Genomic DNA, 45,655 nt, shown 5'->3' with positions numbered 1-45,655 from the left:
CCCCCGCGCCTCAAACGCCGGCGAGGCTATAGATAGCCTCGCCGGCGTTTGAGGCGCGGGCGCGGTAGCGCCGTATGGGTCCGGGCGAAGCCCGGGGAACGGTGGAAGGGTGGGTAGGGGACCCCGGCCCCGCGCAGCGGCGCACGCCGGCCCGCTCCGGACCAGGGCCCCGCTCGGGAAACGCCGGAACCCCGGGGGAGTCCCCCCGGGGTTCCGTGAAGTCAAGCCGCGCCACCGCGCTACCCGCGCACCCCGCACAGGTGCAGCAGTGCCGCCACCCCCCGGTAGGGATCGGTGCGGCCGGCGCGTTCCTCGGCGGCCAGCAGCCGGTCCAGTTCCTCGTCCGGCGGCAGCTCCGCCCCGGCCTCGGTGCCGTCGGTGAAGACGCGGACCCCGTACCAGGTGTTCAGCGGTGCGCCGATGCCCGACAGCGTCGCGGTCAGGTCGGCCAGCCGGTCGGCCCGTACGTCCAGGCCCAGCCGGTTCGTGTAGTCGACGGTGTCGAAGGCGGCCAGCGCTCCCGGCCAGTCGCCCGACAGTCCGGGCCGCAGGGCGAGCGCGTCGCCGTTGCGCACGAGCAGGGACAGCAGCCCGCCGGGGGCGAGCATGCGCGCGAGTCCGGCGAGCATCGCGTCGGGTTCCGACACGTACATCAGCACGCCGTGGCACAGCACCACGTCGAAGCTGCCCGGCTCGAAGTGCGCGCCGGTCTCCCGGCCGTCGCCCTCGACCAGCTCGACCCGGTCGCGGATCCCGGCCGGTTCGGCGGCCAGCGCCGCGTGGGCGACCGCCAGCATGGCGGCGTCCTGCTCCAGGCCGGTGACGCGGTGTCCCGCCCGGGCCAGGCGCAGCGCCTGGGTGCCCTGGCCCATGCCGACGTCGAGGACCCGCAGCCGCTGCCCGACCGGGAAGCGGTGCGTGATCTGTTCCTCGACCTGTCGGCCCACGAGTTCCTGGCGGACGGCGTTGCGCAGTCCGCCCAGTCCCTCCAGCCACAGCCGGGCTCCCCCCGAGAAGCCCTCCCCCGACGATGCCCCTGATGCTCCGGGCGTCGCTCCGGTCAGGGCCGCTCTCCGCGCTTGACCTGCGGCTTGGGCAGGCGCAGGCGACGCATCTGGAGGGTGCGCATCAGACCGTAGGCGACGGCGCCGCGGCGCGGCTCGTCCGGGAAGCGCTCGTTGAGCGCCTTCCGCAGCCGGAACCACAGGCCGATGGAGTCGAGGATGATCAGGACGATCACGCCGAGCCACAGCATCAGGGCGATGTTCTGGATCGAGGGCACCTTGATCATGCTCAGTACGAGGATGATCACGGCCAGCGGCAGGAACATCTCGGCGACCGAGAAGCGCGAGTCCACGTAGTCGCGGACGAAGCGGCGCACCGGGCCCTTGTCACGGGTCGGCAGATAGCGCTCGTCGCCGTTGGCCAGCGCCTCGCGCTGGCGGGCCATCTCTTCGCGGCGACGCTCGCGGGCTCGCTTGGCGTCCTCCTTGCGGTTGCCGGTCGAGGCCACCACGGCCTTGCGCTGCGACTGGGCCACAGCACGCTTCGGCGTCGGGCGGCCCTTCGGGGCCTGCGGGTCACGGGGCTGCGAGGGGCCGGCGCTCACCTTGTCGGTGGCGGAGGCCTTCTCTTCCTTGGAGGAGCGGCTACCAAACACAAAACCCAAGCGTACGTGGTCGGGGCCACGGGCCCCACCCCGGCGGGGAACGATCCGGCAACGGCGGGCGTCTACCGAGTGCGGGACTCGTTCCGGTGCCGGGGATTCCGGGCCGCCGGAACTCCGGGATCACCTACTCCTTACGCCTGATACGGCACCGGGGTACTCGTCCTGGAGGAGGAGCGCATCCGTACTCGAACAGTGCGGTAATAGAGACAGGGCCCGTACTGTGGGTCCTGTCGGTGACCTGGAGCACAGTCCGTCTAGAAGGGGGCGCGCGAAGCCCATGAGCGGTGTCATGAAGCGTATGGGGATGATCTTCCGCGCGAAGGCGAACAAGGCCCTGGACCGGGCCGAGGACCCGCGCGAGACCCTCGACTACTCGTACCAGAAGCAGCTGGAGCTGCTCCAGAAGGTGCGCCGCGGCGTCGCCGACGTGGCGACCTCCCGCAAGCGCCTGGAGCTGCAGCTGAACCAGCTCCAGAGCCAGTCCGCGAAGCTGGAGGACCAGGGCCGCAAGGCCCTCGCCCTGGGCCGCGAGGACCTGGCCCGCGAGGCCCTGTCCCGCCGCTCCTCCCTCCAGCAGCAGGTCAGCGACCTGGAGGTGCAGCACCAGACCCTCCAGGGCGAGGAGGAGAAGCTGACGCTGGCCGCGCAGCGGCTCCAGGCCAAGGTGGACGCCTTCCGTACGAAGAAGGAGACCATCAAGGCCACCTACACGGCCGCCCAGGCGCAGACCCGCATCGCGGAGTCCTTCTCCGGCATCTCGGAGGAGATGAGCGACGTCGGCCTCGCCATCCAGCGGGCCGAGGACAAGACCGCCCAGCTCCAGGCCCGGGCCGGCGCGATCGACGAGCTGCTCGCCTCCGGCGCCCTGGACGACCAGAGCGGTCTCGGCTCCAAGGACGACATCCAGGCCGAGCTGGACCGCCTCTCCGGCGGCACGGACGTGGAGCTGGAGCTCCAGCGGATGAAGGCCGAGCTGGCCGGCGGCCCGTCCGCCCAGCAGCAGGCCATCGAGGGCGGCGCCCCGGGCACCGCCCAGCCGCACCAGTCCCAGCACCGGTTCGACAAGCAGTAGGACAGGGGCCCGTCATGATTGTCCGCATCATGGGGGAGGGCCAGGTCGAGCTGGCCGACGCGCACCTCGCCGAGCTCAACAAGCTGGACGACGAGCTCCTCGAAGAGATGGAGAGCGGTGACGAGGCGGGCTTCCGGCGCACGCTGGGCGCCCTGCTCGACGCCGTCAGGCGCCTGGGCAGTCCGCTGCCGGACGACGCGCTGGAGCCGTCCGAGCTGATCCTGCCCGCACCCGACGCCACGCTGGCGGAGGTGCGGGAGATGCTCCGCGACGACGGCCTCATCCCGGGCTGAAGCCGCCGGGCCCCCGGGGCCACCGACACCGCGCAGGACCCGTCCCGTACGTCAGGGGACGGGTCCTCCGTGCTGTTCGCGCCGCTCGGCGGGGTGCTTCTCCGGGTCGGAGAGCCCGCTGATGAAGTTCTCGAACTTGCGCCGCGGCCGGGCCCAGCGCCGGTCGTGGTGGAAGGCCCGCAGCCCCGCCCTGGCCCGCGCGCGCGGGCGGCGGGCGTAGAAGCGCTTGGCGTACGGGGACCCGGGCCGGGCCAGGCGCACCGCCCCGATCAGTGCCACGAAGGGGATCACCAGCCCGAATATCGCGGTGCGCGGCTTCCCCTTCCACAGGGCGATCAGGGCGAGGAAGAAGTTGGTGGCGGTGTTCATGACGACGAGCCCGCGGCTGTGCCGCTCCTCCGGGGAGAGCTCGTTGACCCCGAACGGCAGGAAGCCGCCCAGCACCAGCGCGACCACCGCGGCCGTCAGCACCACGATCTCCACGCTCTTGCGGCCCTGTTCGCTCCAGTAGACGTCGTCCAGGTGCAGGATCAGCGCGAACTCGTCGAGCACCAGGCCCGCCCCGAGGCCGAAGAGGACCGCCGACAGGCCCGCGCCGAAGCTGTGCCCGCCGCTGCCGACCGCCCCGAACCCGCCGATGATCACGAGGACCACTCCGGGCACCACGTGGTGGACGTGCAGACCGCCCGGGGTGATGTTCTTGAAGGGCCCCCGGCCGGCCCGGATCAGCCTCGTGATCACCCGGGTGACCAGGAACGACAGCACGAAGGACAGCAGGGCCAGCAGCAGGGGGAGCTTGCCCGGCTCGATGATGTTGCGTTCCCACCAGTGACCCACGACACCAGCTCCCGATATGACACGTATTGAGCAATTTACCGCCCACCGTAAGCGGGTAGCGTTCGCGCCGATGACAGACTCGACCGATGATCCACTGCCGCAGCCGCCCGCGGAACGCGCCTCCCTCCCCGACGGGATCCGCTTCGCCTTCGGCACGCTGACCGTCCTCCCCGCGCGCATCACCCGCTGGGACCGGCCCGCCGCCCGCACGGGCATGGCCTGCGCCCCGCTCGCCGGCCTCGCCGTCGGCCTGCTCGCCGCCGTCCCCGGGACGCTCCTGCTGCTCCTCGGCGGCGGCCCGCTGCTCGCCGCGGCCGTCACCGTCGCCGTACCGGCGGCGCTCACCCGCGGACTCCACCTGGACGGCCTGGCCGACACCGCCGACGGGCTCGGCAGCGCCAAGCCCGCCGAGGACGCCCTGCGGATCATGAAGCAGTCCGACATCGGCCCCTTCGGGGTGATCTCCCTCCTGGTCGTCTTCCTCGTCCAGGCGGCCGCCCTCGCCAACGCCTACGCCGACAGCTGGATCCGGGGCGCCCTGGCCGCCGTGCTCGCCGCCGTCACCGCCCGCCTCGCGATGACCCTGGCCTCCCGCGACGGGGTCCCCGCCGCCCGGCCCGAAGGGCTCGGCGCGGCGGTGGCCGGCGTGGTCCCCCACAGGGTGGCCGCCCGGGTCGCGGCCGCGGTCGTCGCCCTCGCCGCCCTCGCCGCCCTCCCGGCCGGCCTGCTCGCCGCCGCGCAGCACGCGGCTGCCGTCCTCGCGGGCCTGCTCGCCGCCGAACTCCTGCTCCGCCGCTGCGTCCGCCGCTTCGGCGGGGTCACCGGGGACGTCTTCGGCGCCGTCTGCGAGGTCGCCGCGACCGCCGTCCTGGTGGTCCTCGCCCTCGGCTGACCCCGGCCGCGCCTACCCTGGCGCCATGACCGATCCCGCCGCCGGCCCCGCCCGCATCCGCGTCCTGCTCGCCGACGACCAGGCGCTGCTGCGCAGCGCGTTCAAGGTGCTCGTCGACTCCGAGCCCGACATGGAGGTCGTCGGCGAGGCCTCCGACGGAGCCCAGGCGTACGACCTCGCCCGTGAGCGGCGGGCCGACGTCGTCCTCATGGACATCCGGATGCCCGGCACCGACGGGCTCGCCGCCACCCGCATGATCAGCGCGGACCCGGAGCTGTCGGGCGTACGCGTCGTCATGCTGACCACCTTCGAGGTGGACGAGTACGTGGCCGCGGCCCTGCGCGCCGGAGCCTCCGGCTTCCTCGGCAAGGGCGCCGAGCCCGACGAGCTCCTCAACGCCATCCGCGTGGCCCACGCCGGCGAGGCGCTGCTCTCCCCGGCCGCCACCAAGGGGCTCATCGCCAGCTTCCTGGCCCAGGGCGGCCGTGCCGACGCCCCCGCCGCCGGCTCCGCCCACGCCGAACGGCTCGGCGCGCTGACCGGACGCGAGCGCGAGGTCCTCGTGCACGTCGCCGGCGGACTGTCCAACGACGGCATCGCCGCCCGGCTGGAGGTGAGCCCGTTGACGGTGAAGACCCACGTCAACCGGGCCATGGCCAAGCTCGGCGCCCGCGACCGGGCGCAATTGGTGGTCATCGCGTACGAATCGGGACTGGTCCGGCCGCGCGCCGAATGACCTGCGGGGGAGCGCAGTAGGGCGGAGTACTGCGGACGCGGTATGCCGGACATAAGGACGGCACCTGGGAGCGACGCAGGGGGCCCGCCGGGTGCGGAAGGCTGGCAGGGTCCTCGCGAACGACCAGCAGAGAGATCCCACGCCCATGTCCTGGCTGTCACGGTTCAGCCTCGCGCAGAGAGCGCTGGTCGGCCTCGTGTCGATCGTGGCGCTCCTGTTCGGCGCCATAGCCATCCCGCAGCTCAAGCAGCAGCTGCTGCCCTCCATCGAACTCCCGATGGTCTCCGTGCTCGCGCCGTACCAGGGCGCCTCGCCCGACGTGGTCGAGAAGCAGGTCGTCGAGCCGATCGAGAACACCCTCAAGGGCGTCGACGGCATCACCGGCATCACCTCGACCGCCAGCGAGGGCAACGCCCTCATCCGCGCCACCTTCGACTACGGCGACAGCGGCACCAAGCAGCTCGTCGCCGACGTCCAGCAGGCCGTCAACCGGGCCCGCGTCCGGCTGCCCGCCGAGGTGGACCCGCAGGTGGTGGCCGGCTCCACCGACGACATCCCGACCGTCGTCCTCGCCGTCACCTCCGACAAGGACCAGCAGGCGCTCGCCGACCAGCTGAACCGTTCCGTCGTCCCCGTCCTGGAGGACATCGACGGCGTCGGCCAGGTCAGCGTCGACGGCGTGCGCGACCTCCAGGTCACCATCACCCCCGACAACGCCAAGCTCGCCGCCGCCGGCCTCGACGGCGCCGCGCTCGCCGAGGGCCTCAAGGCGGGCGGTACGACCGTCCCCGCAGGCTCCTTCGACGAGCAGGGCAGGAACCGCACCGTCCGCGTGGGCTCCGGCTATACCTCGCTCGCCCAGCTGGAGGACCTCCGGCTGACCGCGGGCCCCGGCAAGCCCGTCGTCCGCCTCGGTGACGTCGCCGCGGTCAGGCAGGAGCCGGCCAAGGCCGACTCCATCACCCGCACCAACGGGAAGCCCAGCCTGGCCCTCGTCCTCACCATGGACAAGGACGGCAGCGCCGTCGCCATCTCCGACGCCGTCAAGGACAAGCTCCCCGAGCTGCGCTCCACGCTCGGCTCCGGCGCCGAGCTGACCGTCGTCAGCGACCAGGGACCGGCCGTCGCCCGCTCCATCTCGGGTCTGACCACCGAGGGCCTGCTCGGCCTCGTCTTCGCCGTCATCGTGATCCTGGTCTTCCTGGCCTCGATCCGCTCGACGCTGGTCACCGCGGTCTCCATCCCGCTGTCCGTGGTGCTCGCGCTGATCGTGCTGTGGACCCGCGACCTGTCGCTCAACATGCTGACGCTGGGCGCCCTCACCATCGCCATCGGCCGGGTCGTCGACGACTCGATCGTGGTCCTGGAGAACATCAAGCGCCACCTCGGCTACGGCGAGGAGCGCGAGGCCGCGATCACCACCGCGGTCAAGGAGGTCGCCGGCGCGGTCACCTCCTCCACCCTGACGACCGTCGCCGTCTTCCTGCCCATCGGCCTCGTCGGCGGCATGATCGGCGAGCTGTTCGGTTCCTTCTCGCTCACCGTCACCGCCGCCCTGCTGGCCTCGCTGCTGGTGTCCCTGACGGTCGTGCCGGTGCTCTCGTACTGGTTCCTGCGCGCCCCGAAGGGCACGTCGGAAGATCCCGGGAAGGCCCGCCGGGAGGCGGAGGAGAAGGAGGCCAACAGCCGCCTCCAGCGCCTCTACGTGAAGGTCCTCGGCTTCGCCACCCGCCGCCGGCTGAGCAGCGTCGCGATCGCGGTCGTCGTCTTCGTCGCCACCCTCGGGATGACCCCGCTGCTGAAGACGAACTTCTTCGACCAGGGCGACCAGGACGTCCTGACGGTCAAGCAGGAACTGCCGGCCGGCACCTCGCTGGCCGCCTCCGACGAGGCCGCCCGCAAGGTGGAGAAGGCCCTGGACGGCATCGAGGGCGTCAAGGACCACCAGGTCACCGTGGGCTCCTCCGGGTTCCTCGCGGCCTTCGGCGGCGGTACGGGCACCAACCAGGCCTCCTTCCAGGTCACCCTGGACGACGCCGGGCAGTCCGACGCCGTCAAGCAGCGCATCCAGGACGCCCTCGGCAAGCTCCAGGGCATCGGCGACACCTCCATCTCGGCCGGCGGCGGCTTCGGCAGCCAGAACCTGAGCGTGGTCGTCAAGGCGGGCGACGGCGCCGTCCTCGCCAAGGCGGCCGAACAGGTCCGCGCCGAGGTGGCCACCCTGAAGGACGTCACCGACGTCCAGAGCGACCTGGCGCAGTCGGTGCCCCGGATCTCGGTCACCGCCACCCCGAAGACCGCGGAGGCGGGCCTCAACCAGGCCGCGCTGGGCGCGATCGTCGCGCAGGCCGTCCGCGGCAACCCGGTGGGCAAGGCCGTGCTCGACAACACCGAGCGGGACGTCGTCATCCGCTCCGCGCAGCCGGCCGCCACCCTGGCCGAGCTCCGTGCCCTGCCGGTCGGCCCCGCCAAGCTCGGCGACATCGCCGAGGTGCAGGAGGTCCCCGGCCCGGTCGCGATGACCCGGATCGACGGCGCCCGCGCCGCCACCATCACCGCCAAGCCGGTCGGCGACAACACGGGCGCGGTCAGCTCCGCGCTCCAGACCAAGCTCAAGGCCCTGGACCTGCCCGAGGGCGCCACCGCCGCCATCGGCGGGGTCTCCGAGGACCAGGACGAGGCCTTCGCCTCGCTGGGCCTGGCCATGTTCGCGGCCATCGCGATCGTGTTCATGCTGCTGGTCGCGACCTTCCGCTCGCTGATCCAGCCGCTGATCCTGCTGGTGTCCATCCCCTTCGCGGCCACCGGCGCGCTGGGCCTGCTCATCGTCACCGGCACCCCGATGGGCGTCCCGGCGATGATCGGCATGCTGATGCTCATCGGCATCGTGGTCACCAACGCGATCGTCCTGATCGACCTGGTCAACCAGTACCGGGCACAGGGCCTCGGCGTCGTCGAGGCGGTCGTCGAGGGCGGCCGCCACCGTCTGCGCCCGATCCTGATGACGGCCCTGGCGACGATCTTCGCCCTGCTCCCGATGGCGCTGGGCGTCACCGGCGAGGGCGGGTTCATCTCGCAGCCGCTCGCGGTGGTCGTGATCGGCGGCCTGGTCAGCTCGACCCTGCTGACCCTGCTCCTGGTGCCGACGCTCTACACCATGATCGAGCTCCGCAAGGAGCGCCGCCGGGCGAAGAAGAAGGCCCGCCTGACGGTGGTCCCGACCCCGTCGGCGGACGAGACCCCGGTCGGGGTCTGACCGACGCGCGAAAGGGGCCCCGGGCCGGCGTCACCGACGCCGGCCCGGGGCCCCTTCGTACTGCGTTCCGCGCGGATCCCTACGGGAGGGCGAGCATGCGCTCCAGGGCGAGCTTCGCGAAGCTCTCCGTCTCCTTGTCGACCTGGATCCGGTTGACGAGGTTGCCCTCGGCCAGGGACTCCAGGGTCCACACCAGGTGCGGGAGGTCGATGCGGTTCATCGTCGAGCAGAAGCAGACCGTCTTGTCGAGGAAGACGACCTCCTTGCCCTCCGGGGCGAATCGATTCGCCAGGCGGCGGACCAGGTTCAGCTCGGTGCCGATGGCCCACTTGGAGCCGGCCGGGGCCGCCTCCAGCTGCTTGATGATGTACTCCGTCGAGCCGACGTAGTCCGCGGCCGCCACGACCTCGTGCTTGCACTCGGGGTGCACGAGCACGTTCACGCCCGGGATGCGCTCGCGCACGTCGTTGACCGAGTCCACCGAGAACCGGCCGTGGACCGAGCAGTGGCCGCGCCACAGGATCATCTTGGCGTCCCGCAGCTGCTGGGCGGTCAGGCCGCCGTTCGGCTTGTGCGGGTTGTAGAGGACGCAGTCGTCCAGGGACATGCCCATGTCGCGGACGGCGGTGTTGCGGCCCAGGTGCTGGTCCGGGAGGAAGAGCACCTTCTCACCCTGCTCGAAGGCCCACTCCAGGGCCTTCTTCGCGTTGGACGAGGTGCAGATCGTGCCGCCGTGCTTGCCGGTGAAGGCCTTGATGTCGGCGGAGGAGTTCATGTACGAGACGGGGACCGTCGCACCGGCGACACCGGCCTCGGTCAGCACGTCCCAGCACTCCGCGACCTGCTCGGCGGTGGCCATGTCGGCCATCGAGCAGCCGGCCGCGAGGTCGGGCAGGACGACCTTCTGGTCGTCCGACGTCAGGATGTCCGCCGACTCGGCCATGAAGTGCACGCCGCAGAAGACGATGTACTCGGCCTCCGGCTTGGCGGCCGCGTCCTTGGCCAGCTTGAAGGAGTCGCCGGTGACGTCGGCGAACTCGATGACCTCGTCACGCTGGTAGTGGTGGCCGAGGATGAAGACCTTGTCGCCGAGCTTCTCCTTGGCGGCGCGGGCGCGGGCCACCAGGTCCGGGTCGGACGGTGAGGGCAGGTCGCCGGGGCATTCCACCCCGCGCTCGCTCTTGGGGTCGGCCTCACGGCCGAGCAGCAGCAGGGCAAGGGGCGTCGGCTGGACGTCCAAAGGCTGGGCGGTGGTCACGACACGCACCCTTTCTGTTCTGCGACAAGGAAATCTGGGACTGCGGGGGGCTTTGGTGGGGCTTTGATCGACACTTCTCGTCTATATGACGCTATCTATCATAACCGCTTCACGTCACTTTGACGATGCCGATAGTGTCGATGTGACGCATTCGCCTGGTGCGGGGTACGCCACTCCACCGGTCCTCGTCGCGGGGTCCACCGGACCGCCGGGGTGTGCGAGCATGAATCGAGAAAACAAAGGCGCCGGACCCGGAATGAAACCGCGGTCCCGCTGGTTGCCATCGACGGCAAGAGTCCGACGTTTCCCCAGCCACCGGCGGGGAGCCGCCCACTTCGGGAGTGAATGCAGATGTCCGTACAGGACGACAAGACCACTGTGAGCGACGGCATCCTCCTGTCCGACGCCGCCGCCGAGAAGGTCCGTACCCTGCTGGAGCAGGAAGGCCGCGATGACCTCGCGCTGCGCGTCGCCGTCCAGCCCGGCGGCTGCTCCGGCCTGCGCTACCAGCTCTTCTTCGACGAGCGCTCCCTCGACGGCGACGTCGTCAAGGACTTCGACGGGGTCAAGGTCGTCACCGACCGCATGAGCTCCCCGTACCTGCACGGCGCCTCGATCGACTTCGTCGACACCATCGAGAAGCAGGGCTTCACGATCGACAACCCGAACGCCACCGGCTCCTGCGCCTGCGGCGACTCGTTCAGCTAAGCCTGCACGCGGAAGGGCCCGCGCCCGGTCGGAGGCGACCGGGCGCGGGCCCTTCCGCGTTCCGGGCCCCCGGCCCTACTGGCGGGGGAGCGGCTTGCCCGACGTGGCGTCGACCACCTTGCGGTCGCCGAGCGGCTGCTGGAGCGTCGCCGTCAGGGCCATCTCCTGCGCGATCATGATGCAGGCCTGGCCGGGCTTGTTCGGGGTGTCCGTGATCTTCACCAGGACCGAAGCCGCCTCCTCCCGCGCCTCCAAGGTGTAGGTGCTGCACACCCCGCCCCAGAAGTTCACCGTCAGCGTCCGGTCGGCCTGGGCGTACGAGAACCCCGGCACGGTGTGCGCCGTCGGCGGCACCGGGCTGCCGGCGTCTTCCGCCGCGGCCGGCTGGACCACCGTGCGGCCCGGCTTGCCCTGCGCTCCCGCCACCTCGAACAGCCAGGCCGGCACCAGGCCCCGCCCGCCGTCGACCGTCCCCGCGACCAGCCCCAGGACGGCCCCCCGCACGCTCTCGGTCCGCGGCGGCTTCATCGGCCGCGGCTCCGGGTTGCACGGCAGGGTGTCCGTCGCGCCCGTCGGCGTGTCCGGGGTCAGTGGCACCGTGGTCGCGCAGCCGCTCGGCCCGGGGCCGGTGCCGTCACCGCCGCCCTTCGCCGCCGCGTTGAGCCGCTCCAGCGCCTCGGCAGCCCCGACGACGGCCCGCTCGCCCGCACGGACCGGGACCTTCAGCTCCCCGCTGCCCGCCACCACCGCGCCGTCGGCCCCGACGCTGATCTTGCTGGACCAGCCCTGGGTCGGGAACCCGCCCACCACCGGGTCGGCGCTCACCACCCGGACGGAACCCTGGGTGAGGTGCGCGTCCACCTTCGCGCCCTCCTGCCCGACGGCCGCGAGCACCGGGGCCGCGGCGGCCTTGGCCGCCTCCTCCGAGACGGGCTTCGCCGCGCCCCCGCCCTCCTGGGGCAGGGTGGCCGGGCCGCAGGTGTCCTTGCCGCGCACGCAGTCGTCCCCGGTGCCGCCCCCGGCCTGGTAGCGGGAGAACGCCCAGGTGCCCGGCGCCTTCCGGGTCACCGTGAGCCGGGGCCCGGAGCCGTCGGCGGCCTCGCCCGCCTGCCAGGAGTCGCCGACCAGCCGGGGCACCCCGGCGATCCCGAGCGCCTTCGCGAGCCGGGCCACCTCGTCGGAGCCGACCTCCCCCGACGCGGCGAAGGCGGGCGCGGTGCCCGGCCCGTCGGGCAGCTTCACGTCCGCCCGGTACACCACCGGCCCGCCGGAGGGGTCCGGCTCCCCGGGGGCGATGCCGGGGCCCGTGGGGGACCCGGCCGCACGCGGCGCGACGGCCGCGCTGTCACCCGTACGGGCACCGCCGCCCGAGGCGTCGCCGTACGCCGTCGACGCCCAGTACGCCGTACCACCGCCGGCCAGCAGCACGGCGGCCGCGATCGACCCGACGGCCCAGGCGGGCCGCCGTCGTGTGGCGCGTGATGTGTCGGGTTGTTCGCTGGTCACCGCATCGCTCCTTAGCGTGTCCCGCCGTACGTGATGCGGGTGTGACGCGGCGGCCGCGAAAGCGGTTCCCTCCGATCCGCTAGGCCGTCTCTTTCGGATCTTGCCGGTTGAGCCCGCGTCGTCCGGTGCCGTGCATCGGCGCGTTGGCGGGGCGCCCTTGTACTGGACGTACTCGGGTGCTCCGCCAACGCGGCGAGGTGCGGTGCCGGGCGGCGCGGGTCAGGCCAGATCCGGAAGAGACGGCCTAGTCGCCGTACGCGGCCGTGCCGGCGATCAGCCGGGCGGAGGCGGGCGGCACGCGCACACCGTGGATCTGCGACGGCGCCACCCGCCCCGGCCGGGCCTCCCGCTCCACGGCCCAGTGCGGGGCCATCCGGGCGCAGTCGCCGAGCAGCCGTGCGAAGCCGGGCCGCGTGTCGGAGGCGTGGTCCGCGTACCCGAAGCCATCGGTATAGGTCATGGGGGCACCGTATGGGCGCCATCCTGGGCGAAGGAAGTCCTACTACGGGGTAGTTTCGCCGGGTCGGCCGGAGGGTGCGGACCAGGTAGCGTTGAATGTCACCCGCCGTCATCCGCAGGAGCATCCACGCCGTGCGCATCGCAGTCACCGGCTCCATCGCCACCGACCACCTCATGACCTTCCCGGGCCGCTTCGCCGACCAGTTCGTCGCCGACCAGCTCCACACGGTCTCCCTCTCCTTCCTCGTCGACAACCTCGACGTGCGGCGGGGCGGCGTCGGCCCGAACATCTGCTTCGGCATGGGCCAGCTCGGCACCCGCCCGATCCTCGTCGGCGCCGCCGGCTCGGACTTCGACGAGTACCGCGCATGGCTGGACCGGCACGGGGTCGACACCGAGTCCGTCCGGATCTCCGAGGTCCTGCACACCGCCCGCTTCGTCTGCACCACGGACGCCGACCACAACCAGATCGGCTCCTTCTACACGGGCGCGATGAGCGAGGCCCGGCAGATCGAGCTCAAGGCCGTCGCCGACCGCGTGGGCGGCCTCGACCTCGTCCTCATCGGCGCCGACGACCCCGAGGCGATGCTCCGCCACACGGAGGAGTGCCGCACCCGCGGGATCCCCTTCGCGGCGGACTTCTCGCAGCAGATCGCCCGGATGGACGGCGAGAACATTCGCACCCTGATGGAGGGCGCGACGTACCTCTTCTCGAACGAGTACGAGAAGGGCCTCATCGAGTCGAAGTCCGGCTGGACCGACGAGGAGATCCTCGCCAAGGTCGGCACCCGCGTCACCACCCTCGGCGCGCAGGGCGTGCGCATCGAGCGGGTCGGCCACGAGCCGATCCTCGTCGGCTGCCCCGAGGAGAACGCGAAGGTCGACCCGACCGGCGTCGGCGACGCGTTCCGCGCCGGCTTCCTGACCGGCCTCGGCTGGGGCGTCGGCCTGGAGCGGGCCGCGCAGGTCGGCTGCATGCTGGCCACCCTGGTGATCGAGACCCTGGGCACGCAGGAGTACACCCTGGCCCGTGCCCACTTCATGGAGCGCTTCACGAAGGCCTACGGGGACGAGGCCGCCGCCGAGGTCCGCGCGCACCTCTCCGCTTCCTGACGCGCCGCGCCCCTTCTTTGACGCGCCGCTCGCGCGGCTCGGCCCCTGGGGGCCTCACCGGCTTCGCGCCGCTGCGACAGCCTCCGGCTGTCGGATGCGGGGCGGGGCCGGTTCGCGTTGCGGGGCCGGTGGGTCGGGTGCGGGTGCGTTGCCGCTGCGCGGAGCAGGGTCCCCTACCCGCCCTTCCACCGTTCCCCGGGCGCTGCCCGGACCCGCGCCTCAAACGCCGGCGGGGCTGATATCAGCCTCGCCGGCGTTTGAGGCGCGGGGTCTGGGGCGGAGCCCCAGGGAACGGGCGAAGGGTGGGTAGGGGACCCAGCCCCGCGCAGCGGCCCGTCCGGAAGGTCACGCCCCCCGGCGGACCCGGTACGCCACGCCCGTCGCGCGCGGGCTCTCGCCCAGGTACGCGTGCCCCCGCATCGCGCACCACGCCGGGATGTCCAGGCGGGCCACCTCGTCGTCCGAGAGGACGGTGACGGTCCCGCCGACCGGGACCGTCACGATGGCGCGGGCCAGCTCGATCACCGGCTGGGGGCAGCGCAGCCCCAGCGCGTCGACCTCCACCGCGTCCGCCACCGGGGCGGCGGCCGCGGCCGGGTCCGGGACGCCGAGCTTCTCCCGTACGCCCGCCACCGCGGCCGGCAGGACCTCCAGGAAGCCGTTGACCTCGTCGGCGGAGGTGCCCGGCGGCAGGGAGACGCGTACGTTCCCCTCCGACAGCACCCCCATCGCCCGCAGCACGTGACTGGGGGTCAGCGTGGAGCTGGTGCAGGAGGAGCCGGAGGAGACCGAGTAGCCGGCCCGGTCCAGCTCGTGCAGCAGGGTCTCCCCGTCGACGTAGAGGCAGGAGAAGGTGACCAGGTGGGGCAGGCGCCGGTCGGCGTCCCCGACCACCTCCACGTCGGGCACCAGCCGCACCACCCGCCGCCGCAGCCGGTCCACCAGGATCCGCAGCCGGGCCGCCTCCGCGTCGGCCTCCGCCCGTACGGCCCGCAGCGAGGCGGCCGCCGCGACGATCGCGGGGAGGTTGGCGAAGCCGGGGGAGCGGCCCGACTCCCGTTCGTCGGCGGGGCCTTGGGGGGAGAAGCGGACCCCCTTGCGGACGGCGAGCAGGCCCACCCCGGGCGGGCCGCCCCACTTGTGGGCGCTGGCCGCGAGGACGGACCAGGCGCCCTCCACCCGGCCCCAGCCCAGCGACTGGGCGGCGTCCACGAGCAGCGGCACGCCGGCGGCCCCGCAGACCTCGGCCACCTCGGAAACCGGCTGGACCGTGCCCACCTCGTGGTTGGCCGACTGGAGGCACGCCAGAGCCGTGGTGGAGCCGAGCGCGGCCTCGTACCCGGCGGCCGAGACCGCGCCGAGCCGGTCCACCGGAACCTCCGTCACCGTGCCGCCGGCCGCCGCGTGCGCGTCCGCCGCGTGGAGTACGGAGCTGTGCTCCACCGCCGACACGACCAGATGGCGGCCGGCCCGGCGGCGGCCCGCGAGCACGCCCGCCATGCCCGTGTGAACCGCGTGCGTCCCCGAAGGAGTGAACACGAGCTCGTCGGCGCGGCATCCCACCGCCTCGGCCGCTGCCTCGCGCGCCGCGTCCAGCAGCAGCCTGGCCCGCCGCCCCTCCCGGTACAGCCGGGCGGGGTCCGCCCAGCCCTCGTCCAGGGCGGCCTGGAGGGCCTGCCGGGCCACGGGGTGCAGGGGAGCGGCGGACGCGGTGTCGAAGTACGGCATCCGGCCACGGTAGATGGTGGCCGGCGCGGGGGCCGGACCCCGCCCCGCGGCCGGCGGCTTCAGGGACCGTCAGATGCCGTCCGCGGTGCGCCGTTCAGGGCCGTTCGGCCCGTCCCCCGTACGGCGGATCCATCCCTTCGGGGGCAGTAGCGGCGCGTTGGGCACCCTCCCCGCGCGACCCCAAATAGCGTCCAGTAGGGTTTGGTCCGCATAAACATCCAAACCCCTGCCTGCGTCAGGGCCGGCGACCGACCCGAACACGGCCGCGGCCGGCCGCGCGGGCCGAGACTCTCGGGAAGGCGCTACGTGAGTCCCTACGGCTCCGACCGCTCGCCGCGGCGCCCGATGCGGCGGAAGCTGCTGCAGGCGCTGACTGCGGGCGTGGTCCTGGCGACCGCCACTGGTTGCTCGTACACCTGGAAAGACTTCCCCCGCCTCGGAATGCCCACCCCGGTCACGGAGGAGGCGCCTCGCATCCTCTCCCTGTGGCAGGGATCCTGGGCGGCCGCTCTCATCACGGGCATCCTGGTGTGGGGCCTGATCATGTGGAGCGTCATCTTCCACCGGCGTAGCCGGACGAAGATCGAGGTCCCCGCGCAGACCCGGTACAACATGCCCATCGAGGCGCTGTACACCGTGGTCCCGCTCATCATCGTCTCGGTGCTCTTCTACTTCACCGCGCGTGATGAGTCGAAGCTGCTCTCCCTCTCCAAGAAGCCGGCGCACACGATCAACGTGATCGGCTTCCAGTGGAGCTGGGGCTTCAACTACGTCGAGAACGTCGACGGCGATGCCGCGACCCCGAAGGCCGGCGAGACCCCCAAGGAGCTCGCCTCCCTGCCGGACCGCTTCATCAAGGACTTCCCGGCGGGCGCCGAGGGCGTCTACGAGAAGGGCGTTCCCGGCGACCGGAACCCGCAGACCGGCAACCCTGGGCCGACGCTGTACCTGCCCAAGGGCGAGAAGGTCCGCTTCATCCTGTCGTCGAACGACGTCATCCACTCGTTCTGGGTGGTGCCCTTCCTGTTCAAGCAGGACGTCATCCCCGGCCACACCAATGTCTTCGAGGTCACCCCGACCCAGGAAGGCACCTTCATGGGCAAGTGTGCCGAGCTCTGCGGTGTCGACCACTCCCGCATGCTCTTCAACGTGAAGGTCGTCTCTCCGGAGAAGTACCGCGCGCACCTGAAGGAGCTGGCGGAGAAGGGTCAGACCGGCTTCCTGCCGGCCGGCATCAAGCAGACTGACCCCGCCCGGAATGCGGAGACGAACAAACTGTGAGCATCCTCAACGAATCCCAGGGTGCCGCCGCAGCTGACTCGTACGAGAACGAGCTGCCGGTACGGCGCAAGCAGCCGGGCAACGTGGTCGTGAAGTGGCTCACCACCACCGACCACAAGACCATCGGCACGATGTACCTGGTCACGTCGTTCGTGTTCTTCATCATCGGCGGGATCATGGCGCTCTTCATGCGCGCCGAGCTGGCCCGACCGGGCACGCAGATCATGTCGAACGAACAGTTCAACCAGGCGTTCACCATGCATGGCACGATCATGCTGCTGATGTTCGCGACCCCGCTGTTCGCCGGTTTCGCCAACTGGATCATGCCGCTGCAGATCGGTGCGCCCGACGTGGCGTTCCCGCGGCTGAACATGTTCGCGTACTGGCTGTACCTCTTCGGCTCGACCATCGCGGTCGCCGGCTTCGTCACCCCCTCGGGTGCGGCCGACTTCGGCTGGTTCGCCTACTCCCCGCTGTCGGACGCCGTCCGCTCGCCGGGCATCGGCGCCGACATGTGGATCATGGGTCTGGCCTTCTCCGGCTTCGGCACGATCCTCGGCTCGGTCAACTTCATCACCACGATCATCTGCATGCGCGCTCCGGGCATGACGATGTTCCGCATGCCGATCTTCACCTGGAACGTGCTGCTGACCGGTGTCCTGGTCCTGCTGGCCTTCCCGGTCCTCGCCGCCGCGCTCTTCGCGCTGGAGGCCGACCGGAAGTTCGGTGCACACGTCTTCGACGCGGCCAACGGTGGCGCACTGCTGTGGCAACACCTCTTCTGGTTCTTCGGACACCCAGAGGTGTACATCATCGCGCTGCCGTTCTTCGGCATCATCTCCGAGGTCATCCCGGTCTTCTCGCGCAAGCCGATGTTCGGTTACATCGGTCTGATCGCCGCGACGATCGCGATCGCCGGTCTGTCCGTGACGGTGTGGGCCCACCACATGTACGTCACCGGCGGTGTGCTGCTGCCGTTCTTCTCCTTCATGACCTTCCTGATCGCGGTACCGACCGGTGTGAAGTTCTTCAACTGGATCGGCACCATGTGGAAGGGCTCGTTGTCCTTCGAGACCCCGATGCTCTGGGCCGTCGGCTTCCTGATCACCTTCACCTTCGGTGGTCTGACCGGCGTCATCCTGGCCTCGCCCCCGATGGACTTCCACGTCTCCGACTCGTACTTCGTCGTCGCGCACTTCCACTACGTCATCTTCGGCACCGTGGTCTTCGCGATGTTCTCCGGCTTCCACTTCTGGTGGCCGAAGTTCACGGGCAAGATGCTGGACGAGCGCCTCGGCAAGATCACCTTCTGGACGCTGTTCATCGGCTTCCACGGCACCTTCCTGGTGCAGCACTGGCTGGGCGCCGAGGGCATGCCGCGTCGTTACGCGGACTACCTCGCGGCCGACGGCTTCACCGCGCTGAACACGATCTCCACGATCAGCTCCTTCCTGCTCGGCCTGTCGATGCTTCCGTTCATGTACAACGTCTGGAAGACCGCCAAGTACGGCAAGAAGATCGAGGTCGACGACCCGTGGGGCTACGGCCGTTCGCTCGAATGGGCGACGTCCTGCCCGCCGCCGCGGCACAACTTCCTCACCCTGCCGCGCATCCGCAGTGAATCGCCGGCGTTCGACCTGCACCACCCGGAGATCGCGGCCCTCGACCACCTCGAGGACCACGCCCCGGCGAAGGCCGTCACCGGTGGCAAGGAGGCCGGCAAGTGAAGATCCAGGGCAAGATGTTCCTCTGGCTCTCCGTCTTCATCCTGATCATGACCGTCGTTTACGGCGTCTGGTCGAAGGAGCCGGTCGGAACCACCGCTCTCGCGCTGGCCTTCGGCCTGAGCGCCATGATCGGCTACTACCTGGCCTTCACGGCCAAGCGCGTGGACGAGATGGCCCAGGACAACCTGGAGGCCGACGTCGCGGACGAGGCCGGCGAGCTGGGGTTCTTCGCCCCGCACAGCTGGCAGCCGCTCTCGCTCGCCATCGGTGGCGCGCTCGCGTTCATGGGCGTCATCTTCGGCTGGTGGCTCATGTACTTCTCGGCCCCGATCATCCTGATCGGCCTGTGGGGCTGGGTGTACGAGTACTACCGCGGTGAGAACCAGAACCAGTAAGCGGTAGCGGTACCAGCGGTACGGAGCAGTGCAGAGGGGCCCGGACACCTTTTCGGAGGAGTCCGGGCCCCTCGTTTGCAGTCACCCCGCGCGCTGGATTTGTCATATCTTCATAGCGTTGGGCCCATGAACCACTCACCGCGTCTTTGGACGGTACTCAGCTGCTCCCTGCTGGTCGCGTCCCTCGGGGCCGGCGCCACCGCATGCGGGTCCGGCGACAACAACCCGCTGTCCGCCCGCCCGTACGACGCGGGCGACCAGGTCGTCTTCAACCAGCCCCCGGGCGGCCGCCCCACCGACCCGGACAAGCCGCTGGAGGTCACCGCCAAGGGAGCCGAGGCGCGGATCACCGACGTGATGGCCGTCGACACCCACGGCCGCCGCCTGGCGGGCGAGCTCTCGGCCAAGGGCGACCGCTGGCACAGCACCGTCCCGATGGCCGCGGGCGTGCGCTACACCGTCCTCGTGAGCACGGAGGACCAGCGCGGCGCCCCGGGGCAGCGCACGCTGACTTTCGAGACCACCCCGGCCAAGAAGGTCCTCAAGGTCGAATTCGGCCCGGACGAGGGTAAGTACGGCGTCGGACAGCCCCTCACGGCCGAGCTCAACGAACCCGTCAAGGACAAGGCCGCCCGCGCCATCGTCGAACGGGCCCTGGTCGTCGACGCGCCGGCCGGCGTCCAGGGAGCCTGGCACTGGGTGGACGACAAGAACCTGCACTACCGCCCGAAGGACTACTGGCCCGCCCACACCACCGTCTCCGTACGGAGCAACCTGGAGGGCATCAAGGTCTCCGACGAGCTCCACGGGGCCGCGTCCAAGCCGCTGAAGCTGGAGATCGGCGACCGCGTCGAGGTCACCACCGACGCCGCCTCGCACTACCTCACGTTCGAGCGCAACGGCGAAGTGATCAACACCATCCCGGTGACCACCGGCAAGCCCGGCTTCTCCACCCGCAACGGGGTCAAGGTGGTGCTCGGCAAGCAGTACTTCGTCCAGATGCGCGGCGACACCGTCGGCATCGGCGGCAGCGAGTACTACAACCTGCCCGTCTACTACGCCACCCGGGTCACCTGGAGCGGCGAGTACGTGCACGCCGCGCCCTGGTCGGTCGGCTCCCAGGGCTACGAGAACGTCAGCCACGGCTGCACCGGCATGAGCACTGGCAACGCCGCCTGGTTCTACGAGAACATCACCGAGGGCGACATCGTCAGGGTGATCAACAGCATCGGCGACGACATGGACACCTTCGGGAACGGCTTCGGAGACTGGAACATGGAGTGGAAGGAGTGGCGTGAGGGCAGCGCGCTCCTGAAGGGCACCCAGGAAGGCCGCAGCGCCGTCGACCAGGCGCGGCTGCGCCCCACCGTCTGAGAGCCCCGCAGAAGGCCGTACGGGCCCGCGGGCGGCCGAGTCAGGCCGCCCGCGGGCCCGTTTTCACGTACCGGGGCGTCCCGGACGCCCCGGGAGCCTCAGGCGGCCGGTGACAGCCGCGACCGGAGCAGACCCGCGAGGGTGTCGGGGAAGTCGACCGGGTCCACCGGAAGGGTGACCGCCGCGTCCGCCCGGCTCCACGTGGCCAGCCACGCGTCCTGGGGACGCCCCATCAGCAGCAGCACCGGGGGGCACCGGAAGATCTCGTCCTTGATCTGCCGGCACACGCCCATGCCCCCGGCCGGAACCGCCTCGCCGTCCAGCACGCACAGGTCGATGCCGCCCGCGTCCAGCTCCTTGAGGACCGCTGGAAGCGTGGCGCACTCCAGGAACTCCACCGGCGGCAGGTCCGCGGCGGGCCTGCGCCCGGCGGCCAGCCGCACCTGCTCCCGGGTGCCCGCGTCGTCGCTGTAGACCAGAACCCGCGCAGTCGCCCGCATTTCGTCCTCCACCCGGCCGTGAATCACGCTGATGATGCGCGGGATGCTACTCCGTCCGACCCGCTGTCAACATCGGTTCCGCAAGCCTCGCGACCCCTCCTCTGATGGGCCGTTCGGGCCTTGCACACCCCCCTGACACTCCGAACGGCACCCCCCGGGGTGAGGGCGGGATAAGCGACCGACATAATGTCGGTCGTGGCGACAGCAACGACAGTAGATACCGGGCACGCGCACCCGACGGTCAATCGGCCGAACCTCGTCAGCGTCGGAACCATCATCTGGTTGAGTTCCGAGCTGATGTTCTTCGCGGCCCTCTTCGCGATGTACTTCACCCTGCGATCCGTGACGGGCGCCGAGTACTGGACAGAGCAGGCCGCGAGCCTGAACCTGCCCTTCTCGGCGACGAACACCACGATCCTGGTGCTCTCCTCCCTCACCTGCCAGCTCGGCGTGTTCGCCGCAGAGCGCGGTGACGTGAAGAAGCTCCGGTCGTGGTTCATCATCACGTTCGTCATGGGTGCGATCTTCATTGGCGGCCAGGTGTTCGAGTACACCGAGCTGGTCAAGCACGAGGGCATGTCCCTCTCGTCCGGTCCGTACGGCACGGTGTTCTACCTGACCACCGGCTTCCACGGTCTGCACGTGACGGGCGGTCTCATCGCCTTCCTGCTGGTCCTCGGCCGGACGTACGCGGCCAAGAGGTTCACCCACGAACAGGCCACGTCGGCCATCGTCGTGTCCTACTACTGGCACTTCGTCGATGTCGTCTGGATCGGCCTCTTCGCGACGATCTACCTGATCAAGTAGCGAACACGTCGCCGGGTACCGCTCGGCACACCGTCCAGAAACACCGACGCAGAAGATCCTGACACCGGGGTAATCCGTGAAAAAGCTCTCCGCACGACGACGCCATCCGCTGGCGGCGGTCGTCGTTCTACTCTTCGCGCTGGCGGTCACGGGGGGGCTGTACGCCGCCTTCGCGCCCGCGGGCAAGGCGCAGGCCGATGAAACCGCCCAGTCCCTCGCCATCGAGGAGGGCAAGAAGCTCTACGCCGTGGGCTGCGCAAGCTGCCACGGAACCGGCGGTCAGGGTTCCACTGACGGCCCCAGCCTGGTCGGCGTCGGCTCCGCGGCCGTCGACTTCCAGGTGAGCACGGGCCGCATGCCCGCCCAGCAGCCCGGCGCCCAGGTGCCGAAGAAGCCGAACATCTACACCCAGCCCCAGATCGACCAGCTGGCGGCGTACATCGCTTCGCTCGGTGCCGGCCCGATCACGCCGACCGAGAAGCAGTACGACCCGGCCGGTGCCGACATCGCCGCTGGTGGCGAGCTGTTCCGCAACAACTGCGCGCAGTGCCACAACTTCACCGGCGAGGGTGGCGCGCTGACCAACGGCAAGTACGCCCCGAACCTCGAGGACGTCTCGCCGAAGCACATCTACGAGGCCATGCTCACCGGCCCGCAGAACATGCCCTCCTTCCCGGACAGCACCATGCCGGAGAAGCAGAAGAAGGACATCATCGCGTACCTCGAGAACGTCAACGGCGAGAAGTCCACCAGCCCCGGTGGCCTCAAGCTCGGCGGCCTCGGTCCCGTCTCCGAGGGTCTGTTCGGCTGGATCTTCGGTCTGGGTGCGCTGATCGCCGTTGCCGTCTGGGTCGCGGCCCACACCGCTAAGGCCAAGAAGTCATGAGTAGCCAAGACATTCCCGAAGACAAGCACCTGCCGAGCGAGCAGGGCGACGCGCACCACGGTGCCGTAGCGGTCGCGGACGACCCGTTCGCGGACCCCGGCCTCCCGGTCCACAAGCCGCGCATCCAGGACATCGACGAGCGGGCCGCCAAGCGGTCCGAGCGCACGGTCGCGATGCTGTTCACGCTGTCGATGCTGGCCACGATCGGCTTCATCGCCTCGTACGTGGCCCTCCCGGTCGACAAGATCGTGTTCATCTTCCCGATCGGCAAGGTCAGCGCGCTCAACTTCGCGCTCGGCATGACGCTCGGCACGGCCCTGTTCTGCATCGGCGCCGGCGCGGTCCACTGGGCCCGCACGCTGATGTCGGACGTCGAGGTCGCCGACGAGCGCCACGAGATCGCCGCCTCCCCGGAGGTCAAGGCGAAGGTCATGCAGGACTTCGCCGACGGTGCGAACGAGTCCGGCATCGGCCGCCGCCCGCTGATCCGCAACACGATGCTCGGCGCGCTGGCCCTGCTGCCGCTCTCCGCCGTCGTGATCCTGCGCGACCTGGGCCCGCTGCCCGAGGACAAGCTGCGCAAGACCCTGTGGTCCAAGGGCAAGCTGCTCATCAACCAGAACACGATGGAGCCGCTGCGTCCCGAGGACGTCCTGGTCGGTTCGCTGACCTTCGCCATGCCGGAAGGCCTGGAGGAGGACCAGCACGACTTCCAGACCCAGATCGCCAAGGCCGCCCTGATGATCGTCCGCATCAAGCCGGAGGACATCAAGGACAAGCAGGAGCTGGAGTGGTCCCACGAGGGAATCGTGGCCTTCTCCAAGATCTGCACCCACGTCGGCTGCCCGATCAGCCTGTACGAGCAGCAGACGCACCACGTGCTCTGCCCGTGCCACCAGTCCACCTTCGACCTCTCCGACGGCGCCCGTGTCATCTTCGGCCCGGCCGGTCACGCGCTTCCGCAGCTGCGGATCGGCGTGAATGACGAAGGCTTCCTCGAGGCGCACGGCGACTTCGAAGAGCCCGTCGGTCCTGCATTCTGGGAGCGCGGATGAGCACCGCTGACAACAACGCGCGCAACGCGTCGCGCGGCGAGCGCGTAGCCGACTGGGCGGACGGCCGCCTGGGCATCTACGGCCTCGCCAAGGCCAACATGCGCAAGATCTTCCCGGACCACTGGTCCTTCATGCTGGGTGAGATCTGCCTCTACAGCTTCATCATCATCATCCTCACGGGTGTGTACCTGACGCTGTTCTTCCACCCGAGCATGAACGAGGTCGTGTACCACGGCTCGTACGTGCCGATGCAGGGCGTCATGATGTCCGAGGCCTTCGCCTCGACCCTGGACATCAGCTTCGACGTCCGCGGTGGCCTGCTGATCCGCCAGATCCACCACTGGGCGGCGCTGATCTTCGTCGCGGCCATGGTCGTGCACATGATGCGCGTCTTCTTCACCGGCGCGTTCCGCAAGCCGCGTGAGGTCAACTGGATCTTCGGCTTCCTGCTGCTGGTCCTCGGCATGTTCACCGGCTTCACCGGTTACTCGCTGCCGGACGACCTGCTCTCGGGTACCGGTGTCCGCTTCATGCAGGGCGCCATCCTCTCCGTCCCGGTCGTCGGCACCTACCTGTCGATGTTCCTCTTCGGCGGGGAGTTCCCGGGCGGCGACTTCGTCGCACGCTTCTACTCGGTGCACATCCTGCTGCTGCCCGGCATCATGATGGGCCTGCTGGTCGCGCACCTGATCCTGGTGTTCTTCCACAAGCACACCCAGTTCGCCGGCCCCGGCAAGACGAACAACAACGTCGTCGGCATGCCGCTGCTGCCGGTCTACATGGCCAAGGCCGGAGGCTTCTTCTTCCTGGTCTTCGGTGTCATCGCGGCCATCGCGGCGATCGCCTCGATCAACCCGATCTGGGCGCTCGGCCCGTACCGCCCGGACCACGTGTCCACCGGTGCGCAGCCCGACTGGTACATGGGTATGCCGGAAGGCCTCATCCGAGCCATGCCGGGCTGGGAGATCAACCTGTGGGGCCACACGCTCGTCCTGGGCGTGTTCATCCCGCTGCTGCTCTTCCCGCTGGTCCTCGGCGCCATCGCCGTCTGGCCGTTCATCGAGTCCTGGGTCACCGGCGACAAGCGCGAGCACCACATCCTGGACCGCCCGCGCAACGTCCCGACCCGTACGGCCTTCGGTGTCGCCTGGATCTCGGAGTACATCGTGCTCCTCATCGGCGGCGGCAACGACATGTTCGCGCAGTACTTCCACCTGTCGATCAACTCGATCACGTGGTTCGTCCGGATCGGCTTCTTCGTCGTCCCGGTCCTGGCCTTCATCGCCACCAAGCGGATCTGCCTCGGCCTCCAGCGCCGGGACCACGACAAGGTGCTGCACGGTCGCGAGACCGGCATCATCAAGCGTCTGCCGCACGGTGAGTTCGTCGAGGTCCACGAGCCGCTGTCGCAGGGCAAGCTGCACACGCTCACCGCGCACGAGCAGTACCGCCCGGTCGAGATCGGCCCGACGGTCGACGAGAACGGCGTCGAGCGCAAGGTGACGCGCACCGAGAAGCTGCGGGCGAAGCTCAGCAAGGGCTTCTACGCGGAGAACAACCAGATTCCGAAGCCCACGGTGGAGGAGTACCAGGAGATCCAGGCCGGACACGGCCACCACTGATCTCCGGCACGACCGCTTGAGGGACCGGCCCCGCCGGTCCTGGTGTCGCCACGGCGAGAGCCCCGTCCAGTCGCTGGACGGGGCTCTTTGCCGTCCCCCGGGCTGGATAGGCTAGAGATCCTTCCCATTCGACGTACGACCCCCGACGAGCAGCAGGAGCTGACCATGAACGTTGCGACCCCGGCAGGCGGCGACAGCGTGGCGGCCCGCGGCTGGCCGGGCGTGCTGGAAGCGCTGCTGAACCGCCAGGACCTCGCCAGCGAGGACACCGCCTGGGCGATGGAGCGGATCATGCGCGGCGAGGCCACGGACGCGCAGATCGCCGGCTTCGCGGTGGCCCTGCGGGCCAAGGGCGAGACGGTGGCCGAGTACACCGGGCTGGTCCGGACGATGTACGCCCACGCCAACCTGATCGAGGTGCCCGGGCGGACGGTCGACATCGTCGGCACCGGTGGCGACGGCGCCAAGACGGTCAACATCTCGACCATGTCCGCCATCGTGGCCGCCGGAGCCGGCGCCAAGATCGTCAAGCACGGCAACCGGGCGGCGTCCTCCGCCAGCGGCTCCTCCGACGTGCTGGAGAAGCTCGGCGTCAACCTCGCCCTCACCCCGCGGCGGGTGGCCGAGGTCGCCGAGGAGGCCGGCATCACCTTCTGCGCCGCGGTCGTCTTCCACCCGGCCCTGCGGTACGCCGCCTCGGCCCGCCGCGACCTCGGGGTGCGCACCGCGTTCAACGGCCTCGGCCCGCTCACCAACCCCGCCCGCGTCACGGCGCAGGCGGTCGGCGTGGCGGACCCGCGGCTGGCCCCGATCATGGCCGGGGTGCTCGCCGAGCGGGGCACCTCCGCCCTGGTGTTCCGCGGGGACGACGGCCTGGACGAGCTGACCACCACCGGGACCTCCCGGGTGTGGTGGGTACGCGACGGCGAGGTCACGGAGCACGCCTTCGACCCGCGCGACGTCGGCATCGGGACGGTCGACATCTCGGCCCTGCGCGGCGGGGACCCCTCGTACAACGCGGACGTCGCCCGCCGGCTGCTGGCGGGGGAGACGGGACCGGTGCGCGACGCCGTCCTGCTGAACTCGGCGAGCGCCCTGGTGGCCCTGGATCCCGGCACGGGCACGCTGGAGGAGCAGCTCGCGGCCGCCATGGCCCGCGCGGCCGAGTCCATCGACTCCGGGTCGGCGCGCGCCACCCTGGAGCGCTGGGTGGCGGCCAGCAACGCCTGATCCCGGGCGCTCCTCCCGCACACGGCCCCGGTCCACGATGTGGACCGGGGTCTTGCGCGTGCGGGATCTTGTGGCAGGATGCTCTCCAAGGTCACGAGTGACAGCGTTTAGGCCCCGGCTTGCTGTCCGGCAACCCTCCTTCCGTGGCGGGGTGCCCCGGGTGATGACCAGGTCGTAGGCAGCGAGGTCTACGGCAAGCGCGGATCCCTCGACACCAGGGGTCCTGGTCTCTCGAGGAGCGTTTTCCGTGAGCAAGCGAATGCGATAGGGCGAATCCGCCCCTTCTTCACCCCTCGGATCAGGGCCGTTTCCGCGTGCCCCCGATCAGTCCGAGGACTTTCCCGTACCCCCTGACGGCCGCGCCGCCGCACCCGCGTACGGGCACACCGAAGCCATTCAGCCCTGCCTGCCGGGAGATACCGCCATGTCCGCATTCCTGAACGCCGCCACCACCGCCTGCGCCACCGCCGCCGAGGGCCCCGCCTGTGAGGGACCGCTGCCGGTGCTCGGCCGGGACGTCACCGTTCCCCTCGTCACCGGCGGCGAGGTCACCTACGCCGCCCTCGACTACGCGGCCAGCGCCCCGGCGCTCCAGCGGGTCTGGGACGACGTCGCCGCGTACGCCCCGTACTACGGCAGCGTCCACCGCGGTGCCGGCTACCTCTCGCAGCTGTCCACCGACCTGTTCGAGCAGAGCCGCGTCACGGTCGCCGAGTTCCTCGACTGCCGCCCCTCCGACCAGGTCGTCTTCACCCGCTCCACCACCGATTCCCTCAACCTGCTCGCCGCAGCGCTGCCCGCCGACTGCCAGGTGTTCGTCTTCGAGACCGAGCACCACGCCTCGCTGCTGCCCTGGGGCGACGCCCGGGTCACCTACCTCAACGCCCCCCGCACCCCCGGCGAGGCCGTCGCCACCCTGGAGCGGGCCCTCGCCGACCGCGAGCCCTACGGCCCGGCGCTCGTGTGCGTCACCGGCGCGTCCAACGTCACCGGTGAGCTGTGGCCGGTGAAGGAGCTCGCCGCCGCCGCGCACGCCCACGGCGCCCGGATCGTGCTGGACGCCGCCCAGCTGGCCCCCCACCACCCCGTCTCCGTGCGGGAGCTGGACGTGGACTGGGTCGCCTTCTCGGGGCACAAGCTGTACGCGCCCTTCGGCTCGGGCGTGCTCGCCGGCCGGGCCGACTGGCTCCAGGAGGCCGAGCCGTACCTCGCCGGGGGCGGCGCCTCCCGCAAGGTGGCCCGCCGCGAGGACGGGGGCGTCGACGTCGAGTGGCACACCACCGCCGCCCGCCACGAGGCCGGCTCCCCGAACGTCATCGGCGTCTACTCCATCGCCTCCGCCTGCCGCGCGCTGCAGGAGGCGGGCTTCGAGAACCTGGTCGCCCGGGAGGAGCACCTCATCGCCAAGGTCCGCGAGGGCCTCGCGGAGGTCCCGGCCGTGCGGGTGCTGTCCCTGTTCGGGGACGACGCGCCGCGCGTCGGCGTCATCTCGTTCGTGGTCGACGGCTGGAACAGCTCGCACTTCGCGGCCGCGCTGTCCGCCGAGTACGGGATCGGGGTGCGGGACGGCCTGTTCTGCGCCCACCCGCTGGTACGCACCCTGCTGGGCAGCGAGCCGCAGGCCCAGGGCGAGTGCGGGGCGCCGGAGGCGGCGCCGGGGGAGCGGTCGCTGAACGCGATCCGGGTCAGCTTCGGGGCGGGCACCCCGGACGAGCACGTGGAGCGGTTCGTCGGCGCGGTGAAGGAACTCGTCGCGGACGGTGCGAAGTGGCAGTACCGCACGGAAGAGGGCCGCTGCGTCCCGGCCGTGTAGGCACGGGGAGCGGCCCCCGGTACCGGCCCGGAGAGAGGGCTACGCGTCGAGGCCGATGGCGAAGGCGGCTTCGAGGTCGTGCTGGGAGTACGTGCGGAACGCGACGTGCGTGTCGGTGGCCTCGACGCCCGGGATCTTGCTGATGCGGCCCGGGATGATGTCCGCGAGGTTCTCGTGCCGGGCCACCCGGACCAGGGCGATCAGGTCGTACGTACCGGTGACGGAGTAGACCTCGCTGACGCTGTCCAGCTGCGCGATGGACTCGGCGATCTCGGGGATCCGGTCCACGCTGGTCTTGATGAGCACGATCGCGGTGATCACGGTTGGCTGTCTCCCTCGCCGGCAGTCACTGGTCTCCTCACTGTAGTCGTACGGCGGTAGCGGGCCCACGCGTAGCAGAAGCCGAGCGAGAAGCCCACGACGTGGGCCAGGTACGCCACTCCCGGACCGCTCCCCGCGCGGTGCGCGGCCAGCCACTGGAGGCCGAACCAGAACAGCAGCACGATCCAGGCGGGGAAGCGCAGCGGCAGGAACAGCAGGAACGGGAACAGGCTCGTGACCCGGGCCCGCGGGAAGAGGCAGAGGAAGGCCCCCAGCGCCGCCGAGATGGCCCCGGAGGCGCCCACCAGGGTCTGGTCCGAGGAGGCGTTGGCCGCCGCGTAGGCCGCCAGCGCGAGGTATCCCGTGCAGACGTAGAAGACGAGGAACGGCGCCCGGCCCATCCGCTCCTCCGTCATGGCGCCGAAGACGTAGAGGAACAGCATGTTCCCGAGCAGGTGCAGCCAGCTGCCGTGGACGAAGAGCGCCGTCAGCGGGGTCAGCAGCGGGCGCCCGGCCCCCGAGAACAGCTCGTCCGGGACGACGCCCCAGTGCCGGAAGTACGCCGTCCCGGTCTCCGTCAGCAGATCGCCCGTCCCGTAGGCCGGGTTCAGGCCAGAAGCGGGGCCGAGGAAGAACACCGCGCAGCAGGCGGCGATCAGCGCGTACGTGACCACGGGCCCCCGCGCGGCATCGCACAGGGTCCGCCACTTTACGATCATGCGACAGAGCATGACGCAGGCGGACCCACCTGAGGGTGGTGCCAGGCCGTAGGGTTACGTGCTGCGGTCCGCCGACCGCGGCGTAGGGCTTTGATTGAATGAGCTACGAAGGAGAGAGCGGCCTGATGACGGTTCCCCTGCCGACCGACACCACCCGGTGGCGCTGCACCCTGTGCGGCAACCTCACGCGGTTCGATGTCACCCGTTCGTCGAAGGTCGTGGAGTACGTCCACCTCGATCTTGCCGGGGAGCCCAAGGTCGAGGAGCGCGAGGTGGTCAGTGAGACCATCGAGTCGGTCCGCTGCCGCTGGTGCAACGCGGTGGACCAGATCGAGCTCGTGGACAGGCCGGGCACCGACTCCTGAGGGAGCCGGGCCCACAGTAGATCACGGTAGGGGTGACGGATTGTGGAGCCAGCAAGCGGCGCGACGCCGGCCGACGCGGCCGGCGACGCCGCGGAGGTCCTCGACCGCCCGCTGCCGGAAGGCGTGCGGCGCCGGGTCGTCGCGATCGTGTCGGAGGCCTTCGGCGGTCTGACGGTCGGGGACCTCCCGGCGCAGCTGCGCCAGTACGCCCGGTTCACCCCGACCCGGCGCGCCAAGTTCGCGGGCAACGCCATGGCCGCGGCCGTGGAGACCGACGGGGTGTTCCGCAGCCGGATCGCGGAGAAGCTGCGCGAGGCGCAGCCGGAGCTGGCCGGGGCACTGGAGTCGGGGGCCCCGCCCGCCGCGGCGGACCCGCTGGACGTGGCTGCCGCGGCGTACGTGCTGCGCCCGGCGGGCTGGGTCAAGCTGGTGGCGTCCGCCGGTGAGGAGGCGCAGCGCGCCGATGCCGAGCGGGTCGGCGACGAGACCCGGCGGGAGCTGGAGCGGCTGCGCGAGGAGCTGGCCCACCTGAAGGAGGCCCAGCGTTCCGGCGGTGAGCAGGTGCGGGCCGAGCTGGAGGCCGCCCGCAAGGAAGCGGAATCGCTTCAGCGCAAGCTGCGCAGCGCCCTGAGCGACGTCAAGCGGGGCGAGGCGGCGCTGCGGAAGCTGAACGGCGAGATCGACGGGATCCGCGGTGAGGCGGCGGCGCAGGTGGCGGCCGCGGAGAGCGAGTCCCGGCGCCTGAAGTCCCGTCTCGCGGAGGTGGAGTCGGCGCTGGAGACCTCGCGCCGGGCCACCCGGGAGGGGCGCAGCATCGAGGACATGCGGCTGCGGCTGCTGCTGGACACCGTGCTGGACGCGGCGGCGGGGCTGCGCCGCGAGCTGGCGCTGCCGCCGGTGTCCACGCGGCCGGCGGACACCGTGGACGCGGTGGAGCCGGGCCGGATGACGCCGAAGGACATCGCGGCGCGGGCCCTGTCGGAGACCGATCCGGCGCTGCTGGACCAGCTGTTGGCGCTTCCTCAGGCGCATCTGGTGGTCGACGGGTACAACGTGACGAAGACCGGCTATCCGACGATGCCGCTGGAGAAGCAGCGGTTGCGGCTGCTGGGCGGGCTGTCGATGCTGGCTGCGCAGACGGGTGCGGAGATGACGTGCGTCTTCGACGGTGCGGAGCTGGCGGCGCCGGTGCTGCTCGCGCCGCCGCGCGGGGTGCGCGTGCTGTTCTCCAAGGCGGGTGTGACGGCGGACGAGTTGATCCGCCAGCTGGTGCGGGCCGAGCCGCCCGGCCGTCCGGTGGTGGTGGTCTCCACCGACCGGGAGGTGGCCGACGGGGTGGCGAAGGCGGGTGCCCGGCCGGTGACGTCCGCCTTGCTGCTGAAGCGGCTCGCGCGCGTTTCGTGACGCAAGTGGAGGACGTACCGTCAGCTCCTCGGTACGCAGCGTGGGGCTTCTGTGAAGGAAGCGGAACGGCGTCGGGATTTTTTCTGCAGGGGGTTTGAAGTGATCAAGGACGGCTCGCTAGGGTCCGCTCAAACCTTCGTGCGGTAGCTCACCCGTTCGGGTGTGGGCCCCTGAGGAGAAGGAGCCCGCCCCCGTGGCGTCCCACCGTCGGCCCAAGCCGCCCGCCCGCACGCGCGTGACCGTGCTCACCGCCACCGCCGCCGCGGCGGTCGCCCTCTCCGGCCAGTCCGCCGTGGCCGCCCCCGGCGGACCGGACAAGGACGAGGTCAAGACCGAGGTCGACGCCCTCTACGACGAGGCCGAGCGGGCCACCGAGAAGTTCAACGGGGCCCGCGAGCACCAGGAGCGCCTCGAAAAGGAGATCGCGCAGCTCCAGGACGCCGTGGCCCGCGACCAGGGCGAGCTCAACGACCTGCGCAACACCCTCGGTTCGCTGGCCGCCGCCCAGTACCGGGGCGGCGGCATCGACCCCTCCGTCGCACTCCTGCTCTCCGCCGACCCCGAGACCTACCTCGACAAGGCCGCCACGCTCCAGCAGCTGACCGGCCGGCAGCTGGAGGCGGTGGCCAGGATCCAGGCGAAACAGCGCACCCTCGCCCAGCAGCGCCAGGAAGCCGCGGGCAAGCTCGCCGACCTCGACGCCGCCCGCAAGGAGCTCGCCGGGCAGAAGAAGGCCGCCCAGGGCAAGCTCGCCGAGGCCCAGGCCCTCCTCAACACCCTGAGCGCACAGGACCGCAGCCGCCTCAGGGCCGAGGAGGCCGGGCGGAGCAGGGCCGGGGAGAAGGCCGCCCCCGCCGTGAACGCCTCCGGCCGCGCCGCGGCCGCGCTGGCCGCGGCGAAGACCAAGCTGGGCAGCGCGTACGTCATGGGCGCCACCGGCCCCGGCGCGTACGACTGCTCCGGGCTGACCCAGTGGGCCTACGGCCAGGCCGGCATCGGCATCACCCGCACCACCTACACCCAGGCGAACGAGGGCACGCGCATCGGCCGCAGCCAGCTCCAGCCCGGCGACCTGGTCTTCTTCTACGACGACCTGCACCACGTCGGCCTGTACGCCGGCAACAACACCACCCTGCACGCCTCCAACCCGCGCGGCGGCGTCAAGTACGAGTCGATGGACAACATGCCCTTCCAGTTCGGCGTCCGCATCTGACCCCGCACGGGGGACGCGCCGCACACCGCCCATCCGGGCGAATTGCACGGACCCGCTGTGACCTCGCGCCCCGCCCATGACCTGCGTCTGAGGCGGGGCGCGGGCGCGAGGGGCCCCCGGGGGTCGTTGGCCGGTGCGTGGCCGCACGGTTACTGTCTGCCAGCGCGGAACCCGGCACACGGCCGTCCACGGGGGGCGGACCCGGGCCCCGCGCAGCCGAAGGGAGCGGTTCCCCATGGCGTCCCACCGCCGGTCCGGGCCCAGCGGCCTCGACCGGAACACCAAGGTCACCGCCTTCACCGCCGCCGCGGCCGGCGCCGCCGTGGCCCTCACGGGCGCACCCGCGCTCGCCTCCCCGGGGCTCCCCCAGGAGCCCGCCGGAGGCGCCCGCGCCCAGGTCGACCGGCTCTTCGAGGAGGCCGAGCAGGCCACCGAGCGGTACAACCGGGCCGGCGAGAAGGCCGACGCCCTGCGCGCCGAGATCAGCCGCGCCCAGGACGCCGTCGCCCGCGGCCAGGACCGCATCAACACCATGCGCGGGGTCCTCGGAACCTTCGCCGGCGCCCAGTACCGCTCCGGCGGCCTGGACCCCACCGTCGAGCTGATGCTCTCCGACGACCCCGCCGCCTACCTCGACAAGGCCGCCGTCCTGGGCCGGCTCAGCGGCCGCCGCGCCCAGCAGCTCGGCGAACTCCGCGAGGAGCAGAGCCGGATCGGCCGCCAGCGCCAGGAGGCCACCCGCAAGCTCGCCGAACTGGAAGCCCTGCGCACCGAGGTGGCCACCCAGAAGCGCTCCGTCACGGCGAAGCTCGCCGCCGCCCGCCGGCTGCTCAACGACATGCCCTCGGAGGAACGCGCCGACTTCGAGCGGGCCTCCCGCTCCGGCGGCCGCGGCTCCGTCGACGGCATGCCCGACCTGCCCTCCGGCGGCGGGCGGGCCTCCGGCCGCGCCATGACCGCCGTGATGGCCGCCCGGGCCGCCGTCGGCCGGCCGTACGTGTGGGGCTCCACCGGCCCCTCCGGCTTCGACTGCTCCGGGCTGATGGTGTGGTCCTACCGCCAGGCCGGGGTCTCCCTGCCGCGCACCTCGCAGGCCCAGCGGTACGCGGGCCGGCAGGTGCCGCTCTCGCAGGCGCAGCCCGGCGACCTGGTGACGTACCGCTCCGACGCCAGCCACGTCGGCATGTACGTGGGCAACGGCCAGGTGGTGCACGCCCCGTACCCGGGCGCGCGGGTGCGCTACGACCCCGTCGGGATGATGCCGGTGTCCTCCGTGACCCGGCCCTGAGCCCGGCCGTGCGTACGATCGGCGGATGACCCCGGTCCGCCGCCGCACCGCCGTGCGCCTCCTCGCACTCGCGCTGTGCCCGCTCCCGGCGCTGGCCGGCTGCACGGACCCGGCGCCCGCCGCCCCCGCCGACGCGGCCGTACGGCGGGCCGTCGCCGACTGGTCGGCGGCCCCGCCCGCACGGCTCGCCGCGATCCCGCTGGAGGGCTGGTCGTACGAGATCACCTCGGTCCGGCAGGACGGCGTACGGGCCTTCGCGCGCGCGGAGCTGCGCTACCGGCTCGCCGGCCACGACGCGGCCCCGGCCTCCTCGGCCCGCGAGGTGGAACTGACCCGGGACGGCACCGGCTGGCGGGTCACCGCCGACCGCCCCGCCCCTGGGGCGCCGGCCCAGCTGTGGGACCAGGGCGATCCGGCCGTCGTACGCGGCGCGCACAGCCTGGTCATCGGCGTCGGCCGGACCCCGCAGGAGCTGTCCGCCCTCGCGGCCGGGGCCGACCGGGCGGTCCCGGAGGTCAACGCCGCCTGGCCGGGGGAGTGGGCGCGGCGGGTGGTGGTCCTGGCCCCCGCGACGCTGGACGCGATGGCCGCGCTGCTGGGGCGGCCCGCCGACACCTACCGGGGCCTGGGGGCCGTCACCACCGGCAGCACCGGCGGCGGGCCGGCCCCGGCCGACCGCGTCGTCGTCAACCCGGAGGGGTACGCGGGCCTTTCGGAGGCCGGGCGGCGGATCGTCCTCACCCACGAGGTCACCCACGTCGCGACCCGCGCCGCCACCTCGGCCCGGACCCCGCAGTGGCTGTCGGAGGGCTTCGCGGACTGGGCAGCGTACCGGGGGAGCTCCACCACCCCGGCGGAGGGCGCGCCCGAGCTGGCGCGCGCCGTGCGCCGCGGCGAGCTGCCCGGCGCGCTCCCGGCCGATGACGCGTTCGCCTTCGGCGGGGACCCGTCGGCGGCGGCCCGCGCGTACGAGGGCGCCTGGCTGGCCTGCCGGCTCGTCGCCGACCGCTGGGGCGGGGCGGCACTGGTGCGGCTGTACGAGCTGGCCGGCCGCGAACCGCTGCCGGTGGCCCTGGAACAGGCGCTGGGCACGGACCTCCCCGCGCTCACGGAGGCCTGGCGGCGGGCACTGCGGGAGGAGCTGGGGTAGCCGTCCGGTACGTTGACGGGGATGCACAAGACGCTGATCGTGACGAACGACTTCCCGCCGCGCCCGGGCGGCATCCAGGCCTTCCTGCACAACATGGCGCTGCGGCTGGACCCCGAGCGGGTCGTCGTCTACGCGTCCACCTGGAAGCACGGCGCGGAGGGCCGCGAGGCCACCGCCGCCTTCGACGCGGAGCAGCCGTTCCGGGTGGTCCGCGACCGTACGACCATGCTGCTGCCGACGCCCCGGGTGACCCGGCGGGCGGTGTCCCTGCTGCGCGAACACGGCTGTGAGTCGGTGTGGTTCGGGGCCGCGGCCCCGCTCGGGCTGATGGGGCCCGCGCTGCGCCGGGCGGGCGCGCGGCGGATCGTCGCCACCACCCACGGGCACGAGGCCGGCTGGGCGCAGCTGCCGGCCGCGCGGCAGCTGCTGCGGCGGATCGGCGAGGGCACGGACACCCTCACCTACCTCGGGGAGTACACGCGCTCGCGGATCGCCTCGGCGGTGACGGAGCGGGCGGCGGCCCGGATGGTGCAGCTCCCGCCGGGGGTGGACGAGAAGACCTTCCACCCCGGCTCGGGCGGCGCGGAGGTCCGGGCCCGGCTGGGCCTGTCCGGCCGGCCGGTGGTGGTCTGCGTCTCGCGGCTCGTCCCGCGCAAGGGGCAGGACACCCTGATCGAGGCGATGCCGCGGATCCTGGCGGCCGTGCCGGACGCGGCGCTGCTGATCGTCGGCGGCGGGCCCTACGAGGCGGACCTGCGCGCGCTGGCCGCCGCGAAGGGGGTCGCGGACTCGGTGGTCTTCACCGGGGCCGTCCCGTGGGCGGAGCTCCCGGCCCACTACGGCGCGGGGGACGTCTTCGCGATGCCGTGCCGGACCCGGCGGGGCGGGCTGGACGTGGAGGGGCTCGGCATCGTCTACCTGGAGGCCTCGGCGACGGGCCTGCCGGTGGTCGCGGGCGACTCCGGCGGGGCACCGGACGCGGTCCTGGACGGCGAGACCGGCTGGGTGGTCCGCGGCGGCGACCCCGACGACGCGGCGGACCGCATCGTCACCCTCCTGAAGGACCCGGAACTCCGCGCCCGCATGGGGGAGGCGGGGCGCGCCTGGGTCGAACGCCAGTGGCGCTGGGACCACCTGGCCGAAGGCCTCCGCGCGCTGCTCTGACTTGCGCCGCTCGCGCGGTGCGGCCGCGGGCGGCCACGCCCCCTTGAACGCGCCGCTCGCGCGGCTCGGCCCCTGGGGGCCTCCCCGGCTTCGCGCCGCTGCGCCGGACTCCGTCCGTCCCCTCCTCGACGCGGTCCTCGCACCGCTCGGCGCCGGGGCGCTTCCCGGGCTTCGGGCCCGCTGCGACAGCCTCCGGCCGTCGGTCCCGGGGCGGGGCCGGTGGGCGTGTGCGGGTGCGTTGCCGCTGCGCGGTGCGGGTCCCCTACCCGCCCTTCCACCGTTCCCAGGGGCTCCGCCCCTGACCCCGATACGGCGCTACCGCGCCCGCGCCTCAAACGCCGGCGGGGCTGGAAGTGCGCTGCGCGCACTCCAGCCCGCCAGGCGACCCGCCCCAGCACATCCAGCCCCGGCAAATCCAGCCTCGCCGGCGTTTGAGGCGCGGGGGTCTGGGGGCGGAGCCCCCAGGAGGGGTCCGGGCGGAGCCCGGGGAACGGGCGAAGGGCGGGTAGGGGACCGCCCCGCGCAGCGGACAACTACCCGCACTCGACCCCCCGGCCCCGGCCACGGGAACCGCCACGGCGGCCCACCGCCAAAAGGGAACAACCAGCGGCATTGCCGGTCCAGCAAGGACAATCACGGGCGGAATCGTGCAGACCAGGGGCCTTCCACCCCTGCCCGGTTACGGTCCACACATGTCTGACTGTTACTCACATGCGTGGCAGTGCGAGTTATGGCCGGTTGGGCGGAATCCGCTCATGATGCGGCCATGACACACAACCTGACGCGCCGTCAACTCGGTCGCAACGCCCTCCGCGCCGCCGCCGCCCTCGGCATCACCCGCATCGGACTCGGCGCCGCCGCCGCGGCCGAGCCCGCCGCCGCCCCGTACGCCCCCGCCGTCGTCGTCGGCTCCGGCTACGGGGCCGCCGTCGCCGCGCTGCGCCTCGGGCAGGCCGGCGTCCGCACCGTCGTCCTCGAAATGGGGCGGCTGTGGGACACCCCCGGCCCCGACGGCAAGGTGTTCCCCTCCACCTCCGCGCCCGACCAGCGCTCCATGTGGTTCCGCAACCGCACCGAGGCCCCGCTCGCCCAGTTCCTCTGGCTCGACGTGGTCAACCGCGACATCAGCCCGTACCCCGGGGTCCTGGACCGGGTCAACCACGGGGACATGTCCGTCTACGTGGGCCGCGGAGTCGGCGGCGGCTCGCTCGTCAACGGCGGCATGGCCCCGACCCCCAGACGCTCCTACTTCACCGAGGTCTTCCCCGGCGTGGACGCCGAGGAGATGTACGGCACCTACTACCCGCGCGCCCGCTCCATGCTCGGCGTCAACGACATCGACCCCGCCTGGTTCGAGTCCACGGAGTGGTACCGCTTCGCCCGGATCTCCAGAAAACACGCCCACAACACCGGGCTGAAGACCACCTTCGTGCCCAACGTCTACGACTTCGACCACATGAAGCGCGAGGCCGCCGGCACCGCCCCCCGCTCGGCCCTCGCGGGCGAGGTCATCTACGGCAACAACCACGGCAAGAAGAGCGTCGACAAGACCTACCTCGCCGCCGCCCTCGGCACCGGCAACGTCACCATCGAGACCATGCAGCGGGTGGTCGCCGTACGCCAGGACCCGGCCGGGGGCTACGTCCTGACCGTCCACACCAGCGACGTCACCGGCCGCGTCACCCAGGTCCGCGAACTCGGCTGCCGGCAGCTCTTCCTGGGCGCCGGCAGCCTCGGCACCACCGAGATCCTGCTGCGCGCCCGCGAGACCGGCGCACTGCCCGCGCTCAGCGAGAAGGTCGGACTCGGCTGGGGCCCCAACGGCAACGTCATGACCGCCCGCGCCAACCACCTGTGGGACACGGTCGGCTGCAACCAGGCCACCATGCCCGCCCTCGGCATCGACGACTGGGACAACGCCGCCAACCCGGTCTTCGCGGAGATCGCCCCGCTCCCCATGGGCATCGAGCACTGGATCTCGATGTACCTGGCCATCACCAAGAACCCGGAGCGCGGCCGCTTCACCTACGACGCCGCGAGCGACTCGGCGCGGCTGAACTGGACGAGGGACCAGAACGCGCCGGCGGTCGCGGCGGCCCGGAACCTCTTCGACCGCATCAACCGCCGCAACGTCACCATCTACCGCTACGACCTCTTCGGCGAGAACAAGGCGTTCGCCGACAACTTCACGTACCACCCGCTTGGCGGCTGCGTCCTCGGCGAGGCCACCGACGCCTACGGGCGGGTCAAGGGCTACCAGGGGCTGTACGTACTGGACGGCTCCCTGGTGCCCGGCTCGCTCGGCGTGAACCCGTTCGTGACGATCACGGCCCTCGCCGAGCGGAACATGGAGCGGATCCTCGCCCAACCCTGAGACCGGACCCCTGAGTCCGGACCCCTGAGTCCGGATCCCTGAGTCCGGACCCCCGGGGCCCGCCCGACCGCCTAGCCGCGGTAGAGCGCGTCGATCTCGTCCGCGAAGTCCTTCGCCACAACGTTGCGCTTCAGCTTCAGCGACGGCGTGATGTGCCCGGACTCCTCCGTGAACTGGGAGCCCAGGATGCGGAACTTCCGCACCGATTCCGCCTTGGACACCGCCGCGTTGCCGTCGTCGACGGCCTTCTGGACGGCGGCGATCAGCTCCGCGTCCTCGCGCAGCTCCGCCGCCGTCACCCCGGCCGGCTTGCCGTTCTCCGCGGCCCACCGGCCGAGGAACTCCTCGTCGATGGTGACCAGCGCGGCCACGAACGGCCGCCCGTCGCCGACCACCATGCACTCCGCGACCAGCGCGTGCGCCCGGATCCGGTCCTCGATCACCGCGGGGGCGACGTTCTTGCCGCCCGCCGTGACGATGAGCTCCTTCTTCCGGCCGGTGATCCTCAGGTAGCCGTCCTCGTCGAGGGTGCCGACGTCCCCGGTGTGGAACCAGCCGTCCGTCATCGCCTCGGCGGTGGCCGCCTCGTTCTTCCAGTACTCCTTGAAGACGTGCTCGCCGTGCACCAGCACCTCGCCGTCGTCGGCGATGCGCAGCACGGAACCGGGCAGCGGCTGGCCGACCGTGCCGATCTTCTGCTTGTCCCACGGGAGGAAGGCGGTGGCCGCGCAGGTCTCCGTCAGGCCGTAGCCCTCCAGGACGGTGAAGCCGATGCCGCGGAAGAAGTGGCCGAGCCGCTCGCCGAGCGGGGCGCCGCCGGAGATCGCGTACTCGCCGCGCCCGCCGAGGACGGCGTGCAGCTTGGAGTAGACGAGCTTGGAGAAGATCTTGTGCTTCAGCTTCAGGCCGAAGGACGGGCCAGAGGGGGTGTCCAGCGCCCGGCTGTACGCGATCGCCGTGTCGGCGGCCGCGTCGAAGATCCGGCCCTTGCCGTCGGCCTGGGCCTTGGCCCGCGCCGAGTTGTAGACCTTCTCGAAGACGCGCGGCACGCCGAGGATCAGCGTGGGGCGGAAGGACTGCAGCTCGTCGGTGAGGTTCTTGATGTCCGGTACGCAGCCCAGCCGGATCGGCGCCAGCACCGCCGCCACCTCCACCAGGCGGCCGAAGACGTGCGCGGCCGGGAGGAACAGCAGCACGGAGCACTCGCCGGTGCGGAAGAGCGGCTTCAGGCGCTCCACCACGTTGCCGCACTCGGCGAAGAAGTTCCGGTGGGTCAGCACGCAGCCCTTGGGGCGGCCGGTCGTGCCCGAGGTGTAGACGATCGTGGCCGGGTCGTCGGCGACCGCGAGGGCGCTGCGCGCGTCCACCTCGGCGTCCGTGACCTCCGCGCCGGCGGCCACCAGGGCCCCCTGGGCGTCCTGGTCGATCTCCCAGACCTCGCGCAGCTCCGGCAGTCGGTCCCGCAGGGAGGCCACGCTCGCGCTGTGCCCGGGGCTCTCCACGATGGCCGCGACGGCCCCGGAGTCGCCGAGGATCCACTGGATCTGTTCGGGGGAGCTGGTCTCGTACACGGGGACGGTGACGCCGCCCGCGGTCCAGATCGCGAAGTCGAACAGCACCCACTCGTAGCGGGTGCGCGAGATCAGGGCGACCCGGTCGCCGGGCTCGATGCCCGCCGCGATCAGGCCCTTGGCGGCCGCGCGCACCTCCGCGAGGAACTCCACCGCGGTCACGTCCTGCCACCGGCCGTCGACCTTGCGGCTGATGACGGCGGTGTCTGGGTGCTGGGCGGCGTTGCGGCGGATGAGATCCGTCAGGTTCCCGTCCGACGGGACCTCGTAAAGGGCCGGAAGGCTGAACTCGCGCAAGACTGCTGCTCCTCTGGGCGCCATCGCCACCGTGTGGACCGACCGGACGTTACCCACCGGTAGTGGGTTCCCGATAGAGGGAACCGGCCAGATGTTCCGTGCGTCACATTCTGTACATCGCGATGGGCCGCAAGACCCGCCAATACGCTGCCGACAGTAGTCGACCGTGTTCGCGACTCGGAAGTAACCGCAGGTCCGGCCGCCTGCGACCCTCCCTCTACCCGGCCCGGGCCGGGCCCCCCTAGGGTGAGCGCATGGGTGGCAGCAAGAGGCGTACGCGGGTCCACGTCGTCAGCGACGTCCACGGCAACACCGAAGCGCTCGCACGCGCCGGAGACGGCGCCGACGCGCTCCTCTGCCTCGGCGACCTGGTGCTCTTCCTCGACTACGCCGACCACTCCCGCGGCATCTTCCCCGACCTCTTCGGCGTCGAGAACGCCCACCGCATCGTCGAACTCCGCACCGCCCGCCGCTTCGCGGAAGCGCGCGAATTCGGCCGCAGGCTGTGGGACGGGCTCGACAGGGAACGAATGATCGAGGAAGCGGTCCGGCGGCAGTACGCGCAGATGTTCGCCGCCTTCCCCAGCCCGACGTACGCCACGTACGGCAACGTCGACATCCCCGGCCTGTGGAGCGAGTACGCCGGACCCGGCACCACCGTCCTCGACGGCCAGCGCGTGGAGATCGGCGGCCGCGTCTTCGGCTTCGTCGGTGGCGGACTGCCCTCCCCGATGCGCACCCCCTACGAGGTCGACCCCGAGGAGTACGCCGCCAAGGTCGAAGCCCTCGGCGAGGTCGACGTGCTCTGCTCGCACATCCCGCCCGAGGTCCCCGAACTCTGCTACGACACCGTCGCCCGGCGCTTCGAACGGGGCAGCGAAGCCCTGCTGGCCGCCATCCGCCGCACCCGCCCCCGGTACGCCCTCTTCGGCCACGTCCACCAGCCGCTCGCACGCCGGGCCCGGATCGGCGCCACCGAATGCGTCAACGTCGGCCACTTCGCCGCCACCGGAAGGCCCTGGGCCCTGGAGTGGTGACCTCCCTGAAGTGTCGGGCTCCACACGCACGGTAGCCTGCACGCGGCGGCCGCGGGCCGCACACTTCCTCGAATCTCCCCCCGGAGGAGCCACCGCGATGGCGGAACACACCAGCTCAAGCATCACCATCGACGCCTCCCCGGCCGACGTGATGGCCGTGATCGCCGACTTCGCCCGCTACCCGGAGTGGACCGGCGAGGTGAAGGAGGCCGAGGTCCTGGCCACCGACGCCGAAGGCCGCGCCGAAAAGGTCCGCCTCCTGCTCGACGCCGGTGCGATCAAGGACGACCACACCCTCGCCTACACCTGGAAGGGCGCCGACGAGGTCAGCTGGACCCTGGACAAGTCCCAGATGCTGCGGCAGCTGGACGGCTCCTACCGGCTGGCCCCGCTGGACGGCGGCCGCACCGAGGTCACCTACCAGCTGACCGTGGACGTCAAGATCCCCATGCTGGGCATGATCAAGCGCAAGGCGGAGAAGGTCATCATCGACCGCGCCCTCGCCGGCCTGAAGAAGCGCGTCGAGACCCACCGCCCCTGACGCACCGGGCCCTTCCGGAACACCGCGCGCGCGGCACCCGGAAGGGCACCCGCGCCGGCACGCACCTCGCACCACGCATCACGCAGAGCAAAGGCACGGCACCACCATGCAGACCCTCCTCGTCACCGGCCCGGGAGGCGCAGGCCGCAGCACACTCGCCGCCGCCACCGCACTCGCCGCCGCACGCGGGGGCCGGCGGGTCCTGCTGCTGTGCGACGCCGGCGCCGACCCCTTCCCCGCCCCGGTCCCCGGGCTGCGCGTCACCCCCGTCGACTCCGGCCGGGAGTTCCGCACCGAGCTCGCCGCCCTCCAGGAACGCGGCGCCTCCCTCATCGGCATGCTCGGCGGACGCCCCCTCGGTGCCGAGGAACTCACCGAACTCCCCGGCGCCGAACAGTTCGCCCTGCTCCGCGCCCTGCGCCGGGCCGCCGCCGAACCCGCCACCGACCTCGTCGTCGTGGACATGCCCCCGCTGCACCAGGCCGTGGCCACCCTCGCCCTCCCCGCCCAGCTGCGCCGCTACCTCGCCCGGCTGCTGCCCGCCGAACGGCAGGCGGCCCGCGCCCTGCGCCCCGTACTCGCCCAGCTGGCCGGAGTCCCCATGCCCGCGCAGTGGCTCTACGAGACCGCCGCCCGCTGGGACGAGGAGCTGGCCGCCGTCCAGGCCGTCGTCGAAGCCCCCACCACCCGGATCCGCCTCGTCGCCGAACCCGGCCCCGCCGCCGACGACGCCCTGCGCACCGGCATGCTCGGCCTCGCCCTCCACGAACTGCGGGTCGAGGCCCTCGTCGCCAACCGGCTCGTGCCGCCGGACGCCGCCGCGGCCCACCCCTGGGCCGCGGGCATCGCCGAGCAGCAGCGGGCCCTCCTCGACGCGTGGGCCGCCCCCGGCCTCCCCGTCCACGAGCTGGCCCACCTCGGCCGGGACCCCCGCGGCACCGACGACCTGGAAGCGCTCGGCGCCGCCCGCGGCATCGCCCCCGGTCCCGGACCCGCCCCCGACCTGCTGCCCGGCTCCGGCTGGGCCGTCGAGGACCGGCTCGCCCAGGACGGGGTGCTCGTCTGGGCGATCCCGCTGCCCCGCGCCCGCAAGAGCGAGCTCGACCTGGTGCGGCGCGGGGACGAGCTCCTCGTCGCTGCGGGACCGCACCGCAGGATCGTTCCGCTCCCCTCCGCCCTGCGCCGCTGCACCGTCTCCGGCGCCGCCCTCGCCGACGGCGCCCTCCGCGTCCGCTTCACCCCCGACCCGCGGCTGTGGCCCAGGGAGCGCTGAGACCCGTACCGAGGGCCGTACCGAGGCCCGTACCGCCGTTCGGGTACCGTCGAAGGAAGACCCACCGCAGCTGCCGCCAGGAGAGTCCGCCATGAGCGAGGCCACCGACCACCCCGCCGCCGACGACGCCTGGGCGCGGGCCTGCGCCGAGGACCTCGCCGCCGAGAAGGAACGCCGCCGCAGGGATGCCGGTTCCGGTACCGGTTCCGGGGCCGGCACCGGCACCGCCGCCGAGGAACTGTTCAAGCTCTTCGAGGCCGTCGCCGACAAGGTCTCCTCCCTGAACAACCCGGCCGTCGGCGCCGCCGGCGCCGCCGCACAGGACGCCGTACGCCAGTTCGTCAACCAGGCCAAGACCGCCGCCAAACCCGTCATCGAACGCAACCCGGAGGTCTTCGGCCACCTCGCGGCCGCCGGATCCGAGCTCCTCGCCGCCTACCGCTCCGCCGTCGAAGGCCACGAGCGCCGCTGGACCCACGGCGAACCGCCCGCCCCCCGCAAGCCCACCGACAAGGGCGACGAGGACCCCGGTACCGGCCCGGCCGAGCGGATCGATCTCGACTGAACCTCTGCCGGCCCCGTGTACGGTTGGCCGTGGCGGGGTTTGACCGGAAACCGAGGGACTAATGGGACTCACCATCGGCGTCGACATCGGCGGCACGAAGATCGCGGCCGGCGTGGTCGACGAAGAGGGCACCATCCTTGAGACGTACAAGGTGCCCACCCCGCCGACCGCGGACGGCGTGACGGACGCGATCTGCGCCGCAGTGTCCGAAGTCAGCAGCAGCCACACCATCGAGGCCGTCGGCATCGGCGCCGCCGGCTACGTGGACGACAAGCGCGCGACCGTGCTCTTCGCACCCAACATCAACTGGCGGCACGAACCGCTCAAGGACAAGGTCGAACAGCGCATCGGCCTGCCCGTCGTCGTCGAGAACGACGCGAACTGCGCCGCCTGGGGCGAATACCGCTTCGGCGCCGGCCAGGGCCACGAGGACGTCATCTGCATCACCCTCGGCACCGGCCTCGGCGGCGGCATCATCATCGGCAACAAGCTGCGCCGCGGCCGCTTCGGCGTCGCCGCCGAATTCGGGCACATCCGCGTCGTCCCCGACGGCCTGCTGTGCGGCTGTGGCAGCCAGGGCTGCTGGGAGCAGTACGCCTCCGGCCGCGCCCTCGTCCGCTACGCCAAGCAGCGCGCCAACGCCACCCCCGAGAACGCGGCGATCCTCCTCGGCCTCGGCGACGGCACCGCCGACGGCATCGAGGGCAAGCACATCAGCGAAGCCGCCCGCGCCGGCGACCTCGTCGCCATCGACGCCTTCCGCGAGCTCGCCCGCTGGGCCGGCGCCGGCCTCGCCGACCTGGCCTCCCTCTTCGACCCGTCCGCCTTCATCGTCGGCGGCGGCGTCTCCGACGAGGGCGACCTCGTCCTCGACCCGATCCGCAAGTCCTTCAAGCGCTGGCTCGTCGGCGGCGCCTGGCGGCCCCACGCACAGGTACTCGCCGCGCAGCTCGGCGGCAAGGCCGGCCTCGTCGGCGCCGCCGACCTCGCCCGCCAGGGCTGACACCCGCCCCTTCCGGGCTGCTTTTCGGCTGCGACTGCCCGCCGTGCCCCCTGTGGGAGCGGCGGGCAGCTGCGTATGTTGCGGGACATGCCGTACACGCCGCACACGCTGCCGAAGTCTGTGACCGAGCCCGACGGTTCAGCCGTGATCCGGGCGCTCAGCTACAACATCCGCTCGCTGCGCGACGACGAGGAGGCCCTGGCCCGGGTCATCCGCGCCTGCGCCCCCGACCTGGTCCTCGTACAGGAAGCGCCCCGGTTCTTCCGCTGGCGCAAGCACGCGGCCAGGCTCGCCGCCAAGACCGACCTCGTGGTGCTCGGCGGAGGAGCCACCGCGGCCGGACCGCTCCTGCTGTGCTCGCTGCGGGCCTTCGTGGAACGCACGGAGGACGTACTCCTCCCGCGCACCCCCGGCCTGCACCGGCGGGGCTTCGCCACCGCCGTGGTCCGCTTCGGAGCCGCCCGGGTCGGAGTGGTCAGCGCCCACCTGTCCCTGGACGCGGGGGAGCGGCGGAGCCAGGCCGAGCTGCTCCTGGACCGGGCCGCCGCCCTGGGCGCCCCGCACGTGATCGCCGCCGCCGACGTCAACGAGCAGGCGGGCGGCCCCGCCTTCGGGCGGCTGTCGGGCGCCCTCCAGGACTGCTGGACGGTCTCCCCGTGGGGCGACGGCGACACCTTCCCGTCGGCGGCCCCGAACCGCCGCATCGACGCCGTCTTCGCCTCCCCGGGGGTGGAGGTCCTGGCCTGCGGCGTCCCCGCCGGACTCCCCGGGGTGACACCCCCCGACCTCCGCGCAGCGACGGACCACCTCCCGGTCCTGGCGGCGCTACGGCTCCCGGCGGGGTGACGCCGCGCGGGGCGCAGCTCCGACTGCTTGCGGGGCCACGGGTCTGCGGCCCAGGCCCGCCATCTCCCCCTCGACCCCCGGACGCCGATCGGCGCCTGCCCACCCGCCTCCCTGGGTGCGGGCCGGTGGTCGGGTGAGCGGTAGCCCCTCGGGCGGTCTCAGGGAGGGTTGGGGGTTTCCCGTCAGTCCATCGTCCTTCCGTGTCGGGCCGCCCTGTCAAGGGCGCTCCCTGCGGTCGCGTCGCTGCGCGATGTCGCTTCGCTCCACCCTTGACAGACCGACCCGCCCCGGAAAGCCGAAAGACTGC

At 71.9% G+C, this 45,655-nt stretch carries 41 protein-coding genes and 1 riboswitch; of the genes, 30 read left to right on the top strand and 11 right to left on the bottom strand.

Features of this window, described 5'->3' with window-relative positions; all coding sequences use genetic code 11:
- Positions 1 to 239 precede the first annotated feature (239 nt).
- Positions 240 to 947 (bottom strand): class I SAM-dependent methyltransferase, encoded by a 708-nt coding sequence (locus tag ACIPW5_RS37605; RefSeq protein ID WP_401255286.1) that lies wholly within the window; start codon positions 945 to 947, stop codon positions 240 to 242.
- A 113-nt stretch (positions 948 to 1,060) separates the two neighbouring features.
- Positions 1,061 to 1,669: a DUF3043 domain-containing protein gene (locus ACIPW5_RS37600; RefSeq protein WP_401255283.1), complete on the bottom strand. Its 609-nt coding sequence runs from the start codon at positions 1,667 to 1,669 to the stop codon at positions 1,061 to 1,063.
- 277 nt (positions 1,670 to 1,946) lie between these two features.
- Here ACIPW5_RS37600 and ACIPW5_RS37595 point away from each other — a divergent pair, with 277 nt between their 5' ends.
- Together ACIPW5_RS37595 and ACIPW5_RS37590 are read left to right on the top strand one after the other, a co-directional pair.
- Entirely contained in the window at positions 1,947 to 2,741 is a 795-nt protein-coding gene (locus ACIPW5_RS37595) for a PspA/IM30 family protein (RefSeq protein WP_401255280.1), read from the top strand.
- A 14-nt stretch (positions 2,742 to 2,755) separates the two neighbouring features.
- Positions 2,756 to 3,034 carry a hypothetical protein gene (locus ACIPW5_RS37590; protein WP_401255278.1) on the top strand — a complete coding sequence of 93 codons (279 nt, stop codon included), beginning with the start codon at positions 2,756 to 2,758 and terminating at the stop codon, positions 3,032 to 3,034.
- Between the two features lie 51 nt (positions 3,035 to 3,085).
- On the opposite strand, the gene ACIPW5_RS37585 is transcribed toward ACIPW5_RS37590, so the two are convergent.
- Positions 3,086 to 3,871, bottom strand: coding sequence for a hypothetical protein (locus ACIPW5_RS37585; RefSeq protein ID WP_401255275.1), 786 nt, complete (start codon positions 3,869 to 3,871; stop codon positions 3,086 to 3,088).
- Positions 3,872 to 3,941: 70 nt separating this feature from the next.
- Here ACIPW5_RS37585 and cobS point away from each other — a divergent pair, with 70 nt between their 5' ends.
- The 3 genes from cobS (at position 3,942) to ACIPW5_RS37570 (ending at position 8,755) form a co-directional block, all read left to right on the top strand.
- Positions 3,942 to 4,763: an adenosylcobinamide-GDP ribazoletransferase gene (cobS, locus tag ACIPW5_RS37580; RefSeq protein WP_401255273.1), complete on the top strand. Its 822-nt coding sequence runs from the start codon at positions 3,942 to 3,944 to the stop codon at positions 4,761 to 4,763.
- A 25-nt stretch (positions 4,764 to 4,788) separates the two neighbouring features.
- Positions 4,789 to 5,499 (top strand): response regulator, encoded by a 711-nt coding sequence (locus ACIPW5_RS37575; protein WP_401255270.1) that lies wholly within the window; start codon positions 4,789 to 4,791, stop codon positions 5,497 to 5,499.
- A 145-nt stretch (positions 5,500 to 5,644) separates the two neighbouring features.
- On the top strand, positions 5,645 to 8,755 hold the full coding sequence (locus ACIPW5_RS37570; protein WP_401255267.1) for an efflux RND transporter permease subunit: 3,111 nt from the start codon (positions 5,645 to 5,647) through the stop codon (positions 8,753 to 8,755).
- 79 nt (positions 8,756 to 8,834) lie between these two features.
- On the opposite strand, the gene nadA is transcribed toward ACIPW5_RS37570, so the two are convergent.
- A complete protein-coding gene (gene nadA / locus ACIPW5_RS37565; protein ID WP_385771584.1) occupies positions 8,835 to 10,013 on the bottom strand; it encodes a quinolinate synthase NadA in 1,179 nt (392 codons plus the stop codon).
- Positions 10,014 to 10,364: 351 nt separating this feature from the next.
- Between nadA and erpA the strand changes: the two genes are divergently transcribed.
- Positions 10,365 to 10,721, top strand: coding sequence for an iron-sulfur cluster insertion protein ErpA (gene erpA, locus ACIPW5_RS37560; protein WP_030010511.1), 357 nt, complete (start codon positions 10,365 to 10,367; stop codon positions 10,719 to 10,721).
- A 75-nt stretch (positions 10,722 to 10,796) separates the two neighbouring features.
- Here erpA and ACIPW5_RS37555 read toward each other — a convergent pair whose 3' ends face one another.
- Positions 10,797 to 12,227 carry a hypothetical protein gene (locus tag ACIPW5_RS37555; protein ID WP_401255263.1) on the bottom strand — a complete coding sequence of 477 codons (1,431 nt, stop codon included), beginning with the start codon at positions 12,225 to 12,227 and terminating at the stop codon, positions 10,797 to 10,799.
- A gap of 244 nt (positions 12,228 to 12,471) precedes the next feature.
- Positions 12,472 to 12,687, bottom strand: coding sequence for a hypothetical protein (locus tag ACIPW5_RS37550; RefSeq protein WP_401255260.1), 216 nt, complete (start codon positions 12,685 to 12,687; stop codon positions 12,472 to 12,474).
- A 131-nt stretch (positions 12,688 to 12,818) separates the two neighbouring features.
- Between ACIPW5_RS37550 and ACIPW5_RS37545 the strand changes: the two genes are divergently transcribed.
- Positions 12,819 to 13,799, top strand: coding sequence for a carbohydrate kinase family protein (locus ACIPW5_RS37545; protein ID WP_401255257.1), 981 nt, complete (start codon positions 12,819 to 12,821; stop codon positions 13,797 to 13,799).
- A 345-nt stretch (positions 13,800 to 14,144) separates the two neighbouring features.
- Here the strand turns inward: ACIPW5_RS37545 and ACIPW5_RS37540 are convergent, their stop codons facing one another.
- Positions 14,145 to 15,527, bottom strand: a complete 1,383-nt coding sequence (locus ACIPW5_RS37540; protein ID WP_401255254.1) for a cysteine desulfurase/sulfurtransferase TusA family protein — start codon at positions 15,525 to 15,527, stop codon at positions 14,145 to 14,147.
- 306 nt (positions 15,528 to 15,833) lie between these two features.
- Between ACIPW5_RS37540 and coxB the strand changes: the two genes are divergently transcribed.
- The 4 genes from coxB (at position 15,834) to ACIPW5_RS37520 (ending at position 20,304) form a co-directional block, all read left to right on the top strand.
- The gene (gene coxB / locus ACIPW5_RS37535) at positions 15,834 to 16,808 is read left to right on the top strand and encodes a cytochrome c oxidase subunit II (RefSeq protein ID WP_401255251.1); all 975 of its coding nucleotides are present in this window, start codon (positions 15,834 to 15,836) and stop codon (positions 16,806 to 16,808) included.
- Positions 16,805 to 18,535 (top strand): cytochrome c oxidase subunit I, encoded by a 1,731-nt coding sequence (ctaD, locus tag ACIPW5_RS37530; protein ID WP_125818809.1) that lies wholly within the window; start codon positions 16,805 to 16,807, stop codon positions 18,533 to 18,535. The genes coxB and ctaD overlap by 4 nt, the downstream gene beginning before the upstream one ends.
- The gene (locus tag ACIPW5_RS37525) at positions 18,532 to 18,930 is read left to right on the top strand and encodes a cytochrome c oxidase subunit 4 (protein ID WP_401255248.1); all 399 of its coding nucleotides are present in this window, start codon (positions 18,532 to 18,534) and stop codon (positions 18,928 to 18,930) included. Before ctaD ends, ACIPW5_RS37525 begins: the two co-directional genes overlap by 4 nt.
- 126 nt (positions 18,931 to 19,056) lie before the next feature.
- On the top strand, positions 19,057 to 20,304 hold the full coding sequence (locus ACIPW5_RS37520; RefSeq protein WP_401255245.1) for an Ig-like domain-containing protein: 1,248 nt from the start codon (positions 19,057 to 19,059) through the stop codon (positions 20,302 to 20,304).
- A 98-nt stretch (positions 20,305 to 20,402) separates the two neighbouring features.
- On the opposite strand, the gene ACIPW5_RS37515 is transcribed toward ACIPW5_RS37520, so the two are convergent.
- Positions 20,403 to 20,804, bottom strand: coding sequence for a hypothetical protein (locus ACIPW5_RS37515; RefSeq protein WP_362468736.1), 402 nt, complete (start codon positions 20,802 to 20,804; stop codon positions 20,403 to 20,405).
- Positions 20,805 to 20,990: 186 nt separating this feature from the next.
- Here ACIPW5_RS37515 and ACIPW5_RS37510 point away from each other — a divergent pair, with 186 nt between their 5' ends.
- The 6 genes from ACIPW5_RS37510 (at position 20,991) to ACIPW5_RS37485 (ending at position 28,217) form a co-directional block, all read left to right on the top strand.
- Entirely contained in the window at positions 20,991 to 21,611 is a 621-nt protein-coding gene (locus ACIPW5_RS37510) for a heme-copper oxidase subunit III (protein WP_401255242.1), read from the top strand.
- Positions 21,612 to 21,687: 76 nt separating this feature from the next.
- Positions 21,688 to 22,497, top strand: a complete 810-nt coding sequence (locus ACIPW5_RS37505) for a c-type cytochrome (protein WP_007263683.1) — start codon at positions 21,688 to 21,690, stop codon at positions 22,495 to 22,497.
- Positions 22,494 to 23,552 carry a Rieske 2Fe-2S domain-containing protein gene (locus ACIPW5_RS37500; protein WP_401255239.1) on the top strand — a complete coding sequence of 353 codons (1,059 nt, stop codon included), beginning with the start codon at positions 22,494 to 22,496 and terminating at the stop codon, positions 23,550 to 23,552. The genes ACIPW5_RS37505 and ACIPW5_RS37500 overlap by 4 nt, the downstream gene beginning before the upstream one ends.
- Positions 23,549 to 25,174, top strand: a complete 1,626-nt coding sequence (locus ACIPW5_RS37495; protein WP_401255236.1) for a cytochrome bc complex cytochrome b subunit — start codon at positions 23,549 to 23,551, stop codon at positions 25,172 to 25,174. The genes ACIPW5_RS37500 and ACIPW5_RS37495 overlap by 4 nt, the downstream gene beginning before the upstream one ends.
- Positions 25,175 to 25,339: 165 nt before the next feature.
- Complete coding sequence (gene trpD, locus ACIPW5_RS37490) at positions 25,340 to 26,404, top strand: anthranilate phosphoribosyltransferase (RefSeq protein ID WP_401255233.1); 1,065 nt, start codon at positions 25,340 to 25,342, stop codon at positions 26,402 to 26,404.
- A gap of 89 nt (positions 26,405 to 26,493) precedes the next feature.
- A riboswitch (SAM riboswitch) is annotated at positions 26,494 to 26,610 on the top strand.
- Between the two features lie 218 nt (positions 26,611 to 26,828).
- Positions 26,829 to 28,217 carry an aminotransferase class V-fold PLP-dependent enzyme gene (locus ACIPW5_RS37485; RefSeq protein WP_401255230.1) on the top strand — a complete coding sequence of 463 codons (1,389 nt, stop codon included), beginning with the start codon at positions 26,829 to 26,831 and terminating at the stop codon, positions 28,215 to 28,217.
- Between the two features lie 39 nt (positions 28,218 to 28,256).
- On the opposite strand, the gene ACIPW5_RS37480 is transcribed toward ACIPW5_RS37485, so the two are convergent.
- Positions 28,257 to 28,538, bottom strand: a complete 282-nt coding sequence (locus ACIPW5_RS37480; RefSeq protein ID WP_007263678.1) for an Lrp/AsnC family transcriptional regulator — start codon at positions 28,536 to 28,538, stop codon at positions 28,257 to 28,259.
- Positions 28,535 to 29,269 carry a rhomboid family intramembrane serine protease gene (locus tag ACIPW5_RS37475; RefSeq protein WP_401255226.1) on the bottom strand — a complete coding sequence of 245 codons (735 nt, stop codon included), beginning with the start codon at positions 29,267 to 29,269 and terminating at the stop codon, positions 28,535 to 28,537. Before ACIPW5_RS37475 ends, ACIPW5_RS37480 begins: the two co-directional genes overlap by 4 nt.
- Before the next feature lie 113 nt (positions 29,270 to 29,382).
- Between ACIPW5_RS37475 and ACIPW5_RS37470 the strand changes: the two genes are divergently transcribed.
- From ACIPW5_RS37470 to ACIPW5_RS37440, 7 genes are all read left to right on the top strand, one after another.
- Entirely contained in the window at positions 29,383 to 29,622 is a 240-nt protein-coding gene (locus ACIPW5_RS37470; protein ID WP_007263676.1) for a hypothetical protein, read from the top strand.
- A gap of 39 nt (positions 29,623 to 29,661) precedes the next feature.
- Positions 29,662 to 31,026, top strand: coding sequence for an NYN domain-containing protein (locus tag ACIPW5_RS37465; RefSeq protein ID WP_401255289.1), 1,365 nt, complete (start codon positions 29,662 to 29,664; stop codon positions 31,024 to 31,026).
- A gap of 193 nt (positions 31,027 to 31,219) precedes the next feature.
- Positions 31,220 to 32,239: an NlpC/P60 family protein gene (locus ACIPW5_RS37460; RefSeq protein ID WP_401255222.1), complete on the top strand. Its 1,020-nt coding sequence runs from the start codon at positions 31,220 to 31,222 to the stop codon at positions 32,237 to 32,239.
- 235 nt (positions 32,240 to 32,474) lie between these two features.
- On the top strand, positions 32,475 to 33,527 hold the full coding sequence (locus tag ACIPW5_RS37455) for an NlpC/P60 family protein (protein WP_401255220.1): 1,053 nt from the start codon (positions 32,475 to 32,477) through the stop codon (positions 33,525 to 33,527).
- Positions 33,528 to 33,552: 25 nt separating this feature from the next.
- Positions 33,553 to 34,677 carry a hypothetical protein gene (locus ACIPW5_RS37450; RefSeq protein ID WP_401255217.1) on the top strand — a complete coding sequence of 375 codons (1,125 nt, stop codon included), beginning with the start codon at positions 33,553 to 33,555 and terminating at the stop codon, positions 34,675 to 34,677.
- A gap of 21 nt (positions 34,678 to 34,698) precedes the next feature.
- Complete coding sequence (locus ACIPW5_RS37445; RefSeq protein ID WP_401255214.1) at positions 34,699 to 35,841, top strand: glycosyltransferase family 4 protein; 1,143 nt, start codon at positions 34,699 to 34,701, stop codon at positions 35,839 to 35,841.
- Between the two features lie 766 nt (positions 35,842 to 36,607).
- Positions 36,608 to 38,215, top strand: a complete 1,608-nt coding sequence (locus ACIPW5_RS37440) for a GMC oxidoreductase (RefSeq protein ID WP_401255211.1) — start codon at positions 36,608 to 36,610, stop codon at positions 38,213 to 38,215.
- A 71-nt stretch (positions 38,216 to 38,286) separates the two neighbouring features.
- Here ACIPW5_RS37440 and ACIPW5_RS37435 read toward each other — a convergent pair whose 3' ends face one another.
- Positions 38,287 to 40,083, bottom strand: coding sequence for an AMP-dependent synthetase/ligase (locus tag ACIPW5_RS37435; RefSeq protein WP_401255208.1), 1,797 nt, complete (start codon positions 40,081 to 40,083; stop codon positions 38,287 to 38,289).
- 254 nt (positions 40,084 to 40,337) lie between these two features.
- Here ACIPW5_RS37435 and ACIPW5_RS37430 point away from each other — a divergent pair, with 254 nt between their 5' ends.
- The 6 genes from ACIPW5_RS37430 (at position 40,338) to ACIPW5_RS37405 (ending at position 45,348) form a co-directional block, all read left to right on the top strand.
- A complete protein-coding gene (locus ACIPW5_RS37430; protein ID WP_401255205.1) occupies positions 40,338 to 41,120 on the top strand; it encodes a metallophosphoesterase in 783 nt (260 codons plus the stop codon).
- Between the two features lie 97 nt (positions 41,121 to 41,217).
- Positions 41,218 to 41,661: an SRPBCC family protein gene (locus ACIPW5_RS37425; RefSeq protein WP_401255202.1), complete on the top strand. Its 444-nt coding sequence runs from the start codon at positions 41,218 to 41,220 to the stop codon at positions 41,659 to 41,661.
- 106 nt (positions 41,662 to 41,767) lie between these two features.
- The gene (locus tag ACIPW5_RS37420) at positions 41,768 to 42,934 is read left to right on the top strand and encodes an ArsA family ATPase (RefSeq protein ID WP_401255199.1); all 1,167 of its coding nucleotides are present in this window, start codon (positions 41,768 to 41,770) and stop codon (positions 42,932 to 42,934) included.
- A 91-nt stretch (positions 42,935 to 43,025) separates the two neighbouring features.
- Positions 43,026 to 43,499: a DUF5304 domain-containing protein gene (locus ACIPW5_RS37415; protein WP_401255196.1), complete on the top strand. Its 474-nt coding sequence runs from the start codon at positions 43,026 to 43,028 to the stop codon at positions 43,497 to 43,499.
- Positions 43,500 to 43,560: 61 nt separating this feature from the next.
- On the top strand, positions 43,561 to 44,502 hold the full coding sequence (locus ACIPW5_RS37410; RefSeq protein WP_401255193.1) for an ROK family glucokinase: 942 nt from the start codon (positions 43,561 to 43,563) through the stop codon (positions 44,500 to 44,502).
- Between the two features lie 87 nt (positions 44,503 to 44,589).
- On the top strand, positions 44,590 to 45,348 hold the full coding sequence (locus ACIPW5_RS37405) for an endonuclease/exonuclease/phosphatase family protein (RefSeq protein ID WP_401255190.1): 759 nt from the start codon (positions 44,590 to 44,592) through the stop codon (positions 45,346 to 45,348).
- Positions 45,349 to 45,655: the final 307 nt, after the last annotated feature.

The sequence above is a fragment of the Streptomyces sp. NPDC090077 genome (genome assembly GCF_044747545.1).
Lineage (GTDB): Bacteria > Actinomycetota > Actinomycetes > Streptomycetales > Streptomycetaceae > Streptomyces.
Note: the sequence above shows the minus strand (reverse complement) of the source record. Positions and strands in the feature narration are given on the sequence as shown.

Bases quoted from the DNA above. Each gene is read 5' to 3' on its own strand.
- ACIPW5_RS37595 (WP_401255280.1), top strand. From the start codon at position 1,947: ATGAGCGGTGTCATGAAGCGTATGGGGATGATCTTCCGCGCGAAGGCG.
- ACIPW5_RS37590 (WP_401255278.1), top strand. From the start codon at position 2,756: ATGATTGTCCGCATCATGGGGGAGGGCCAGGTCGAGCTGGCCGACGCG.
- cobS (WP_401255273.1), top strand. From the start codon at position 3,942: ATGACAGACTCGACCGATGATCCACTGCCGCAGCCGCCCGCGGAACGC.
- ACIPW5_RS37575 (WP_401255270.1), top strand. From the start codon at position 4,789: ATGACCGATCCCGCCGCCGGCCCCGCCCGCATCCGCGTCCTGCTCGCC.
- ACIPW5_RS37570 (WP_401255267.1), top strand. From the start codon at position 5,645: ATGTCCTGGCTGTCACGGTTCAGCCTCGCGCAGAGAGCGCTGGTCGGC.
- erpA (WP_030010511.1), top strand. From the start codon at position 10,365: ATGTCCGTACAGGACGACAAGACCACTGTGAGCGACGGCATCCTCCTG.
- ACIPW5_RS37550 (WP_401255260.1), bottom strand. From the start codon at position 12,687: ATGACCTATACCGATGGCTTCGGGTACGCGGACCACGCCTCCGACACG.
- ACIPW5_RS37540 (WP_401255254.1), bottom strand. From the start codon at position 15,527: ATGCCGTACTTCGACACCGCGTCCGCCGCTCCCCTGCACCCCGTGGCC.
- ACIPW5_RS37520 (WP_401255245.1), top strand. From the start codon at position 19,057: ATGAACCACTCACCGCGTCTTTGGACGGTACTCAGCTGCTCCCTGCTG.
- ACIPW5_RS37515 (WP_362468736.1), bottom strand. From the start codon at position 20,804: ATGCGGGCGACTGCGCGGGTTCTGGTCTACAGCGACGACGCGGGCACC.
- ACIPW5_RS37510 (WP_401255242.1), top strand. From the start codon at position 20,991: ATGTCGGTCGTGGCGACAGCAACGACAGTAGATACCGGGCACGCGCAC.
- ACIPW5_RS37500 (WP_401255239.1), top strand. From the start codon at position 22,494: ATGAGTAGCCAAGACATTCCCGAAGACAAGCACCTGCCGAGCGAGCAG.
- ACIPW5_RS37495 (WP_401255236.1), top strand. From the start codon at position 23,549: ATGAGCACCGCTGACAACAACGCGCGCAACGCGTCGCGCGGCGAGCGC.
- trpD (WP_401255233.1), top strand. From the start codon at position 25,340: ATGAACGTTGCGACCCCGGCAGGCGGCGACAGCGTGGCGGCCCGCGGC.
- ACIPW5_RS37485 (WP_401255230.1), top strand. From the start codon at position 26,829: ATGTCCGCATTCCTGAACGCCGCCACCACCGCCTGCGCCACCGCCGCC.
- ACIPW5_RS37475 (WP_401255226.1), bottom strand. From the start codon at position 29,269: ATGCTCTGTCGCATGATCGTAAAGTGGCGGACCCTGTGCGATGCCGCG.
- ACIPW5_RS37470 (WP_007263676.1), top strand. From the start codon at position 29,383: ATGACGGTTCCCCTGCCGACCGACACCACCCGGTGGCGCTGCACCCTG.
- ACIPW5_RS37455 (WP_401255220.1), top strand. From the start codon at position 32,475: ATGGCGTCCCACCGCCGGTCCGGGCCCAGCGGCCTCGACCGGAACACC.
- ACIPW5_RS37450 (WP_401255217.1), top strand. From the start codon at position 33,553: ATGACCCCGGTCCGCCGCCGCACCGCCGTGCGCCTCCTCGCACTCGCG.
- ACIPW5_RS37445 (WP_401255214.1), top strand. From the start codon at position 34,699: ATGCACAAGACGCTGATCGTGACGAACGACTTCCCGCCGCGCCCGGGC.
- ACIPW5_RS37440 (WP_401255211.1), top strand. From the start codon at position 36,608: ATGACACACAACCTGACGCGCCGTCAACTCGGTCGCAACGCCCTCCGC.
- ACIPW5_RS37430 (WP_401255205.1), top strand. From the start codon at position 40,338: ATGGGTGGCAGCAAGAGGCGTACGCGGGTCCACGTCGTCAGCGACGTC.
- ACIPW5_RS37425 (WP_401255202.1), top strand. From the start codon at position 41,218: ATGGCGGAACACACCAGCTCAAGCATCACCATCGACGCCTCCCCGGCC.
- ACIPW5_RS37420 (WP_401255199.1), top strand. From the start codon at position 41,768: ATGCAGACCCTCCTCGTCACCGGCCCGGGAGGCGCAGGCCGCAGCACA.
- ACIPW5_RS37415 (WP_401255196.1), top strand. From the start codon at position 43,026: ATGAGCGAGGCCACCGACCACCCCGCCGCCGACGACGCCTGGGCGCGG.
- ACIPW5_RS37410 (WP_401255193.1), top strand. From the start codon at position 43,561: ATGGGACTCACCATCGGCGTCGACATCGGCGGCACGAAGATCGCGGCC.
- ACIPW5_RS37405 (WP_401255190.1), top strand. From the start codon at position 44,590: ATGCCGTACACGCCGCACACGCTGCCGAAGTCTGTGACCGAGCCCGAC.